We start from the raw sequence: 55,683 nt of genomic DNA on the forward strand, positions 1-55,683 counted from the left end.
CGGGGCGCGGCCCCCGGCGGGCCCGGCGGCCCGGGCGGCCCCGGCCAGGCCCGGGGCCCGGCTGCTCCGCCCGGCCCCCGGGGCCCCGCCCCGGCGGCCGCGCTGGTCGGGGCGCTGGTCGCCGCCCCGGCCGCGGTCCCGCGCCCAGCGGGCCAGCTGGCTGACGCGCTGCACGACGAACTGGGTGTCCAGGATGCCCAGCAGACCCGCGAGATGGACGGCCGACTCGTGCTGGATGGAGCTGTTCTTGATGCCCGCGACGACCGGCGCTGCCTCGTCCAGGGCGGCGGCGCGGCCCACCGCCGTGTCGAGGTTGTGGCGGGCGACGATCTGCCGGATGGCGAACTCGAAGAGCTGGGTGCGGCTCTCGACCAGCTCCTTGACCGCGTCGTCGCCGTGCGCGAGCCGCAGCTCGCACGGGTCCATCCCGCCCGGGGTGATGGCGATGTAGGTCTCGGCGGCGAACTTCTGGTCGTCCTCGAAGGCGCGCAGGGCGGCCTTCTGGCCCGCCGCGTCGCCGTCGAAGGTGAAGACGACCTCCGCGCCGGAGTTGTCCATCAGCAGCCGCCGGAGGATCTTGATGTGGTCGCCGCCGAAGGAGGTGCCGCAGGTGGCGATGGCGGTGGTGACACCGGCCAGATGGCAGGCCATGACGTCGGTGTACCCCTCGACGACCACGGCGCGGCTGGTCTTGGCGATGTCCTTCTTGGCGAGGTCGATCCCGTACAGGACGTGGGACTTCTTGTAGAGCGGGGTTTCGGGGGTGTTGAGGTACTTGGGGCCGTTGTCGTCGTCGCGGAGCTTGCGGGCGCCGAAGCCGACGACCTCGCCGGTGATGTCGCGGATGGGCCACATCAGGCGGCCGCGGAAGCGGTCGATGGGGTTGCGGCGGCTCTCCTGGGCGAGGCCGGAGGTGAGGAGCTCCTGGTCGGTGAAGCCGCGGCCGCGCAGGAAGCGGACGAGGTGGTCCCAGCCGGCCGGGCTGTAGCCGACGCCGAAGTGCTGGGCGGCGGCCTGGTCGAAGCCGCGCTCGGCGAGGAACTTGCGGCCGATCTCCGCCTCGGGGCCGTCCAGCTGCTCGACGTAGAACTGCGCGGCCGCCCGGTGCGCCTCGACCAGGCGGGTGCGCTCGCCCTGCTGGCGGCCGGGGGTGGCGCTGCCCTGCTCGTACCGCAGGGTGATCCCGGCCTGGGAGGCGAGCCGCTCGATCGTCTCGGCGAAGGAGAGGTGGTCGATCTTCATGACGAAGTCGACGGTGTCGCCGCCCTCCTGGCAGCCGAAGCAGTAGTACAGCCCCTTGCTGGGGCTGATCTGGAAGGACGGTGACTTCTCGTCGTGAAAGGGGCAGAGCCCCTTGAGATTGCCACCGCCCGCGTTCCGCAGCTGGAGATATTCGGATACGACGGCGTCGATCGGGACCGCGTCCCGCACCGCCTTTACGTCGTCATCGTTGATCCGGCCTGCCACGCGTGAATTCTACGGCCGGGGTCCGACACCGGTGTCCGTCCCGGGTCGGGCCCCGGCGCGCTGGGGAGTCCTACGGCAGCAGGGAGCCGAGCGGGACGGACGGGTCGGCGAGGGCGCCGGGGTCGGGCCGGGCGCCGGTGCGGATGAGCCGCTGGATGGGCTCGGTGACGTCCCACACGTTCACGTTCATACCCGCGAGCAGGCGGCCGTCGCTCAGCCAGAAGGCGACGAACTGCCGCTTGCCGACATCGCCGCGGATCAGGACCTGGTCGTACGAGCCGGGCGGCGCGTAGCCGGAGTACTCCAGGCCGACGTCGTACTGGTCGGAGAAGAAGTACGGCACCCGGTCGTACGAGACGTCCTGGCCGAGCATGGCGCGGGCGGCGGCCGGGCCGCCGTTCAGCGCGTTGGCCCAGTGCTCGACGCGCAGCCGGGCGCCGGGCGGGAGGGCGGTGCGCGCCGGGGTGCCTTCGAGGAAGGCGAGCGGGGCGGAGGCGGCGTCGCCCGTGGCGAAGATGTCCGGGTCGCTGGTGCGCAGCGCGGCGTCGACGGCGATGCCGCCGCCCGCCGCCCGGTCCACCACGTCCAGCCCGGCGGCCTCGGCGAGGGCGGTGCGCGGGGCGGCGCCGATGGCGGCCAGCACGCTGTGGCAGGGGTGCTCCTCGCCGTCGTCGGTGAGGGCGGCGAGGACCATGCCGTCCTGGCCGGTGATCTCGGTGAGCGTGGCGCCGAAGTGGAAGCGGACGCCGTGCTCGCTGTGCAGGTCGGCGAAGAGGGCGCCCAGCTCGGGGCCGAGGACGGAGTGGAGCGGGGTCGGCTCGGGCTCGACGATGGTCACCTCGGCGCCGTAACCGCGGGCGGCGGCCGCGACCTCCAGGCCGATCCAGCCCGCGCCCGCGATGACCAGCTGTCCGTTGTCGCGGCCGAGGGTGGTGAGGACGCCCTTCAGCCGCTCGGCATGGGCGAGGCGGCGCAGGTGGTGCACCCCGGCCAGGCCGGTGCCGGGGATGTCCAGGCGGCGCGGCTCGGCGCCGGTGGCCAGCAGCAGCCGGTCGTAGTGGATCCGGGTGCCGTCGCCGAGGGTCACGGCCTTGGCGGCGCGGTCCAGGTGGGTGGCGGGCTGGCCGAGGTGGAGTTCGATGTCGGCCTGGGCGTACCAGCCGGGTTCGTGGACGAAGACGCTGTCGCGCTCCTGGCTGCCGGTGAGGAAGCCCTTGGACAGCGGCGGACGCTCGTAGGGGTGGTCGCGCTCGTCACAGATCAGGATCACCCGGCCGGTGAACCCCTCCGAACGGAGGGTTTCGGCGGCTTTCGCCCCGGCCAGGCCCCCTCCGACGATGACGAACGTCTGGTGTGCGTCGACCACTTGTTTTCCTCCTCGCTGCCGGGCGGTGCCTCTGCGTTTGCTTCTACCCCGGTCGCGTCGACCAGTCGCATCGGCCGGAGCCTTGGCCAAGAGAAGCCTCCGGGGAGCCTGCCGCACCAAGCGGAGCGGGGGAAGGGGGCCGTGCGGAGTGGCGGGAACGGGACGTGGGGGGGCGGGCGGGGTGGCCCGTGGTCCTACGGGGTCATACGTGGCGTACCGAGCGCGGGACCGTCAGGCGGGCGTGGAGGGAGCGGGCCGAGGCGTCCGTCAGGGCGGCGATCTGGTCCACGATCGCGCGCAGCCGCCCCGTGTCGTCGCCCGCCGCGTCGGCCGCGTCGAACAGGGCGCGGAACTGCGGGTCGAGCCCGTCCGGGGCGCGGGCGATCAGCGCCTCGCCGAGTTCGGCGATCACGACGCGCTGGTCGGCGCGGACCAGCTCCTGATCGGCGCGCTGGATGACGTAACGGTCGGCCACCGCCTTGAGCACCGCGCACTCCAGCCGGGCCGCGCGCGGCACCACCAGCTCGGCGCGGTACCGGGTGAACCGGCCCGTGCCGTACGCCGCCCGGGTGGCGGCCTCGGCGGCGAGGCAGAACCGGCCGATCAGCTGGCTCGTGGCGTCCTTGAGGCGGGCTTGGGCGACGGACGTGCCGTCGTAGCCGTGCGGCCACCACTCCTGGTCGAGCAGCCGGTCCAGCGCCTCGGCCAGCTCCTCCGCCTCGGCGCCCGGCGCGTAACGGGCGGCGGCGACCGCGAACACCTCGCGCCGCTCGGGCTCGGCGAGCAGGCTGTTCGGGTCGAGATGGCCCGCGTGCAGACCGTCCTCGACGTCGTGCACCGAATACGCCACGTCGTCCGCCCAGTCCATGACCTGGGCCTCGAACGGGGTACGCCGCTCGGGCGCGCCGCGCCGGAACCAGGCGAACACCGGGAGGTCGTCCTCGTACACCCCGAACTTCGGCGAGTCCGGGTCGCGGGGGTGACCGCCGCGCGGCCAGGGGTATTTGGTCGCCGCGTCCAGGGCCGCCCGGGTGAGGTTGAGGCCGACGCTGACCGGTTCGCCGGTCTCCGCGTCGGGGACGAACCGCTTCGGTTCGAGCCGGGCCAGCAGCCGCAGCGACTGGGCGTTCCCCTCGAAGCCGCCGCAGTCGCGGGCCACCTCGTTGAGGGCCTGCTCGCCGTTGTGACCGAAGGGCGGGTGGCCGAGGTCATGGGCGAGACAGGCCATCTCCACCAGATCCGGATCGCAGCCCAGGGCGGCCCCCAGCTCCCGGCCCACCTGGGCGCATTCGAGGGAGTGGGTCAGGCGGGTGCGGGGCGTGGCGTCCCACGCCGGGGTGCGGGCCGTGCCGCCGAGGTCCGCGTCGGTGGCCGGGGCGGCGGGCACGACCTGCGTCTTCCCGGCCAGCCTGCGCAGCGCGGCCGAGTGCAGCACCCGGGCCCGGTCCCGCTGGAACGCGGTCCGGCCGGGCCGCTTGTCGGGCTCCTGGACCCAGCGCTCCAGGTCCGCCGCGTCATAGCCGGGGGTCGTTGGTGCGGTGGTGCGGTGGGCGGTGCGATCTGTCGTACGACCTGCTCTGCGGCTCATACACCGACAGTAACCGCCCGGTCCGACAGCGGAGCACCGGCGAGCGCCTGTGCGTACCGGTGGAGCACCAGCCGGGCGACGGCCGGGTGGGCGCCGAGCGGGGCCGCCGCGATGCCGGGAGCGGCGTCCGCGCACTGGGTGGCGAAGCGGCCGGGGGCGGTGAAGTACGAGGCCACGGCGATGTCGCGGGGGTGGCCGTGTCGGGTGGGCGTGAGGGTGCGTACGGCGTCGGCCACCGTGGGGGCGGCGGCGGAGGCGTACGCCGGGACGACCGGCACGCCGCCGAGCCGGGTGCTGAGCAGGGCGGCCGTGGCGGCGGCGTCGGCGGCCGCGTCGGGGTCGCGGGAACCGGCGGCGGCGAGGACGACGGCCTGGATGGTCTTCGGGTGCTGGTGGGCGGCCTCGTTCAGGCGCGCGTGCAGGGCCTCGGCGAGGAGGGGGTGGGGGCCGAGGGGTGCGGCGATGCGCGTGGTGAGGTGGCCGGCCCTCGCGGCCGCCTCCGGAAGGTCCACCTTGACGTGATGGCCACGGCCGAGCAGCAGCGGTACGAGGACGGCTTCGCCGCGGAGTGTCTCGAGGGTGTCCGCGAGGAGCGGTCGGTTCAGCTCGATGTGCCCGAGCCGTACGGGTACGTCGGGCCGCAGGGCCCGGACCGCGTTCACGAGCGCCGTCACGGTGCGTAGCGCCGCCGGGTCCCGGCTGCCGTGCGCCACGGCGACCAGCGTCGGGGGACGCGCGCCGGTGGGGCGGCCGGAGGGGCGGGGGCGGAGCAACGCTGTCATGACGCGACTGTGGCAGGGGTGTGTTGCGCCGTCGTTGCGCGGCCGTGACGGGTGATTGCGGCGACTTCACGGCGGGGTGCGGGGCTGGGTGCGGTGCTGAGGAGCGGGGTTCGGGAGCGGGTGCGTGCGGCCCCGCCCCCTCCCGTCGTACGGCGGCCGGCCGGGGGTCAGTGGTGCCAGGCTTGGCCGTTGGTGTTGTGGATCATGCGCTGGAGGACCTTCAGGGTGGCCACGTAGTCCTCGTCGGGGATGCCGTCGTGGATGCGCCCCCGCATCGTCACCTGGTGTTCCGCCGCCCGGGCCTGGAGTGCGCGGCCCTCGGGGGTCAGGTGGAGGCGTTCGGCGGTGGTGGTCAGCAGGCCGCGCTCCAGGAGGGCGTCGATCTCGGGTTCCAGGGCGGTGCCCACGTCCAGATAGCCCTGGAGGACGGCCCGCACCTCGGCGCGGGTGCGGCCGTCCTCGCCGCCGTCGTGGACCTGGTTCAGCACCCACCACTGGGGCTGGCTGAGGCCGAATCGCGAGATCCCTTCGCGGATGTAGGTGACGACCGCCTTGGAGGCGGCCCAGCTCCAGTAGCCGATGGGCTGGCGGATCAGTTCGTCGTCGCTGTGTGAGTACTCCATGCGGACGAACGTAGAAGTTGAACCAAGGTTGAGGTCAAGACGCGTCGAGTTCCTTCAGGTACGCCGCGCGTGTCTCCTCGTCCAGGAAGGAGGCCCGGAAGGAGTTGCGGGCCAGGGTGCGCAGCGTCGCCTGGTCGAGCCCGAGGGCGTCCCGTACGGCGGTGAAGTTGTCCTCCGCGTAGCCGCCGAAGTAGGAGGGGTCGTCGGAGTTGACGGTCACCAGCAGGCCGGCGTCGAGCATCGCGGGGAGGGGGTGGTCGGCGAGGTGGTCGACGACGCGGAGGCGGACATTGGAGAGGGGGCAGACGGTCAGCGGCACCTGGTCGGCGACCAGCCGCGCGACCAGGGTGTCGTCCTCCAGGCAGCGGACGCCGTGGTCGACGCGGTCGACGCCGAGGATGTCCAGCGCCTCCCAGACGTACGCGGGCGGACCCTCCTCGCCCGCGTGCGCGACGCACTTCAGCCCGGCCTCCCGCGCCAGCGCGTACACCTCACGGAACTTCGACGGCGGGTGGCCGACCTCGGCCGAGTCGAGGCCGACGGCGGTGATCCGGTCGAGGTAGGGGCGGGCGGATTCGAAGGTGGCCAGCGCCGATTCGGCGCTCTCGTCCCGCAGGAAGCACATGATCAGGCGGGTGGTGATGCCGTGGGTGCGGGGCGCGGCGTCGAGGGCGCGGGTGAGGCCGCGGATGACGGTGCCGATGTCGACGCCGCGGGCGGTGTGGGCCTGGGGGTCGAAGAAGATCTCGGCGTGCCGGACGCCCTGCTCGCGGGCGCGGGCGAGGTAGGCGTTGGTGAGGTCGGCGAAGTCGTCCTCGGTGCGGAGGACGGTCATGAGGGCGTAGTAGAGGTTGAGGAAGTCCTGGAGGTCGGTGAAGGAGTACGCGGCGCGCAGCTCGTCCTGGGTGGCGTAGGGCAGCTCGATGCCGTTGCGCTCGGCGAGCGCGAAGGCGAGTTCGGGCTCCAGGGTGCCCTCGATGTGGAGGTGGAGTTCGGCTTTGGGGAGCGGCGGCACGGCTGGGATCACCTGCTGGTTTCGCTGGTACGGGACGACTCCCCAAGGCTATGCGGAGTGGGGCACATCGCTCGTTCGGGGTAATGCGAACGGATAACGGATACGGGTCACGCACCGTCGCTACGGTGAGGCCGAGAGTACGCTCCGTAGCAGATGGAGGATGCGGTGACCGCGATATTGGAGCGGCCGATGACCACAGATGCACCGGACGCCGGGGAGCCCCTGAAGGGGTTCGACGATCTGCTCCGGACCACGGAGGAACTGGATACCCCGGACGGCTTCAAGGCCGAGCTCATCAGGGGGAAGATCGTCGTGTCGCCGTGGTCGGGGCTGCAGTACCTGTGGCCGATGCGGGAACTTCGGCTGCGGCTGGAACCCCATGCCCCCAAGGGGCATATCGCGGAGACGTCGCCCTTCCTCTTCACCTTCCCGTCCGCCGAGCGGGCGTTCGGCCCAGATCTTTTCGTCGCGGCCGGCAGCGCTTTCCGGGGCGTTCAGGGACGACATGCCGACAGTGAGGCGCTGTCCCTCGTCGCCGAGTTGACCTCCGCCTCCACGCGCGACGTCGACTGGCGGGAGAAGCTCGAGGTCTACGGCCGCCATGTGCCGGTGTATCTCGTGCTCGACATGCAGGCCGAGGAGGTCACTGCCTTCTGGGACCCGTCGGACCACGGCTACCGGGCCCACATGACTGTCCCCTTCGGCAAGCGGCTGCCCATCCCCGCTCCGTTCGACTTCGAGTTGGAGACGGACATCTTCCTGACCTCCGAGGAGCCCGAAGAGGACGACGCCGCCGAATAGCCCGGCGCAACCGCCGCGCCCCTTGGTCGCGTCACACAGCGCGATGGTGCTGGTGGGGCCAAGGGGAGGCGGGCATGTTCGGGTGGGTACGGCGGCGGTTGCCGCGGACGCGGCGGGGGTGGCGGCGGGCGTTCCAGGTCGCCGTGCTCGTCAGCGTGCTGGCGCTGCTGCCCGCGACCTGGCTGCGGCTGAGCACCGACGGGCGGGTGGGTACGGCGGCCGGGGGCGCGCCCTCGGCGCCGGTGGGAGTGGTGTTCGGGGCGGGGCTGTGGGACGGGGAGCCGTCGCCGTATCTGGCGCACCGGCTGGACGCGGCCGTCACGCTGTACCGGGACGGGAAGATACGGGCGCTGCTGGTCACCGGGGACAACAGCCGCGACGACTACGACGAGCCGAACGCGATGCGCGCCTATCTGGTGAAGCGGGGCGTGCCGGACCGGCGGATCGTCCGTGACTTCGCGGGCTTCGACACCTGGGACTCGTGCAGCCGGGCCCGGCGCGTGTTCGGGGTGCACCGGGCGGTGCTGGTGAGCCAGGGGTTCCACATCCGCCGGGCGGTGGCGCTGTGCGGGGCGGCGGGGATCGACGCGTACGGGGTCGCGGTGGACGAGCCGCACGACGCGACGTGGGGCTTCGGCGGGCTGCGGGAGACCGTGGCGGCGGGCAAGGCGGCGCTCGACGCCACGTTCCGGCCCGACCCGCACTTTCTGGGGCCACGGGAGCGGGGTATCAGCGATGCGTTGGCGGATGGCGGATAACAGGTTGTGGATAACAGGTAGCGGGTAGCAGGTAGTGGGTAACAGATTTTGTTTTCTGTTAGTCGATTGTCGTTTCCGCTACCACCCACGCCAGATAGTCCTCGCTACCCTGTGTGATCGGCGTCGCGATCACTTCCGGCGTCTCGTAGTCGTGCGCCTCGCGGATGTGCGCCTCCAGCTCGTCGTACCGCGCGGCGGTCGTCTTGAACAGCACCTGCCACTCGGCGGCGGTCTCGACGACGTCCTGCCACCGGTAGACGGAGGTCACCGGCTGGCTGATCTGCGCGCAGGCCGCCAGCCGGGCCTCCACGGCGCCGCGCGCCAGCGCCTCCGCCTTCTCGGGGGTGTCGGTGGTCGTCAGGACGGTCAGGTAGTCGGCCACGGCTGCCTCTCTCCACGTCGCCGGGTGGTGTTTCGCGGGGTGCGAACTGGCGCGCATCACGCTAGCCGGTGACGATTGAGGGAACCCGGTGACCATCAGAGCAGGCCGATCGAGGGGCACTCATGGATGACCTCACCGCGCTCGCGCGCCACCATCTGGACCAGGCGAAGGCCGATCCGCACGGGCGCAGCGCACATCTGTTCCTGCACGACGGGCCGCTGCGGCAAAGCGTGATCGCGATGGTCTCCGGTTGTGAGCTGGACGAGCACAACGCTCCCCCGGCGGCGAGTCTGCACGTGCTGCACGGTCATGTGCGGCTGACCGGGAGCGGGGTGCGGACGGATCTGATCGCCGGGCAGGTGGAGCGCATCCCGCATGAGCGGCACGGACTGCTCGCACTGGAGGACTCGGTGGTGCTGCTGACCGCCGTGACCGCCACGGTGGGCTGTCCCACCCCCACCCAGGACGCGGCGACCGCCTGAGGGGCCCGCGGCCCGGGAGCGCGCCGCCCCGGCGTCGTACCGCGCTGGCGCCGGGGCGGGGACAGGGCCCCGGTGCGCTGCACGTCGCACCGGGGCTCATCGTGCGGTCAGCCGATGACCGGGGCCAGGTCGATGCGGTCGAGGTTCGGGGCGTACGCGCCCGGGTTGGCGAAGGTGACCGTATTGGCGCCCTTGGCGAGGTCGACGGGGACGGCCAGGGTCCAGTAGTCGTCCCAGCTCCAGGTGTTCTTGAACATCACGCGCCGGGGCTTCCCCTGGCCGATCGTGATGTCCGCGCCGCGCGAGACGATGTCGGTGTTGTACGCGTGGCCGTTGTCGCGCCGCTCGTTGTTGGCGTAGCGGACCGCCATCAGGTAGCGGCCGGCGGAAGGGGCCCGGACGGTGAGGGTGGCGGTGTTGGACGCGCCGTTGCCGAGCCAGCCGACGTAGGCGCCGCCCGAGGCGTGCGCGCCGGACTCGGACTTGGCGGTGCCGGACAGTGCGCCGCTCTCCGCCTCGTAGGCGCTGACGCCCGCCGTGTCGTCGCCCGTGCCCGTGACGTCCAGGGAGCTGAGCCGGACGGGGGCGGGTCCGGCCGGGGTGGCGGTGACGCGGTTGTTGCCTGCGGTCAGGAAGAGCCGCTGGGAGGTGGCCGTGGTCGCCCCGTGTGCGGTGAGCTTGAGCGGGCCGCCGGTCGCGCGCGGGGCCACCGTGTAGTAGCCCTCGCGGGGTGCGTAGACGTCGAAGACGGCGCCGTCCCGGCCGTCCAGGACCAGCGCGCCGGTGCCGGTGCCGCTCGCCGAGCGGTAGTCGTAGGACGGGCTGCCGGTGGTGTCCGCGAGCGTGGCCTCGTACGCGGCGGAGGGCTTGGTGGCGGCCGTGAGGTCGATGCGGTCGAGGGTCACCTCGGCGGTGTCATGGACCAGGGCGATCTCGTGGCGGCCCGCGGAGAGCCGGAGGGTGGTGTTCTCAAGGCCCCGGTAGGTCCAGTTCTCGGTGGAGGGGTAGGTGACGGTGCGGGCCGCGCCGCCGTCGACCGTGAGGCGCTGGGTGGCGGGGCCGCCGCTGTGGTTGCCGTAGAGGACGCCCAGGTCGTAGTCGCCGGAGCGGGGCACGTCCACGGTGAAGGCGACCTTGCTGGTGTCCTGGTTGAGGGAGCCGACGTCCTTGGTGCCGGAGGCGGCGTAGCCGTTGGCGTCGGAGACGGTGCCCTGGGTGTAGACCGTGCCCGCCGTGATCGCCGCGTCCTCCGCCTCGTACGCCGCGTGCCACGGCGCCCGCACGGGCCGCGGGGCACCGCTGCCCGCCGGGGTGAGCACGATCCGGTACGCGGACATCCGGTCCATCGTGGTGAGCGGCACCGTGACCGAGCCGTCGCGCCCGACCGTCAGCTTCGTCCGGGCGAGGGTGCGGGGGGCGGCGTGCGCGCCCTCGTAGCCGGACCAGGCGGCCTCCGAGACGGTGGCGGTGACCTGGCGGCCGAAGACCTTCGGGTCGACGTGGCCGATCGTCACGTCGGCGTCGCCCGCCGCCCCGCCGAGCAGCACCTGCGCCTGGCGTTTGGCGGTGTCGTAGGAGGCGAGCCCCTGGAGGGTGTCGACGGCGTTGGCGGTGGGCGGGGTGACCTTGACGGTCCGGCCGCTCATGGTGGCGTACCAGCGGAAGAACCACCACGCGCCGTTGGGGATGGAGGACTGGGCGACGCTGCCGGAGAGGTTGCCCGCGGCGTCCCAGTACGCCTGGTCGGCGTAGACCTTGTTGCGCTCGAACATGGAGACCCACTGGACGAGTTGCCCGGGGACGGACAGGTCGCGGCGGTTGGCGTACTCGTCGATGTTGACCGGGCGCGGGGTGATCCCCGCGCGCTTCTCCAGGGCGCGGTAGTCGTCGTAGTGGCTCTGGAAGTCGCGCAGGGAGTCCGGCCCCAGCTCATGCCAGGTGGTGACCTCGGGCAGCACCTTCTCCTTCTTCGCCCAAGTCAGGAAGTCGCCCATCAGGCGGGAGTGGTACGAGGACTCGTTCGGGCCCGCGATGCGGGCGTCCGGGTCGATGGCGCGGATGCGGTCGTGGACGGTCTTCCAGTCGCGGAAGAAGCGGTCGCGGTTCTTCTCGTACGTGGCCTGGTCGGCGACGCCGAGCTTGTACCAGATCTGGTCGGGCTCGTTGAACGGGACGTAGACGAAGTGCTCGCTGCCGGGGGCGTCGGCGATGTCGCGCACGACCTTGTCGACCTTGGTGAGGTAGTCGTCGATGCCCAGGTCCTCGTACGGCCACTTCGCGTAGATGTCCTGCATCATCACCAGGACGTCGCCGCCGCCGTTGCGGAAGAAGGACTTCGAGACGGTGACGGCGTCGCCGTTCGGGTGCTGGGCGCCGCCCTCCGGTTTCTGGCTGACGGTGCTGATCTTGAGCGGGGCGAGGGCGGCGTCGGTCGGCACGCCGTCGTCGCTCAGGCCGTACAGCGAGCCGTTGGCGCCGTGCAGGACGGGGCCCTCGGGGGCGGCGAGGTCGACGGCGAGGTTCTGGGCGGCTGTCGGGGACTTCGGTGCGGCCGTGGGGGTGTCGGCGCCGGCGGGGACGGCCGCCGTGAGGAGCGCGGCGGCGAGGGCGGTGGCGGTGGTGGCCGTTCGTATCCGGTATCCGGCGGATCTGCCGGTCCTGCCGGACCTCCTGGGCCTGCTGGACGTGCTCATGCGCGGGGGACCTCCGAGGGTGGGTTCGGCGGTGACGGATCCGGCGGTGGGCCGGAGCTTTCGCGGACGATCAGCAGCGGTACGGAGACGGGGCGCGGCGCGACCGGTTCGGCGTCCTCCAGCAGCCCGTACAACCGGCCGAAGGCGGCCCGGCCCAGGCCCGTGAAGTCGAGCCGTACCGTCGTCAGGGCGGGGGTGAGGAACGCGGAGTGCGGGGCGTCGTCGAAACCGGCCACGCTCACCTCGCCCGGGATCGCCCGGCCCGCCTCGTGCAGCGCCCGGATCACCCCGAGGGCGAGGTCGTCGTTGCCGCACAGGACCGCGGTGACGGACGGGTCGCGGGCCAGCCGCCGCCCCGCCCGGTAGCCGCCCGCCGGGTCCCAGCTTCCGGCCAGTGGGCGCGGCTCCGGCGCCCCGGCCGCGCGCAGCGCGTCCCGCCAGCCCGCGGTGCGCTGGCCGGTGCGGCGGGTGCTGGAGGGGATGGCGACGTAGTGCACCGTCTCGTGGCCGAGGTCCAGCAGGTGGCGGGTGACGGTGCGGGCCGCCGCGCGGTCGTCCGTCCACACCCAGGGGCGGTGCCCGGCGGGCGGCCGGGTGGGGGTCTCGACAACGCCCACGACCGGGAGTTCGGCGGGCACGGCGGCCAGTGCCCGGACCCCGGCGGTGTCGTACGCCATTACGATCAGCCCTCCGCCGGTGTCGGCGGCCCGCCGCACCTCGGCCCGTACGTCGGCCACGGTGTCGGACTCCAGGACGCCGATGGCGACGGTGTAACCGGCGGCGCGGGCCGCCTCCTCGACGCCCCGGAGGGTGGCGGCGTAGCCGTAGTGCGTGGTGTTGGCGGTCAGCACGGTGACCGATCGGGTCCGTCCGCTGGCCAGGGCGAGCGCGGTGGCGCTGCGGCGGAAGCCGAGGGTCTGGATGGCGGCGAGGACGCGTTCGCGGGTGGCCGGTCTGACGCTCGGATGGTCGTTGATCACCCGGGAGACGGTCTGGTAGGAGACGCCAGCGGCGGTGGCGACATCGCGGATGCCGGGCCGCTTGCCGCCTCTTGTGTGACCGGTCACATGCACGCCAGGATTGTGACCGGTCACACAGGAGGCGTCAAGGGACGCGTCGCGGGCGCGGATGCGCGCCAAGTGGCCGCCGACGGAAGGGGCGTGGCGTGCGGGAGACGTTCACCTGGGGCCATGCGGCGCTCACGGCCGCGTTCGCGACCGGGCCGGACGGGGTGCTCCGGCTGATGCGGCTGGGGCCACCGGGCGAGGCCGCTCCGCCGGAGGCCGCCGCACCACTGCCGGTGGTGGAGGTGCTGGCGCTCGGCTACGGCAGCGAGTGGTCGGGGCAGCGCGGCATCGAGACGGCGCTCGGCGCGCGGCTGCGCTACCGCGGCCATCGGACCGGAACGGACCAAGGCGAGAGGGGCGAACGCGACTGGCACCGGCTGACGCTGGACCTCCACGACCCCGGCTCCGGCCTCACCGCCGGGGTCCGCCTCTCCTCCCCCGACGGCCTGCCGGTGCTGCGCTCCGAGGTCCGGCTGACCAACGAGGGCACCGGCCCGCTCGTCGTCCAGGCCGTCCCCGGCCTCGTTCTCGGCGGCCTCCCCTCCCCCGACGCCCTCGACGTGCACTGGGCGCGCAACGAGTGGCTGGCCGAGTGCCGTTGGGCCGCCGTACCGCTGCGCGACCGGGTCGTGGACCTGTCGCGGAGCGCTCACGGCCGCGACAGCCGCGCCGCCCTCGTCCTGGGCGGTGTCGGCAGCTGGCCCACCGATGGCCATCTGCCGATGGGCGCCCTGACCGAGCGCGCCACCGGCCGGGCCTGGCTCTGGCAGATCGAGTCGCCGGTGGGGTGGCGGTGGGAGACCGGGGAGCGGGCCCACGGGACGTACGTGGCGCTCGGCGGCCCGACCGACGCCGAGCACCAGTGGCGGATGCGGCTCGAACCCGGCGCGTCGTTCACCACCGTCCCCGCTGCCCTCGCGCTCGCCGGCCGGGGCGGTTTCGACGCGGCGATGGCCCACCTCACCGCGTACCGCCGGGCCGTCCGGCGCCCGCATCCCGACCACTCCGCCCTGCCCGTCGTGTTCAACGACTACATGAACACCCTGATGGGCGACCCCACCACCGAGCGGCTGCTGCCCCTGATCGACGCCGCCGCCCGGGCCGGGGCCGAGTACTTCTGCATCGACGCGGGCTGGTACGACGACACCGGCGCCTGGTGGGACGGCGTCGGCGCCTGGCAGCCCTCCACCCGCCGCTTCCCCGGCGGGCTTCAGGCCGTCCTCGACCGCATCCGCTCCCTCGGCATGGTCCCCGGGCTGTGGCTGGAGCCCGAAGTCGTCGGCGTCCGCAGTCCGGTGGCCGCCGAGCTGCCGGACGACGCCTTCTTCCAGCGCGACGGCGTACGCCTCACCGAAGACGGCCGCCACCACCTCGACCTGCGCCACCCCGCCGCCCGCCGCCACCTCGACACGGCCATCGACCGCATCGTCGGCGACTGGGGCGTCGGCTACCTCAAGCTCGACTACAACATCAGCATTGCCCCGGGCACGGACTGGGATCCGGAACACGGCCACGCCGCCCCCGGCGCCGGCCTGCTCGCCCACGCCCGCGCCCACCAGAGCTGGCTGGCCGCCGTGCTCGACCGCCACCCCGCACTCGTCATCGAGAACTGCGCCTCGGGCGGCATGCGCATGGACGGCTCCTCGCTCGCCCTCACCCAGCTCCAGTCCACCAGCGACCAGCAGGACCCGCTCCGCTACCCGCCCATCGCCGCCGCCGCGCCGACCGCGGTGCCGCCGGAGCAGGGCGCGGTGTGGGCGTACCCGCAGCCCGGTTTCACCGACGACGAGATCCGCTTCACCCTGACCGGTGCGCTGCTGGGCCGGGTCCACCTCTCGGGCCACCTCGACCGGATGGCACCGGCCCAACTGGACCTCGTACGCGACGCCCTCGCGGCGTACCGGCAGATCCGCCCCGACCTGCCCTCGGCCGTCCCCTTCTGGCCGCTGGGGCTGCCGGGCTGGGAGGACGCGTGGGTGGCGCTGGGGCTGCGCACCGGTGGCGACCGGTCCGGACGGACGTACGTGGCCCTCTGGCGCCGGGGCGGCCAGGCGCCCGAACGGGCCCTGCCACTGCCCCACTTGGCGGGCCGTGCGCTGCGTATCGACCACCTCCACCCGGCCGCCGCTTCGGGTACGACGTGGTCCCCGGACCGCGCCGAACTCACCGTCGCGCTCCCCCACACCCCCGCGGCGCTCCTGCTCCGTCTGACCGCCGCCGAGGACGACGGCCAGGGGGAGCCTTGTGGAAGCAACCGGACTTATACGTAAGGGAGTTACTATCGCGGCATGTCTTCCGTTCTCCTTGTGGGCCTCGATCCGCGGCTGGCGCCCGGCGCGGACGCGGCCGCCGTTTCCTCCCTCATCGACACCGACATGGCCCGCCTGCGCGAGCGCGGCGTCGACACCGCCACGGCGCTCGTCCCGCTCGACGAGTCCACCGAGTCCACGCTCGCCGGCGCGCTGGCCGAACGCCCCTGGGACGTCGTCGTGATCGGAGGCGGCATCCGTAAGCCGGCGCAGCTCGTGACGCTGTTCGAGAAGGTCGTGAACCTGGTGCGGCAGCACGCGCCCCAGGCGGCGATCGCGTTCAACACCAACCCCGGCGACAGCGCGGAGGCCGCGCTGCGCTGGCTGTGAGGGTGCCGCCGGTCAGGCGGCGGGGCGCCGCAGGGCGCGCAGCACTTCGGCGTCGCTCGCCGGGCGCGCGGTGCGCAGCATGCGGCGCAGCTCGTCCCGGTCGGCCGGGCCGCTCGTGCCGTACGCGGTCACCGTGAGCAGCATCCCGTCGCGGTGCGCCGACAGCACCATCTCGACGCCCCCGCCGCCGAGGTGCCGGGTCATCTCGGTGATGCCGTCGCCGCCCCGCCCGCTGTCGCGGGTCACCATGAACGCCACGTCGGCCGCGCTCGGGACGTACGGGAGGTAGTGGACCCGGAAGCCGTCGACCGTCAGATTGCCGTTGCCCTCGTCCACGCGGTATCCGGCGGGCGCGTCGGGCAGCAGCAGCTCCTGGCGGGCCAGCGAGGTGCCGGACATCAGGCCCCGCATCTCCCTCTCCTGCTGGGACTTGTGGGTGACGGCCGTGCCGTACGCCACCACCCCGAGCACCGCCACTCCGGAGATCAGGCGCACCGTGACCCCCGCGATGAACAGCGCCGCCACCAGCGCGTACGGCACCCCGCACAGCGCGGCGCGCTGTGCGGGCCCGCCCACGTGCAGCGCACCGGAGCGCCAGGCCCCGATGCCCGCCGCGAGCCCGACCGTGCCGCCGAGGAACACCGTCATGGCCCAGCCGAGCCGTCCGCCCGCCGTGCGGCACGGCCGCACCACATGGCCCACCGGCGCCACGCCGACCGCGAGCACGCTGACCATGGCGGCCGCGCCGATCGCGACCGCCGGCAACCGGTCGACGTCGAGTCCGAGCCCGTGACCGAAGCCGATGCGGTAGGTGCGCGGCACCACCAGTGCCCCGGCCGCCCACACCAGCCCCAGATACAGGGCGAGATGCGTCCATCGTTTCCCCGTGGCCTTCACGCCTCGATCATGTCAGGGCGTCTCCCCCGAGGACCTGAGCACCCCTCCCTACGTCAGTCACCACCGCCGCCCCCGCCGCCACCGCAGGAGTGGTGGCCGCCGCCGGTGTCGTGGTCGTGGCCCGGCTCCCGGTCGTCGAGGGTTTCGCCCAGGCGGATCAGACGGTGGCCGAGGCCGGGCGTCGGCGTCAGCTCCTCGCTGACGTTGCGCCGCAGCGCGCCGTCCGGCAGCGCGGCGGGGCCCTCGAAGACGTACGCGGGATACGACCCGCTCCGCTCGGCCGCCTCCAGACACCGCCTGCCCGCGCGAGTGAGGCGGTAGCGCCAGGGGGTGATCAGGCCGGAGGAGATCATGCGGCGCTCGATCTCCTCCACTTCGGGCCCGGCCTCCATGGCGCCGAGCAGGGAGCGCACGCTGCGGGAGCGGCGTCGGCACAGGGCGAGGACCGCGCGCTCGACGGGGTGGGTGTGGGGGTGGGCGTCCGCCGCGTCGACGGTACGCACGCGGGATGCGCGGATCCGCACGGCGCCGCGCTCGTGCAGCGCGACGAGGGCGGCTTCCACCGCGCGCTGCGGCCCACCGGTCAGATAGGCGAGGTCGTAGAGATCCGGCGTCCGCGGTGCGGGATCGGTGGTGCGCCGGAAAATGAGCCTCATCGGAATGCCCCCTTCCACCCCAACTGATTCCTTGTCGTCAGTTTTGTCCGGGCGATGAGGTGACGAACCGTGATCGCGCCCGTTCAGAGGGAGATTTGAGGTTGACCACACCGATCCTGGATTTGCCTAAAACCATTAGGCAAATCCATAATCACTTATGCCCAAACGACGACAGACCGAGCTGACCACCCCCATCACCCCTGAACTCCTGTGCGGCGCCCTCGATCTGGAGCGCACCGCGCACGGGCTGCTGCCGCACCGGCTGCCCGCCCGGGCCCGCGCGCAGTGCGCCGATGGGCAGTTGGCCATGGCGGAGGCTCAACCCTCCGGCGTACGGCTGGTGTTCCGTACCCGGGCCACCGCCGTCGAGCTGGACGCGCTCCGCACCAAGATGGCCTACCGGGGTGCTCCGCCCCGCCCCGACGGCGTGTACGACCTGCGCATCGACGGCCGCCTGGCGGGGCGGGCCAGTGTGACCGGCGGCAACGTCCGGACGGCGGACATGACCACCGGCTCGGTGGAGACCACACCGGGTCCGGTCGGCACCGTACGGTTCTCCGGGCTGCCCGACCGCCTGAAGGACGTCGAGATCTGGCTGCCGTACAACGAGATCACCGAGCTGGTCGCCCTGCGCACCGACGCGGCCGTCGAGGCCGTGCCGGACGGGGGCCGCAAGGTGTGGCTGCACCACGGCAGTTCCCTCAGCCATGGCTCCGACGCCGAGAGCCCCAGCACGACCTGGCCCGCGCTGGCCGCCTCGCTCGGCGGCGTGGAGCTGATCAACCTCGGACTGGGCGGCAGCGCCCTGCTGGACCCGTTCACCGCCCGCGCGATGCGGGACACTCCGGCGGATCTGATCAGCGTCAAGATCGGCCTCAATCTGGTCAACGCCGATCTGATGCGGCTGCGCGCCTTCGGCCCGGCGGTGCACGGCTTCCTCGACACCCTCCGCGAGGGGCATCCGGCCACGCCGCTGCTGGTCGTCTCCCCCACGTACTGCCCCATCCACGAGGACACCCCCGGCCCGAGCCTCCCGGACTTCTCCCGGCTCAGCGAGGGGAGGCTCCAGTTCCGGGCCGCGGGCGACCCCGCGGAGCGGGCGGCCGGGAAGCTGACGCTCACCGTCGTACGGGACGAACTGGCCCGCATCGTGCGGCAGCGGGCCGCCGACGATCCGCATCTGCACTACCTCGACGGACGCGACCTCTACGGCGAGGCCGACTTCGCCGAGCTGCCGCTGCCCGACCAGCTGCACCCGGACGCGGCCGCCCACCGCCGCATCGGCGAACGCTTCGCCGACGCGGCGTTCGGCACCGGCGGCCCGTTCACCGCCGCGCTCAAGTGAGGACGGCGAACACGCCCCGGCCCTCGCCGCCGTCGGGCAGCTGCCAGGCGGCGGTGACATGGCCCTGAGCCTCGGGCGCCTGCCCGGCCGGTTCGAGGACGCGCGTCACGTCGAGGGTCAGCCGCCCCTCCGCCACCGCGAGGCGGGTGCCGTCCGGCCCGTTGGTGACGGACGCGGCGCCCACCGCGTCCGGAACGTCGGCCGCCTGGACGGTGACGGACGGGTCGGGGGTGTCGGACACGCTCTGCATCTGCGGCTCGGCGCGGCCCTGGAGGAGGGCGAACAGCTGGGCGACGAGGACCGGGTCATGGGTCCCGTCGTACACCCACCGCCGCCCCAGCACCCCGTGCTCCGACGTGCCGATCAGGGCCTGTTCGGCCCCGCCGAGCGGGGCGGCGCGGTAGCTGAGCGGCAGGTGATACCAGACGGGGCGGTCCCCGGAGTCGTCCCTGACCACCATGAACTCGATCCCCACCGCGCCCTGCGGGTCATCGAGCCGGAAGCCCCCGACCCTGGAAAGCTCCGGCTCGCGGCCCGCCCCGACGTACCACGGCTGGCGGGGAAGCCAGGGCGTCAGCAGCTCCAGCTTGGTGGGGCGCATGGTTGTTTTGTGGATGACAGACATGCCTCGTGAACCCTCCTCGCCCGCGCGGTGTTCCCTCCGGCGACATCCGGCCGGTCACCCACCGATGGCTGAAGTCGCCCCATGACCTGGAGCGAGGAGGAGTACGTCGCGTATCTGCACGACGAGCGGCGCCGCTACGCGTGGGTCATGCGCCGGTACGGCGGCCTCGCACGGGCTCAGGCCTGGGAGGCCGCCCGGGGGCATTACCCCTACGAGCCACGCGACGAGCCCTGTCGCGGGCTCGTCTTCCACGACGAGGCCTGGCACTGGGCGATGCTGACGCTCCACGGGCATCGGTACCCGGTGGAGCGCCCCGAGCTGGCCGAGCCTTCAGCCGAGTACCTGGCGCTCGACTGAGATCTCCTCACCGGTGCGGCGCGGCCGGAGAGGCCGGTGCGGCGCCGGGGGTGGCGCCGATGAGCAGGGCGACCAGTCGCTCGGTCTGTTCACGGGGGTCCGGCCCGCCTGCCCAGCTGGTCATGAGGAGATGGTGGACGGTTCCGACGAGGGCGAGGGCGACCGAGGCGGTGTCGGTGCCGTCCGGGAGGCGTCCGAGCCGCCGTTCGGCGTCCAGGTACGTGGTGATCGCGTTCTGGATCGCGGTGAAGCCCGGTGCGCCGGCCTCCAGGGCCCGGCGAATCCGGAGGGAGGCGGCGGGGCGGCTCATGGCCAGGCCGACGACGGCCGGGCCCAGGGAGTTCAGGAGTGCGAGCGCGACCGTGACGAGGTTGTCCGCCACGGTGGCCTGGCCCGCTCGCGCGGGGAGCCCACCGGCCTGTCGTGCGGTGCGGGCGAACCGATCCAGGACCAGCTCGGCGGCGAACTCGTCCAGGCCGTCGAAATGCGCGTGCAGCAGCCCCTTGGCGCAGCCCGCCTCGCCGGTGATGGCTCTGCTGGTCAGAGCGGCCGGGCCCTCGCGGGCCAGGACCCGCTCCGCGGCGTCGAACAGCCGCTCGCGAAGGTCGGGGATCGCTACTCCACGCGGGGACATGGGCCTCTCCAGGGATGGGGCGTACGGCATCGCGGCCCGCTCCGGCGCATAACCGATCGCCGGTATGGGCGCTTGCCCATACAGTATGGGCAAGCGCCCATACTAAGGCGAAGCACCACGTCCCGCAGGAGGCCCCGAACATGCGACACATCGTCAACGCCGACCAGGCTCAGGCCTGGAACGGGTACGAGGGCGAACACTGGGCCCAGAACCAGGATCGGTGGGACGCCGTGAACGACGGCTTCAACGAACCCCTGCTCGCCGCCGCCGCGATCCGGGAGCACGACCGCGTCCTGGACATCGGCTGCGGGACCGGGCGCACCACCCGCCAGGCCGCACGCCGAGCCCGCAACGGCCAGGCTCTGGGCCTGGATCTGTCGGCACCCATGCTGGCGTGCGCCCGCGAGACCGCGCGGCGCGAAGACGTCCCCGGCGTGTTCTTCGAACAAGGAGACGCCCAGACCTACGCCTTCGAGCCAGGAGCGTTCGACGTCGCCATCAGCCGCTTCGGGGTGATGTTCTTCGCCGACCCCGTCGCCGCGTTCACCAACATCCGGCGCGCCTTACGGCCCGGCGGCCGCGCGGCGTACATCTGCGCGGCCGGGGCCGAAGGCAACGACTGGCTCCAGGCCATCGCGGCACTGCGCGGCATCCTGCCCGTCGGAGAGTTCGGCGCACCGGGAAGCCCGGGAATGTTCGCCCTGGCGGACCCGGACCGCACCGGCGCGATCCTGTCCGCCGCCGGCTTCGAGCACATCGAGGCCGTGCGCGTGGACGCCTACGGGACGTGGGGGCGGGACGCAGCCGACGCGGCCGCCTTCCTGCTGGCCTCCGGCCCGGGGCGCCATCTGACCAGCCAGGCCGGACCGGAGACCCGGGACCGCGCCCACCAGGCGCTCACGGACCTTCTCCGCCCCCACGAGGAGGACCGCGCGGTGCGACTGCGCACCCCTGCCTGGCTGGTCACCGCCAACCGCCCGAAGTCACCGGTCCCGGTTCAGGACAGCCACTGGTCGTAGCCCAGCTTGACCACCAGGGAGACCACGACCAGCACCAGGATGCCGCGGACGAAGCCGCTGCCCCGCTTCAGGGCCATGCGCGCGCCCACCATGCCGCCCGCCAGGTTGAAACAGGCCAGGAGCGCGGCCAGGCGCCACAGCACCGTGCCCTGGGAGCCGAAGGTGACCAGGGCGCCCACGTTCGTGCAGACGTTGACGACCTTCGCGGTGGCCGAGGACGTCACCAGGTCCGTCCCCAGCGTCGCGGCCAGGGCGATGACCAGGAAGGTGCCGGTGCCCGGGCCGATCAGGCCGTCGTAGAAGCCGATGCCGAGGCCCACGCCCAGCACCGCGGCGAGCACGCGGTGGCGGGACAGCGGGCCGGTGAGGGCGGGGGCGGTGCCGAACGCGGGGCGGAGGAGGACGAACGCGAGAACCGCCAGCAGGACGACCATGATGAGCGGGCGCAGGACGGCGCCGTCGATGCCGGAGGCGAGGGAGGCACCGGCCAGGGAGCCGAGGGCGGCCGCGACACCGATGCGTACGGCGATCCGGACGTCCACCGGGGCCTTGCGGGTGTACGTGACGGCGGCGCCCGCCGTGCCGCAGATGGCGATCGCCTTGTTGGTGCCGAGGATGTACGTGGGCTGGAAGCCCGGCAGCCCGACCAGCAGGGCGGGGAGCAGCAGCAGTCCCCCGCCTCCCACCACGGCGTCGATCCAGCCGGCCGCCCCGGCGGCCAGACAGAGCAGGAGCAACGTCATCAGCGGTATGTCAGGCATGGTCAGGAGCCTATGAGCCGCGTCCGGCGGGTCCGGCGGGAGGGCTGTCCGGGAGGTCCGATGGCGCCGCGTTTACCGCATGTTCGGGCCGCTGTGAAGGCGTGATCCGTCACGGGTGAGAGTTTGGCAACTACCAGACGCAACTGATCAGTTGATGAGTAGTATCTGCCCGGTTCATGGCCGTGTCCCGGATGGAGGTGTCCTAGGTGCTATCGGGGACGGTGGCCGTCATCGTGGCCTTGTCCGTCGTTGTGGTGCTGGTGTCGCTCCTGGGGCTGATGTGGGTCTCCGGACTGCGCGGAGCCCTCGCCCGGGCCCGGGCGGCGACGGAGCGGGAACGGGCCGTCGCCGAGCAGGAACGCGCGACCGCCGAGCGGGAGCGGGCGCGCGCCGCCGAGCGCGCCGAGGAGATCGCCCGGCTGGCGGCCGTACGGGCGGAGCTGGACGAGGCGGCCCGCCGGGAGCGGATGCTGCGCGACTCCGTCCAGGCGTCGTTCGAGTCCGTGGCCCGGAACATGCACGCCATGTCGACCGTGCAGCAGCAGGTGCTCGACGGCCTGGAGCAGCACGTGGCCGACGCGCGGCTGATGGCCGAGGTGATGAAGGCCGACCACGCCGCCGCGCAGATGACCCGCAAGGCGCAGACCCTGCTGGTGATGTGCGGGATCTGGCCCGCCCGGCGGGAGACCCGGCCGGTGACGCTCTTCGACTGCGTGCGCGGCGCCCAGTCGCGGATCGTGGAGTTCGGGCGGGTGGAGGTGCACGGCGGGCAGACGCTGTACGCGGTGGCACCGGCCGTCGAAGGACTGATGCACGCGGTCGCCGAACTGCTCGAGAACGCGACGGTGTTCTCCCCGTCCCGCACCCAGGTGGCCGTCTCCGTCCGGGAGGTGGCGGCGGGCGCGGTCATCGAGATCGACGACGCGGGGCTCGGCATGCCGCCGGACGTCCTGGAACAGGCCACCGGACAGCTGCGCGAGGGACTGGATCTGGCCCAGCTGGGAGCGGTCCCACGGCTGGGGCTCGCCTGTGTGGGGCGCTGGTCGCGGGAGCTGGGCTTCGGCGTCGAGCTGTCGACCGCCTCGGCGTACGGCGGGACCCGGGTCGTGGTCTTCGTACCGCACCGGCTGCTGACCGAGCCGGTGGACAGCGCCCCGGAGACGGACGCCGAGCCGGTGGTCATCGAGCCGGTGATGGCGGCGCCCGCCGACGCGGACCCGGCGGCCACGGCGGGCGGCGGCGGCCTTCCGCAGCGCCGCAACCGGCGCCGTACGACCCCGCGTACGACCCCGCCCGCGCCCCCGCGTACGGCCGCCCCGGGCGCCGATGACGTCCGGCAAGCCGTCGCGGACGCCGGCCCGTGGACCCCCGAGGCCGCCCGGGCCTCGATCGCGAGCGTGGTGTCCGGCACCCGCCGCGGGCGGGCCGAGGCCGCGGACGCCGATCGGGTGCGCGTTCCCGATCACGACCGGGGCCGGGACCGGGACGGGGACGGGGACGGGGACCGAGAAAATCACGAAGACCGAGAAGGAGGCCGGTAGTGGCCGGAACCATATCCAGGCTGCCCGACGTTGGATGGATGCTGCGTCCTTTGACCCGGATTCCGGGGGTGCGGCACGCCGTCGTCGTCTCGGAGGACGGTCTGCGCATGGGGCACGGCTCCGCCGAGGGACTGACGGGAGAGGTCTCCGAACTGGGCGTCGCCGAGGCCGAGTCGCTGGCCGCGGCCTGCGCGGCGCTGACGGTGACCAGCCAGTCCACGGTGTCGCTGCTCTTCGGCGAGGAGGCGGGGGTGAGACAGCTGATGATCGAGTCGGACGGCGGCTTCGTACTGTTCACCTCGGCCGGTCAGGGCGCCTCGTTGGGAGTGGCCACCGGCACGGAGGCGGATGTCGGCCTGGTGGCCCAGCAGATGCAGGTGCTGGTGGCGAGAATCGGCGCCCATCTGAGCAGCCGGCCACGGGAGCAGACCAGCGCGCCATGACCGAGCCCGGGGAGGAACGAACCACCGCCGCGGTGCGCCCGTACGTGATCACACGCGGGCGTGCGGGTTCCTCACGGGATGCTCTGCCGCTGGAGACGCTGGTGCAGGCCTCCGGAAGCGCCCTGCCCCCGACCCTTCAGCCCGAGTACCGGCGGATCGTCCGCCGCTGTCAGGGGCTGCTGTCGGTGGCGGAGGTCGCCGCTCACCTCGGTCAGCCACCGGCCGTGGTGCAGGTGCTGCTCGCCGATCTCATCGACTGGGGGCACATCGTGGCGCGCCCGCCCATCCGGGTGGCCGAGCGCGCCGATATGGACTTGCTGAGGAAGGTGCTCGATGGGCTTGAAAGCAAGCTCTGAGATCTCGATGCCCGACACCGGCCGCACGGACGGTGCGAACGGCGTGGAGGGCGCGAACGGCGTGGACGACGACATGGATGACACCCACGGCATGAACGGCACGGACAGTGCGGCCTCCGTGGACGGCATGGACGGCATGGACGGCATGGACGACGCGACGGTCATGTACGTGCAGCCCAGCGTGTCCGGCGCGGCGAAGATCCTCGTCGTCGGGCCGATGGGGGTCGGCAAGACCACGCTGATCGGCACGGTCTCGGAGATCAAGCCGCTGTCCACCGAGGCGACCATGAGCCGGGCGGGCGCCCGGCTGGACACGCCGGTGCGGCCGACGAAGTCCACCACCACCGTCGCCCTGGACTTCGGGCGGATCACGCTGGGCGGCGAGTTGGTCCTGTATCTCTTCGGTACCCCCGGCCAGCAGCGTTTCCTGCCCGCGTGGAAGGACCTGGCGCGTGGTGCCCTGGGCGCGCTCGCGCTGGTCGACACCCGCGATCTGGAGGCGTCCTTCGACGCCATCGGCCACCTGGAGGACCTGGACGTTCCGTTCTCGGTGGCCGTCAACTCCTTCCCGGACAGCGTGCTGCACAGCGAGGACGATCTGCGCTCGGCGCTCGATCTGCTCCCCCACACCCCGCTGGTCATCTGTGACGCGCGCGAGCACAGGTCGTCGGTCAAGGCGCTGATCTCGCTGGTGAGCCATCTCATCGAGTCCGTCACGGAGGCGACATGACGGCGGCGGGCGCGGCCGGTACGGCGATGCAGCGGGTGCCGCTGCACGGGTCGGCGCTGGACGGGCCGCTGACCGAGAGTTACGAGCGGATGCGCCGCGACCACGGCAATGTGGTGCCGGTCGAGATCGCGCCCGGGATCGAGGCGTGGCTCGTCATCGGCCACCGCGAGCTGCTCCATCTCACCCGTGACGAGCAGTACTTCTCGCACGATCCGCGCCGCTGGACCCCGCTGCGCGACGGCCGGGTGCCGGCCGATTCGCCGCTGATGCCGCTGGTGGGCTGGCGGCCCGCGCTGCTGTTCGCGGACGGTGTGCAGCACCGCCGGATGCGTTCGGCGGTGGCCGACGCGCTGGGCCGGGTGAACGGGCACGAGCTGATCCGTACGGTGCGGGCCACCGCGGAGCGGCTGGTCGCCGGGTTCGCCGATCGGCACCGGGCCGACCTGGTGGAGCAGTACGCGCGCGTCCTGCCGCTGCAGGTGGTCACCGAGCTGCTGGGGCTCGACGAGGAGAGCGGACCGCGGCTGGTCGAGACGCTGACGACGATCGTCGCCCCGACCGTGGCCGCCACCGGCGCCAACAAGCGGATGGGCCGCATCCTGCTGGAGCTGATCGCCTGGAAGAAGCAGCGGCCGGGCGCGGACCTCACCTCCTGGCTGCTGGAGCACCCGGTCGGGCTGAGCGACGAGGAAGTGCTGCACAACCTGGTGGTGATCATCGTCGCGGGTAACAACACCACTGTGAACTGGATCGCCTCCACCACACAGATCCTGCTCACCGACCCCGCGTTCCGCTCCTCGCTGGCCCGCGGCCATCTCACCGTGGACGACGCGCTGGACCTGGTGCTGTGGCGCCAGCCGCCGACCCAGAACTTCCCCGGCCGCTACGCCACCCGCGATCTGCGCCTGGCCGGCCAGGACATCCGCGCCGGGGACATGCTGATCCTGGGGCTGGCCGGGGCGAACGCCGATCCGGAGGTGCTGCCGGAGGACGGCCGCCCGGTGGTCGGCAACCGCTCGCACCTCGCGTTCGGCGCGGGCCCGCACACCTGCCCGGCGCAGGACCCGGCCCGGCTGATCACCCGTACCGCCGTGGACACGCTCCGCCACCGGCTGCCCGATCTGGAGATCGCGGTGCCGGAGGAGCAGCTTCCGTGGATCACCTCGCCCTGGTCCAAGGGGCTGGCCAAGCTGCCCGTTCGGTTCTCCGCGCCGCAGCTCGCCGCCGACGCCCCGGCCCCCTCCCCGGCACCTCATGCGCCCGACTCGCCTCCAGGAGACCGCAGATGACCGACGGCCGCTGCCCCGTGCCCCATGACGGCCCCGCGCCGCACCGGATGCACCCCGACGACCAGCACGCGGTCAACACCGGGTTACGCGCACGCGGGGCCGCGGTGCCGGTCCTGCTGCCCGGTGACGTACCGGCGTACGCCGTCACCCGGCACGAGGAGCTGAAGTCCTTCCTCACCCACCCCGACGTGGCCAAGAACGCCTGCCACTTCGCCGCCCTGCGAGACGGTGGGATCCCGGCCGGCTGGCCGATGCTGACCTTCGCCACCGTACGGGGCATGACCACCGCCGACGGCGACGACCACAAGCGGCTGCGGTCCCTGGTGACCCGGGCGTTCACCCCGCGCCGGATGGAGGCGCTGCGCCCGGTCGTCCACGAGCTGACCGGCACGCTGCTGGACCGGCTGGCCGAGGCCGCCGCCGCGGACCCGGACGGGGTGGCGGACCTGCGCCGCCACTTCGCGCTGCCGCTGCCGATGAGCGTGATCTCCCGGCTCCTGGGCGTCGACGAGGCGTACCAGGACCGGCTGCACGAGCTGTCCAACGAGATCGTCTCCACCGCCACCGCGCCCGAGCGGGTCCCGGAGGCCAACCGCGAGATGGTGGCCATCCTCGGCCAGGTGGCCGCGGCCCGGATGAAGGACCCGGGCGACGACCTGACCAGCGCGCTCATCGCGACGCGCGCGGAGGACGGGGACCGGCTCAGCGAGGAGGAGCTGATCGGCACCCTGATCCTGACGATCATCGCCGGGCACGAGACCACCCTCAACCTGATCACCAACGCCGTACGGGCGCTGTGCAACCACCGCGACCAGCTGGAGCTGGTCCGCTCCGGGGCCGCGACCTGGGACGACGTGGTCGAGGAGACGCTGCGGTACGACAGCCCGGTGAGCCACTTCCCGTTCCGCTACCCCACCCGGGACCTGCCCGTCGGCGACGCGGTGATCCCGAAGGGCACGCCCGTGCTCGCCTCGTACACCTCCGCCGGGCGCGACGAGCGGGAGTACGGGCCGGACGCGGACCGCTTCGTCGTGACCCGGGCGGCGCGCCATCTGTCCTTCGGCCACGGCGCCCACTTCTGCCTGGGCGCCCCGCTGGCCCGGATGGAGGCCGTGATCGCCCTCGAAGGGCTCTTCACCCGCTTCCCCGGCCTCGACCTGGCGGTCCCGGACGATCAGCTCGTGCCGCACCGGAGCTTCGTCGGCAACAGCCCGCAGAAGCTGCCGATCACGCTCCGATAGGGCTCACAACGGCTGAGGCCGCGCGCTGAGGGCAGCGTTGCGTCCGGGAAACGATGATGATGCGGTCGGGAAACAGCGCTCCCGCACGCTTCCTGGCATGACGAAGAGCGCACCGAAGTCCGAGACTGCCACCCCCACGATCGTGCTCGTCGGGCACGGCATGGTCGGCCAGCGCTTCCTGGAGGCCCTGGCCGACCGGGGTGTGACGAGCCGCGCCCGGGTCGTGGTGCTGTGCGAGGAGCCCCGGCCCGCGTACGACCGGGTGCAGCTCACCTCGTACTTCTCCGGCCGGACCGCGGACGATCTGTCCATGGTCGAGGACGGCTTCATGGAGCGGCACGGCATCGAGCTGCACCTGGGCGACCCGGCCGAGGCCATCGACCGGGCGGCGCGCACGGTCACCGCGCGCTCCGGGCTCACCGTCACGTACGACACGCTCGTGCTGGCCACCGGCTCGTACCCGTTCGTGCCGCCGGTGCCCGGCAAGGACAGCACGGGCTGCTTCGTCTACCGCACGGTCGAGGACCTGCTCGCGATCGAGGAGTACGCCAAGGACCGGGCGACCGGCACCGTGGTCGGCGGCGGGCTGCTCGGCCTGGAGGCGGCGGGCGCGCTCAAGGGGCTCGGGCTGACCACGCACATCGTGGAGTTCAACGCGCGGCTGATGGCGCTCCAGGTGGACGAGGGCGGCGGCGCCGCGCTGCGCCGCACCGTCGAGGACATGGGGCTGATCGTGCACACCGGCGTCGGCGGAAAGGAGATCACCGCCGACGCGAGCGGCGCGGTGACCGCCATGGCGCTCTCGGACGGCTCGTCCATCGACACCGACCTGGTGATCTTCTCGGCCGGGGTGCGCCCGCGCGACCAGCTGGCCCGGGACTGCGGGCTGGACGTCGGCGAGCGCGGCGGCATCACCGTCGACGAGCGGTGCCGCACCAGCGACCCGGCGGTGTACGCGATCGGCGAATGCGCGCTGACCGCCGACGGGCGGGTGTACGGGCTGGTCGCGCCCGGGTACGAGATGGCGCAGACCGTCGCCGACGACCTGGCCGCGGTGGACTGCGAGGGCTTCACCGGCGCCGACACCTCCACCAAGCTCAAGCTGCTCGGCGTGGACGTGGCGTCCTTCGGCGACGCCCACGGCACCGCCGACGGCTGTCTCGACGTCGTCTACTCCGACGCCCGCGCGGGCGTCTACAAGAAGCTGGTGATCGGCGCGGGCGGTGAACTGCTCGGCGGGGTGCTGGTCGGCGACGCCGAGTCGTACGGCATGCTGCGGCCGCTGACCGGTTCCGTGCCGCCCGTCGCCCCCGAGCAGCTGGTGCTGCCCGCCGGGCTGGGCGCGCCCGCCGCGCTCGGCCCGTCCGCGCTGCCGGACGACGCGGTCATCTGCAGCTGCCACAACGTCACCAAGGGCACGATCCGGTCGGCGGTCACCGATCACGAGTGCGCCACCGTGCCCGAGGTGAAGAAGTGCACCAAGGCGGGCACCGGCTGCGGGAGCTGCGTCAAGACGCTCACCACGCTCGTCAACGACGAGCTGGAGGCGAGCGGGATCAGCGTCGACAAGGGGCTGTGCGGCTGCTTCGCGTACACCCGCGCCGAGCTGTACGAGATCGTCCGCACCCTGCGCATCACCACCTACGCGCGGCTGCTGGAGGGCCACGGCCGCGAGGAGGCGCGCAACGGCGACGGCTGCGAGGTGTGCAAACCGGCCGTCGGCTCGATCATCGCCTCCCTCGCCCCGACGCTGGGCACCAGCGGCTACGTCCTGGACGGCGAGCAGGCCGCGCTCCAGGACACCAACGACCACTTCCTGGCCAACCTCCAGCGCAACGGGTCGTATTCGATCGTGCCGCGCATCCCCGGCGGTGAGATCACCCCCGAGAAGCTGATCGTGATCGGCGAGATCGCCCGGGACTTCGGCCTCTACACGAAGATCACCGGCGGTCAGCGGATCGACCTGTTCGGCGCCCGGGTGGACCAGCTCCCGGTGATCTGGGCCAAGCTGGTGGACGCCGGGTTCGAGTCGGGCCACGCGTACGGCAAGGCGCTGCGCACCGTGAAGTCCTGCGTGGGCCAGACCTGGTGCCGCTACGGCGTCCAGGACTCGGTGCGCATGGCCATCGACCTGGAGCTGCGCTACCGGGGCCTGCGCTCCCCGCACAAGCTGAAGTCGGCCGTCTCCGGCTGCGCCCGCGAATGCGCCGAGGCGCGCGGCAAGGACTTCGGTGTCATCGCCACCGCGGCCGGCTGGAACCTGTACGTCGGCGGCAACGGCGGCGCCGAACCCCGCCACGCCGATCTGCTCGCCCAGGACCTGAACGACGAGGAGCTGATCCGGCTCATCGACCGCTTCCTGATGTTCTACATCCGCACCGCCGACCGGCTGGAGCGCACCTCGGCCTGGCTGGAGCGCATCGAGGGCGGCCTGGACCACGTACGGGACGTGGTGGTCCACGACTCGCTGGGGCTGTGCGCCGAACTGGAGGCGCTGATGGCCGACCACGTGGCGGGCTACCGCGACGAATGGGCCGAGACCATCAACGACCCGGAGCGGCTACGGCGGTTCGTCTCCTTCGTCAACGCGCCCGAATCACCCGACCCGACGGTCGCCTTCGTCCCCGAGCGCGACCAGGTCAAGCCGGACCTGACGCTGCTGTCCGGCCCCACCATCCCCGTCCGTACCGCACGCACTCTCGAAGGGACCTCGAGCCGATGACCATGGCGCCCGAGCGGATCGACCTCCGCGTGGAACTCCTCATCGACCAGCGGTGGTTCGCGGTCTGCGACCTCACCGACCTCATCCCGGGCCGTGGCGTGGCCGCCCTGCTGCCGGACGGCAGCCAGGTGGCGGTCTTCCTGGACCGGGCGGGCCGCCCGTACGCGATCGACAACCGCGATCCGTTCACCGGCGCGTACGTCCTCTCCCGGGGGCTGTTGGGCTCGGCGGACGGGCGGCCGTTCGTGGCCTCGCCGCTGCTCAAGCAGCGCTTCGACCTGGAGACGGGGCGGTGCCTGGACGACGAGACGGTAACCGTCCAGGCCTACGCCACGCGGGCCGGTGACGTGATGTCAGCGCAGGTCGCGTGAGACCAGCATCCCGCACTGGACGGGATCGCTCGCGCAACCGGCCGTCCCCGCGGCGAACACGCCCTTCGTCCCGGGGACGCCCGCGATGCCGAGCACCGAGGACATCTCGCTCTTCCCGGTGACGCCGGCGGGCAGCTTCTCGGTCACCCACGCGGTACCGGTCCAGCGGGACAGCACGGAGTGGGGGCCGCCCGGGGTCCAGCCGGCGATCCACAGCCGCCCGGCACCGTCCGCGCCCACGGCGTTCGCCTCCTCGACGGGGAGCGCGGGCAGCGACTCCCAGCGGCTGCCGGTCCAGCGGGTGGCCATGGTGGCCGCGGGCCTGTCCTCGTTGGTCTTGCCGACCAGGTAGACCGAGTCACGTCCGGTGGCCACCGCGTGGCCGGACGTCCAGCCGGTCGGCGACGCGCTGAGGGTGGGCACCTCGCGGACCGTCCAGCCGCTGCCGTTCCAGTGGTACAGCAGCGGTGCGGACACCGTGCCGGTGACGGCGTCGGCGGTGACCCAGACGTCGTCCGGTCCGGTGCCGGTGATCTCCGAGGGGCGCACGTCCCCGCCGCCGGGTGCGGCGGGGAGCGACACCTTCTGCCACGCGGAGCCGGTCCAGCGCTCCAGGTAACCGGTGTCGGCGCCACTGTCGGGGTCCCAGTTGAAGCCGGTCAGCCAGGCGGCCTTCTTGCCGAAGGTGGCGATGTCGGCGACGAAGCCCAGCGACCCCTCGGGCGCGGCGGGGTGGTCGGTCTTGTTCCACTTCTTCCCGTCCCAGTGCTGGAGCACGACGGAGGTGTTGTCGTCCAGCGTGCCGGCGGCCCAGGCGTCGTCGGGCGCGGAGGCGGCGACCTCCTCCAGCCACGCGGCCCTGCCACCGGTGGAGGCAGCGGGCACGTCCGTCCAGGCGGTGCCGTTCCAGTGCCTGATCAGCGGGGTGGACCCGGCGGGGCCGTCCGTCGTCCGGCCCACGGTCCAGGCGTCCCCGGCGCCGGTCGAGGCGACGTCCCAGAACTCCCGCGAGGCGGTCTCGCTCAGCGGCGTCAGCAGCTTCCACGGGGTGGCGGCGCCCGGCGCGGCGTGCGCCGGGGTGCCGAGGGTGCCGAGCGCGACCGCGCACACCGCGACCGTCGTGCGCAGCCATCCGCGGCGCGTTCCGGTTCGCCCTGTGGTTCCGGTCATGTGGTGCTCCTTCTGCTCGGTGTCGGGTTCTCAGAAGGAATTGGCCGCCACCCGGCGTTTCTTACCGGCCGTCCTGAGCGACTACTCGGGGGTCTTCACCTGCCGGTCGGTCCACTCCGCCTGCACGATGGCGGTGTAGTTGACCACCGTGCCCGCCGTGAGCCCCGCCTCGGCGGCCTTCGCGTTCGGCTTGGTCAGCGTCTGCCGGTCGGCCAGCAGGGCGCCGGTCGCCGGGTCCACGATCAGCTCCGACCGCACGGCCCCGTAACCGGGCCCCTCGACCGCGGGCAGGGCGAAGCCGGCCCCCTTGCGGCCCAGCGGGTCGGTCACCTCGCCGAGCGACCTGATGCCCGGCAGGCCCGCGATGACGCGGTACGCGGCGGCCCGGACCCCGGGCTTCACCGGCAGGGTGATCAGCCCGGCCGCCTGCTGCCACATCCACTCGGTGCGGTCCTTGACCTCGCTCCCGCCGTCCTCCGTGTACAGATCCGCCAGCACCTCCTTCAGCTTCGCGGCGTCGCCGGGGAGTTTCCGCAGGTCCGCGTAGGTCACATTGCGCGCTCCGAGGGCGGCGATCTCGTCACCGAGGTTGGTCCGGTCCACCATCGGCCGCTTCCCGCCCCGGTTCTCCATCCGCAGCGCGAGCTTGCCGCCCTCCTCGGCGGCGAGCGTCACCTCCTTGGGCAGCCCGGCGGCCCGCCAGCGCTCCCGGTCCCGCGCGGTGCGCGGTTCGACGGCGGCGTCGAGCCCCCTGATCTCCAGGCTCTCCGTGCCGGGCCGCACCCCGACGGACCGCTGCCCCCGCTCGGAGTCGACGACCGCGAAGGTCTGCCCGGAGTGCTCGACGACGCCGGTCCAGGCCGATCGCGTGGTGGTCTGCCAGTACGTGCCCTCATGCGCGGCGCGGTCCGCCCGGGCGGCCACGTTCAGCAGCGCGAGGCGGCCGTTCGCGGGGGTGTGCCGGGGGCCGTCGGTGGCGGGCCCGGCGGTGGCCCGGGGGCCGTCCACACTCTGGGGGCCCTGCGGCAGGGCCGCCACGACCACCCCGGCCGCGGCCGCCGCCACCGCGACGGGCAGCGCCCAGCGCCGGGTGAACGGCCGGGCGGAGCGGCGGGTTTCCGGCGCCTCCGGCGCACCGGCCAGGATGGTGATCAGGTCGTGCCGGGCGCGTGCGGAACCGGCCAGCCGGTCCGGGTCCAGCTCCGCGGGCCGCGCGTCCGCCAGCGTCTTCATGACATCGGGCCGCATGCGTGCCATGTCAGTACTCCTTCACTGTTGCTTTCGGGTGGGCGTCGCGAGAGAACCCGACCGCGTCCACGGCCCGTTCCAGCCGCCGCCGGGCCCGGTGCAGCCGCACCGAGAAGGTGGCGGTGGTGCAGCCGAGGACGCGCGCGGCCTGTTTCGGGCCCAGCCCGTGCCAGGCGACCAGCGTCAGCAGCTCGCGGTCGGCGGCGGACAGCCCCGCCAGCGCCTGCAGCGCCGCCGCGCGTTCGGTCACATCGGCGGCCACGTCGCCGACCCGGGCGCCCGAGGCGATGAGGCGCCGCGCCTCCTCGGCGGCCAGCGCGTACTGCCTGCCGTCGCGGCGCCGCAGCTCACGGGTCAGATTGCGGGCCACGCCGAGCAGCCACGGCAGCGGCGGCGTGGGAATGTCCCGCATCCGGCGCCAGGCGACGGTGAAGGTCTCGCTGGTGATGTCCTCACCGACCTGCCGTCCCACCAGGCCGGCGGCGTAGGCCAGCACACGGGGGTGACACTCCTCGTACAGGTCCCGGAAGCGTTGGGCGTCGGTCACGCGCCGTCTCCTCATCTTGGCTCTCTCACCTGGGAATGGCGGGGAGCCGCGATTTCTTACAGGCGCGTTTTTCAGGCGCTTCTTCGGCGCTTCTTCGGCGCTTCTTCGGCGCTTCTTCGGCGCTTCTTCAAGCGCTTTTCCAGGCGCGATCGCCCGGGCGGCGCGGCGGTGTCCCGTCCGGGCCGCCCAGACGGACAGCGGGGCGCTCAGCCCGTGGTGCAGGCCGCGCCGTTGAGGGTGAACGCGGCGGGCGCGGTGTTGCGCCGGACCAGGTGCCGTTGAAGCCGAACGACACCGAGCCACCGGCCCCGATCGTGGCGTTGTACGGGGCGTTCGCGGCCGTCACCTGGGCGCCGGACTGGGTGACGGTGGCGTTCCACCCGGACGTCACCCGCTGGCCTGAGGGGTAGGCCCAGGCCACCTGCCAGCCGTTGACCGGGCTCGATCCGGTGTTCTTGACGGTGACGTTCGCGGTGAAGCCGGTGTTCCACTGGCTGGTGACGGTGTAGCCGACCGTGCAGCCGGTCGTGGGATCGGGATCGGGGTCGCCGGGGTCACCGCCGTCGCCGGTCCAGCCGAGGGATTCGGCGATGCCGTAGTAGGCGGGCTTGGGCCGGTAACCCTCGTCGTACGGGGTGGCGGCGCCCTGGCCGTCGAAGACGTCCGGGATCCAGGAGTCGGAGTCGGTGAAGCCCCAGACGGTGACGCCCCGGCAGCGGGAGACGGCCACGCAGGCGTCGGTGACCGCCCGGTAGTCGGCCTTCTGCTGGGCCAGCTCGGCGTCGGTGGCCGGGAGTGTCATCCGGATGTCGAGTTCGGTGACGGCCACGTCGACGCCGAGGTCGGCGAAGCGCTGCAGATTGGCCTTCATCGTCGACGGCACCTGGCCGAGGATCAGGTGGCCCTGGAAGCCGACGCCGTCGATCGGCACGCCCTGCGCCTTCAGCGACTTGACCAGGTTGTACATCCCGTCGCTCTTCGCGCCGGTGCCGTCGGTGTTGTAGTCGTTGAGGTACAGCTTCGCGTCCGGGTCGGCGGCGCGGGCGGCGCGCAGCGCGTCCGCGATGTACGACGGGCCGAGCTTGGTGTACCAGAGCGACTGGCGGAAGGTGCCGTCCTCGTTGAACGGTTCGTTGACCACGTCCCAGTGCGTGATCTTGCCCTGGTAGCGGCCGACCTCGGTGGTGATGTGGTCGGTCATGAGGGTGCGCAGCTGGTCGGCGGTCCAGGAACCGCCCGTCAGCCAGCCCGGCAGCTGGCTGTGCCAGACCAGGGTGTGGCCGCGTACCTCCATGTCGTGCGCCTGGGCGAAGTTCACGACGGCGTCCGCGCCGGACCAGTTGTACGTACCGCGGCTCGGCTCGACGGACTCCCACTTCATCTCGTTGCCGGGGGTGATGGAGTTGAACTGGGAGCCCGCGATGTCGGCGTAGGTGCCGTTGAGCTTGGACGCGGTGACGGCGGTGCCGTAGTACTTCCCCTGGGCCTGGGCGAGGTCGCGCAGGACGGGGCCGGCGGCGTCCGCCGCGCCGCTCGGGGTGGCGGCGAGGCCGACCAGGAGGGCACCGGCGGCCGCCAGGCCCAGGGCGGCGGCCCCGCGGATGCCGCGGGGCCTCCCGCTGGGGTGCGGTTTCATGGCCTTCTTCCCTTCCTAGGATCCGGCGAGTCCGTCGCGGAAGGCGTTGTAGGCGGGCTTGGGCTGGTAGTTGGTGTCGTACAGGTTGGCCGCGCCCTGGCCGGGGAAGGTGCCCGGCACCCAGGAGTCCCGGTCGCCGAAGCCCCACACCGTGATGCCGGCGCAGCGGGCGACCGCCAGACAGTTCCGGGCCACCGTCTTGTAGTCGTTCGCCTGCTGCTGGAGCTTGGCGGCGTCCGCGGGGGTGGACATCCGGATGTCCAGCTCACTGAGCACGACGTCCACGCCGAGGTCGGCGAAGCGTTGCAGGTTCGCCTTCATCGTGGAGGGGACCTGGCCCACGATGAGGTGGCTCTGGAAGCCGACGCCGTCGATGGGCACGCCCTGCGCCTTCAGCGACTTGACCAGGTTGTACAGTCCGTCGCTCTTGGCGTTCGTGCCCTCGGTGTTGTAGTCGTTGATGAACAGCTTGGCGCTCGGGTCGGCGGCGCGGGCGGCCCGGAAGGCGTCGGCGATGTACGACTGGCCGAGCTGGTTGTAGAACTTGGACCCGCGGAGGGTGCCGTTCTCGTTGAACGCCTCGTTGACCACGTCCCAGCGCTGGACCTTGCCCTTGTAGCGGGTGACCTGGGTGGTGACGTGGTTGGTCATGATGGTGCGCAGCTCGGTGCTGGAGAACGAGCCGTTCTCCAGCCAGCCCGGCATCTGGCTGTGCCAGACCAGGGTGTGGCCGTACACCTTCTGGTTGTTGGCCTGGGCGAACGAGACGAGGCGGTCGGCGGCGGCCCAGTTGAACTGGCCGCGGTTCGGCTCGACCGAACCCCACTTCATGGCGTTCTCGGCGGTCACGCTGGAGAACTCGCTCTTGGCGATGTTCGCGTAGGTGCCGTCGCCGAGCCGTCCGTCGTTGACTGCCGTGCCGACGAAGCGGCCGGTGCGGGCGGCGACTTCGCGCAGCGTGGGGTTGGCGGCGTGGGCGCCGGTGTGGGCTTCGGCCCGGGCATGGGCCGGGGCGGCGAGGCCGAAGGCGAGCGCCGCGGAAACCGCCGCCAGTGCGGTGGCGTGGGCTCTGCGTAAGCTCAGGAGCTGGAGCTTCATGGGAGTGTCCCTCTCTTCTCTTCACGTCTGATCCGGTTTTCCGGAAGACTTCTGCAAGGTTCCGAGGGTGCGACCGGAAAGTTAGAGGCGGGCGTGAGGTCCGTCAACGGAGGAGGCGGAAATGGCTACGGAGAGCGCGGGCCCCGACGGCGGTACCAAGCCGAAGGTGACGATCACCGCCATCGCCCAGGAGGCCGGGGTGTCCGTCCCCACGGTCTCGCGGGTCGTCAACGGACGGTCGGACGTCTCCCCCGAGACCCGGGCCCGGGTCGAGGACCTGCTACGCCTCCACGGCTACCGCCGCCGCAACACCGCCCCCGGCGACCGCGCCGCCCTCGTCGACCTGGTCTTCAACGACCTCGACAGCCCCTGGGCCGTGGAGATCATCCGCGGGGTGGAGGAGATCGCGCACCAGGACGGGGTCGGTACGGTCGTCTCCGCCATCCACGGGCGGGCGGGCTCGACCCGGCAGTGGCTGAAGAACCTGCGGGCCCGCGCCTCGGACGGGGTGATCCTGGTGACGTCCGTCCTGGAGCCGGTGGTCCACGCCGAACTGCGGCGCCTGAACGTCCCCATCGTGGTCGTCGACCCGGCGGGCTCCCCCGCCCTCGACGCCCCGACCATCGGCGCGACCAACTGGGCGGGCGGCATGGCCGCCACCGAACACCTGCTGGGCCTCGGGCATCGCAGGATCGGCCTCATCGCGGGCCCGCCGCGGCTGCTGTGCAGCCGGGCGCGGCTGGACGGACACCGGGCGGCCCTGGAGGCGGCGGGTGTTCCGTTCGATCAGGCTCTCGTCGCACAGGGGGACTTCTACCACGAATCCGGTTTCCACGGCTGCGACCAGCTCATGGCCGCCCCGACCCCGCCCACCGCCGTCTTCGCCTCCAGCGACCAGATGGCCCTGGGCGCCATCGAGGCCCTGCGGAGGCGGGGGCTGCGGGTGCCGGAGGATGTGAGCGTGGTCGGCTTCGACGACCTCCCCGAGGTCCGCTGGTCCGCCCCGCCCCTGACGACGGTGCGCCAGCCCCTGGCCGACATGGGCAAACTGGCCGCCCGCACGGTGCTGCGGCAGGCCCGGGGCGAGGAGATCGACTCCCCTCGTGTGGAGCTGGCGACCCAGCTGATGGTGCGCGCCAGCACCGCCCCACCGACCGCCGGTTGATCCCCCGCCCCGCCCCTCCCCGATCCCGGGGCTCCGCCCCGGCCCCCGGCCCGAGCACGCGGCTCCGCCGACCTCGCTCGCGGTGAACCGGACACCCGGCGGGACGGCGGGGCCCTCCGCCCGGAGCCGGCCCTGAGCCGGCGGGCCCCGGGCAGAGCCCTGGCCGGGGCTCGTGCAGCAACCCCGGCCCGGGAGCCCGACAAGCCTCGAGGACGGGCCTCCAGCAGAGATCCAGGAGGCAACCTCCGCGGGGACCCGGTGCGGGGGCGGGCAGGGGGCTGCGCCCCAGCATCCCCCGCGGCGGGCCCGGGCGGGGACCGCAGCGCGCCCATCCCGGTGGACACCCCAGGCTCCCCGCAATGGGGGCCGCACAGGCCTGGGGCGCGGGCCGGACAGGAGGCTGCGCCCCAGGGCCCCGTGGCGGGGACCGCAGCGGGCCCGTCTCCGGCGCAGGCCGGATACTCCGTGGCCGGGGGCCGGGGGCCGGGGCTTGTCCACGGGGCGGGGAGGGGCGGGGCCCGGGCAGGACCGCGGCGCGCCCATCTCCGTGGGTAGCCCAGGACCCCGTGACGGGGGCCCGGGACCGCACAGACCAGGCCCGGGGCCACAAGGGCCGCGCCCCAGGGCCCCGTGGCGCGCCCATAACGGTGGACAGCACAGGCCCCCCGTAGCGGGGCCGCGCCCCGGGTCCCCCGTGGCGGGGAGGCGGCGGCCCGACTCCCGGGCAGGAGGGATCTCCGTGGCCGGGGTCCGGGGGCTTGCCATCGGGGCGGGGAGGGGCGGGGTGGGGAAGACGACCGGGTCGCTGCCGGAGGTATTGACACCGCATCAGGCCCCCCATACCGTCCACGCAACCGCTTCCGAGAATTATCGGGCTACTTCCGGAAGGCACGTGATGCGCATACCTCGGTCAAGGTCATCTCTCCGTGCGACGGGCCTCGCGGCGGCAGCCGCGCTCGCGTTGGGGGGAACGCTCAGCGGCTGCGGAAGCAGTGGGCCCGGAGGGTCGGGCAGTGGGGAGATCAGCGTCTGGGTCTACCAGGACCCCTCGACCAAGGTGCAGCGCCAGGTCGCCGAGCGGTTCAACAAGACCTCGAAGATCAAGGTCAAGCTCACCCAGGTGCCCGGCGACGGGTATTCGGACAAGCTGCGCACCTCCATGGGCACGCCCAACGCCCCCGACGTGTTCTTCAACTGGGGCGGCGGCAGCATCAGCGAGTTCGTCAAGAAGGACATGCTGCTGGACCTCGACCCCGCGATGAAGAAGGACCCGTCGCTGCGGAAGGGCTTCATCCCGTCGATCCTCGACGCGGGCGCCATCGACGGAAAGCACTACGGCATCCCGATGCGCGGAATGCAGCCGGTGATCCTCTTCTACAACAAGGACGTGTTCAAGAAGGCGGGCGCCGAGCCGCCCACGTCGTGGAACGACATCCTGGGGCTCATCGGCACTTTCAAGGGCAAGGGCATCACCCCGTTCGTCGTGGCCGGCACCGACCCGTGGACCGAGCTGATGTGGGTGGAGTACCTGGTGGACCGCTACGGCGGGGCCGGGGTGTTCAAGAAGATCCAGAGCGAGGGCAAGGACGCCTGGGGCGACCCGGCGGTGCTGAAGGCGGCGCAGGCCGTCAAGGACCTGGTGGACCGGGGTGCGTTCGGCAAGAACTACAAGTCGGTCAACTACACGGCCGACGGCGCGTCCACGTACTTCGCCAAGGGCAAGGCGGCGATGCACCTGATGGGCAGCTGGGAGTACGCCAACCAGAAGACCAACCAGCCCTCGTTCGCCAAGTCGGGCCTCGGCTGGACGACCTTCCCGGCCGTCCCCGGCGGCACCGGCGACCCCAAGAACGTGGTCGGCAACCCGACCAATTACTGGTCGATCAGCGGAAAGCTCAAGGGCAAGAAGCAGCAGGCGGCGATCGACTTCGTGAAGTTCGCGGCCAAGCAGGACTACGCCAAGGCGCTGATCGCCAACGGCGACGTTCCCACGACCTCCGACGCGTCGGCGCTGCTGAACGGGCACGAGAACCCCACATACGCGAAGTTCCAGTACGACATGGTGCGGAAGGCCCCGGACTTCACGCTCTCCTGGGACCAGGCGCTGCCCGCCAAGTACACCCCGCCGCTGCACACCAACGTCCAGAAGCTGTTCAACGGCCAGCTCAGCCCGGCGGCCTTCGTGGACGCCATGAAGGGCATGTGATGGCGGACACCGCCACCAGACACAAGAACGTGGGGCGGCCCAGCGCCGTCTGGGCCCTGCCCGGCGCCCTGTTCTTCGTCTTCTTCGCCGTCGCCCCCATGGTCCTGGTCGGCGCGCTGGCCTTCACCGACTGGGACGGCATCGGCACCCCGCAGTGGACGGGCCTGAGCAACTGGACCCGGCTGTGGGACGACCCCGAGACCCACCAGGCCATCCGGCTCAGCCTCGTCCTCACCGTGCTGACCTGGCTGGTCCAGACCCCGCTGGCGCTGCTGCTCGGGGTCTGGGCGGCGGGCCGGCAGCGCAACCGGGCCGTGCTGTCGGCGATCTTCTTCCTGCCGCTGCTGGGCTCGTCCGTCGCGCTCGCGCTGGTCTGGAAGTCGCTGCTGGACCCGAACTTCGGCCTGATCGCCGACATCGGCCCGGCCCTGGGGTTCGAGGACGGCGATCTGCTGGGCAGCTCCACGGGCGCGTTCGGCGCGATCCTCTTCGTCACCGCGTGGCAGTTCATCCCGCTGCACACGCTGATCTACCAGGGCGGCGCCCGGGCCGTCCCGCGCTCGCTCTACGACGCGGCGGCGATCGACGGCGCCGGCACCGTACGGCAGTTCTTCTCGGTCACCCTGCCGCAGCTGCGGAACACCATCGTCACCTCGTCGGTGATCATGGTGGTGGGCGCGCTGACCTTCTTCGACACGGTCCTGATCCTCACCAAGGGCGGCCCCGGCTCCGACACCACGATCATGCCGTACCTGATGTACAAGAACGGCTTCCAGGCGTTCGACCTCGGCTACGCGAGCGCCGTCGCGACCATCCTGGTCGTCGTCGCCACCACCGTCTCCCTGCTGCTGGTACGGCTCACCGGCTTCACCGCGATGCGCAGCACCCGGGAGGGGATGTGACGGACGTCCTGCACGGTCGCCCCCGAGACGGCGTCCACACGCCGAAAAGGACCCCGGTGGCGTCTCGCCCCCGCCGGCGCCGCCGGGGTCCGTCCCGCCGCAACTACCCCGCCGGGTTCGGCGCGCTCATCTGGCTGGTCATCGTCGGACTGCCGCTGTACGTGCTGGTCGCGGCCACCTTCCAGACCCGCAACGGCTACATCGACGACGGCCCGCTGGCCCTGCCCGACCATCCCACGCTCGCCAACTACCGGCGGGTGCTCAGCTCCGGCTTCGTCCACTACCTCCTGAACACCGCGCTGGTCACGGTCGTCTGCGCGGCGCTCGTGATCGTGCTGTCGGTGACCGTCGGCTACAGCATCGTCCGCACCCGCAGCCGCGTCTCCCGCCGGGTCTTCCAGATCTTCCTGCTCGGGCTGGCGATCCCCTCCCAGGCGGTGATCATCCCGATCTATCTGGTCATCACCAAGCTGCGACTGTACGACACCCTGCTGGCGGTCATCCTGCCGACGGCCGCGTTCTCCCTCCCGGTCAGCGTGCTGATCCTGGTGGGCACGCTGCGCGACATCGACGAGGAGATGTACGAGTCGATGGCGCTGGACGGCGCGAGCCCGACCCGGGTACTGCTCCAGCTGGTCGTCCCGCTGTCCCGGTCCGGGATCTCCACGGTCGGGGTGATGTCCGCGCTGCACGCCTGGAACGGGTTCCTCTTCCCGCTGATCCTCACCCAGTCCAAGAGCAACCGGCTGCTGACGCTGGGCCTGTACGACTACGTCGGCGAGTTCCGGGTGGACACCCCGGCGCTGCTCACCGCGGTCGTGCTGTCCATCGTCCCGATCTTCCTCGTGTATCTGTTCGCGCGGCGGCAGCTGATCAACGGCCTGATGGGCGTGGGCGGCAAGTAGACCGTCCGCACACCCGCCGCTCACCACAAGGAGCTTCATGCCTCACCCCTGGCAGGACACCTCCCTCCCCGCCGAGGACCGCGCGGACGATCTGCTCTCCCTCATGACGCTGGAGGAGAAGCTCGCCCAGCTGTACAGCGTGTGGCCGGGTTCGGAAGCCCAGGAGGGCGAGGACGTCGCCCCGCTGCAGCACGAGGTGGCGGAGGACGTGGACCTCGACGGCCTCCTCCCGCACGGCCTCGGCCAGCTGACCCGTCCGTTCGGCACGGCTCCCGTGGACCCCGCCGAGGGGGCCGCCGCGCTCGCCCGCACCCAGGCCCGTATCACCGCGGCGAACCGCTTCGGGATTCCGGCGCTCGTCCACGAGGAGTGTCTGACCGGCTTCACCGCCTGGCACGCCACCGTCTTCCCCACCCCGCTCGCCTGGGGCGCGTCGTTCGACCCGGCGCTGGTGGAGCGGGCCGCCGGACTCATCGGCGGCTCGATGCGGTCGGTCGGCGTCCACCAGGGCCTCTCGCCCGTGCTGGACGTGGTGCGGGACGCGCGCTGGGGGCGTACGGAGGAGTCGATCGGCGAGGATCCGTACCTGGTCGCGACCGTCGGCACCGCGTACGTCCGGGGCCTGGAATCCGCCGGGATCGTCGCCACGCTCAAGCACTTCGCGGGCTACTCGGCCTCGCGCGGCGCCCGTAACCACGCGCCGGCCTCGATCGGCCCGCGCGAGCTGGCGGAGGTGATCCTTCCGCCGTTCGAGATGGCGCTGCGGGACGGCGGCGCCCGCTCGGTGATGCACTCCTACAACGACGTCGACGGCGTCCCCTCCGCCGCCAATCCCTGGCTGCTGACCGAACTGCTGCGGGAGCGCTGGGGCTTCACCGGCACCGTCGTCGCCGACTACTTCGGCGTCTCCTTCCTGGAGCTGGCCCACCGCGTCGCCGACTCCCCCGGGCGCGCCGCCGCCCTCGCCCTCGCGGCGGGCGTGGACGTCGAGCTTCCGGCCGTGCGCTGCTACGGCGCCCCGCTGCGGGACGCCGTACGGGCCGGGGAGGTGCCGGAGGGGCTGGTCGACCGGGCGGTGCGCCGGGTGCTCACCCAGAAGTGCGAGCTGGGGCTGCTGGACCCGGACTGGTCGCCGGAGCCGCCCGTGTCCGCGACGGCGCCGGTCGACCTCGATCCGCCCGTGATGCGGGCCGTCGCGCGGCAGCTGGCCGAGGAGTCCGTGGTGCTGCTCGCCAACGACGGGGACGTGCTGCCGCTGGCGCCCGACGCCCGCATCGCCGTCGTCGGACCGCTCGCCGACGACCCCGCCGCCATGCTCGGCTGCTACACCTTCCCCCGCCACGTCGGCATCGAACACCCCGAGCTGCCCATGGGCGTCGAGGTGCCGACGCTGCTCGCCGCGCTGCGCGCCGAGCTGCCCGACGCCCGGATCAGCCACGCCGAGGGGTGCGCCGCGCCCGGCCCCGCCGCCCCGGCCGGGTCCGGTTCGGCGGGGGCGGCGGCGCTCACCGCCGAGAGCCGGCTGGCGCAGGCGGCGCGGATGGCGGCGGACGCCGAGGTGTGCGTGGCCGTGCTCGGCGACCGCTCCGGGCTCTTCGGCCGCGGCACCTCGGGCGAGGGATGCGACGCCGCCGACCTCGAACTCCCCGGCGAGCAGGGCGCGTTGCTCGACACCCTGCTGGCCACCGGCACGCCCGTGGTGCTGGTGCTGCTCACCGGCCGCCCCTACGCCCTCGGCCGCTGGTCGGGGCTGCTGGCGGCCACCGTGCAGGCGTTCTTCCCCGGCGAGGAGGGCGGCCCGGCGGTGGCCGGGGTGCTGGGCGGGCGGGTCGGCCCGTCCGGGCGGCTGCCGGTGAGCGTGCCGTACGCGCCGGGCGGCCAGCCCTGGACGTATCTGCAGCCCCCGCTCGGCCACCGCAACGACGCCAGCACCGTCGACCCGACCCCGCTGTTCCCCTTCGGCCACGGACTGACGTACACCTCGTTCACCTGGGACCGGCCGGGGACGGACGCCGCCGAGGTGCCGACCGACGGCGAGACGACGGTACGGCTGACCGTGCGCAACACCGGCGAGCGGGCCGGGACCGAGGTGGTGCAGCTGTATCTGCACGACCCGGTGGCCCGCACCGCCCGCCCGGTGGCGCGGCTGGTCGGCTACACCCGGGTGCCCCTGGGCCCGGGCGAGTCGGCCGAGGTGCACTTCACCTTCCACGCCGACCTCGCCTCGTATCCGGTGGACCAGGACGGCACCCGGATCGTGGAACCGGGCGCGCTGGAGCTGCGGTTGGCGTCCTCCAGCGCCGAAGCCGACGTACACCACACCGTCCCGCTGACGCTGACCGGGCCCGAGCGCCGGGTGGACCACCGGCGGCGGCTGGTGTGCGAGGCGCGCGTGAAGTAGCGGGGAGTGCCGGTCCTTCGCCTCGCGCCTTCGCGGCCGCGCGCTTAGGCTGTCGCTCCGAGCGAGGGCTACCGGCGCGTAGCGCAGTGCCGCCTCAGACCGCGAAGGAGCGCGTGATGAAGGGCTGGACCGCGAGCGACATCCCCGACCAGACCGGCCGCACGGCCGTGGTGACCGGTGCCAACAGCGGCCTCGGCTATGTCACGGCCCGCGAGCTGGCGCGGCGCGGCGCCCATGTGGTGCTGGCGTGCCGGGACGCGGGGCGCGGCAAGGACGCGGAGGAGCGGATCCGCGCCGAGGCTCCGGGCGCGGTGGTGCGGGTGGCGCCGCTGGACCTGGCGGACCTGGCGTCCGTACGGGCCTTCGCGGCCGGGTACGAGGGCGACCGGCTCGACCTGCTGATCAACAACGCGGGGGTGATGGCCCTCCCGTACCGCAAGACCGCCGACGGCTTCGAGATGCAGTTCGGCGTCAACCACCTCGGCCACTTCGCGCTCACCGGGCTGCTGCTGCCGAAGCTGCTGGCGGCCGGGGCGGGCGCCCGGGTGGTCACCGTGTCCAGCTTCATGCACCTGCTGAGCACGGTCGATCCGGCCGACCTGTCCATGCAGCGCGGATACCGGCGCTGGGCCGCCTACGCCCGCTCCAAGAGCGCCAACCTCCTGTTCACCCACGAACTGGCCCGCCGCCTGCGCAGCGCGGGCGCGCCACTGGTGGCGGCCGCCGCCCACCCCGGTTACGCCTCGACCAACCTCCAGACGGCGGCGGCGAAGATGGAGGGCCGCCGGGGCACGGAGCGGTTCATGGACATCGGCAACCGCTTCTTCGCCCAGCCCCCGGAGCGCGGCGCCCTCCCCACCCTCTACGCGGCCACCGCCCCCGGCGTCCGGCAGGACGACTACGTCGGGCCGCCCCTCCAGGGCCTCCTCCCCGGCGCCCCCACCCGTGCGGCCCGCGCCAAGTGGACCCGCAGCGACAAGGCGGCGCGGCAGCTGTGGGCGGCCTCGGAACACCTCACGGGCGTGCGGTACGCGGCCCTGGCCTGAGCCGCCATGATGCCGGGGCATCGGGTAATGTGGCCGTCACCCGTACGCACCAAGGAGGTGAGACCCATCAACGCCAGTTCAGGCTGGGTGCTCTCGCCTCAGGACCGTGCACACACGGGATAGCTGACCGCCGGGAGCGTCCTCGAGGGATTCCGAAAGGCTTCCAGGCTCCCCATGTCGGCTTCATCATCTGTCATCAGCTTTTCCACCGTCGTCACCAGGCTCCGCGCCGCCGGGTGCGTGTTCGCCGAGGACGAGGCGCGGTTGATCCTCAGCGCCTCTCGCACCGCCGCCGAAACGGACGCCATGGTCGACCGGCGCGCCGCCGGGCTCCCGCTGGAACACGTCCTGGGCTGGGCGGAGTTCCGGGGGCTGCGGATATCCGTCGACGCCGGGGTGTTCGTGCCGCGCCGGCGTACCGAGTTCCTGGTCGAGCGGGCGGCCGCGCTGGCGCCGGCCGGGGCGGTGGTGGTGGATCTGTGTTGCGGGTCGGGCGCGTTGGGGGCCGCGCTGGTGGCGGAGCTGGGGGGCCGGGCCGAGTGGTACGCGGCCGACATCGACCCGGCCGCGGTGCGCTGCGCCCGCCGCAATGTGGAGCCCGCGGGCGGCACGGTGTACGAGGGCGACCTGTACGAGCCGCTGCCCGCCGCGCTGCGCGGCCGGGTCGATGTGCTGCTGGCCAACGTGCCGTACGTCCCCACCGAGGAGGTCGGGCTGCTGCCACCGGAGGCGCGGGTCCATGAGGCGCGGGTGGCGCTGGACGGGGGCGCGGACGGGCTGGACGTGCTGCGCCGGGTGACCTCCGGGGCGCCGGAGTGGCTGGCGCCGGGCGGCAGCCTGCTGTTCGAGACGAGCGAACGGCAGGCGTCGCGCGCGCTCGGCATCGTCGCGGCCGACGGGCTCACCCCACAGGTGGTGGTGTGCGAGGAGCGGGAGGCGACGGTCGTGATCGGGACCCGCTGAGCCCGTCGGCCCGCGCGCCGGGTCAGGCCTCGATGCGCTCGACCCGGTCGATGAGCAGCGCGTACGCCACCAGCCCGACGGCGACGACGATGCCGATGTAGCCGAGCGCCCAGGCGAAGGAGCCCGTCGCGTCGACGATGAAGCCGATGACGAGCGGGGTGAGGACGCCGCCCGCGTTGGCCATGAAGTTGAAGACGCCGCCGCCGGTGCCGGTGAGCCGCCGGGGGACGGAGTCCGCGAAGAGCGCCCAGCTGTTCTGCATCAGCCCCTGGGCGAAGAACGCGATCGACATGAAGGTGATCACGAGTGGAGCGGAGTCGGTGAAGTTCGCGCAGACGATGATCGAGGCGAGTACGAATCCGATCATCACCGGAAGCTTGCGGGCGACCGTACGGGACCGGCCGTTGTTCAGCATCCGGTCCGACCAGGCGCCGCCCGCCAGCGTGCCGACCAGCGCCGCGAGATAGGGCGCCGAGGCCCAGAACCCGGCCTTGATGATGCCCATCCCCTTCTCCTCCACCAGATAGCTGGGGAACCAGGTGAGGAAGAAGAAGAGGACGGAGGCGCTGGCGAACTGGCCGATGTACATGCCCCACAGCCGCTTGTTGGTGAACAGCACCCGCAGATCGGCGCCCAGGGTGGAGAGTTCCGCCTCCGACGCCCTCTCCGCGGCGTCGGACGGCTCCCGTTCGTCGGCCTGCTGGATGTGGGCCAGCTCCGCGGCGCTGACCTTCGGGCTCTGCTCGGGACGGTCGTACACCCGGCGGAACCAGACGACGGAGAACAGCAGCCCGACCGCCCCGGTGACCAGGAACACCGAGCGCCAGCCGAAGTGCACGGTGAGCAGCGACAGGACGGGGGCGGCGACCGCGAGCCCGATGTACTCGCCGGAGGTGTACGTGGCGGTGGCCCGGCCCCGCTCGTTGCCCGGGAACCAGTTGACGACCAGCCGGTTGTTGGACGGGAACGCCGGTGCCTCGAAGGCACCGAGAGCGACCCGGATCCCGACGAGCGAGCCGAAGCCGCGCGAGAGGGTCACGGCGGCGGTCGCGAGCGACCAGCCGACCAGGGCGTACCCGAACGCCAGCTTGGCGCCGGCCTTGTCGATGAGCCGGCCGGTGGGGATCTGCAGCAGCAGATAGGCCCAGCCGAAGGAGGACAGCAGGATGCCCTGCTGGGTGGCGGTGAGGTGGAGGTCGTCCTTGATGTGCGGGAGGGCGACCGAGAGGTTCGTGCGGTCCAGGTAGTTGATCGCGGTGATGACGAAGAGGGAGGTGAGCAGCCCGTAACGGGCGCGACTGACGGCCGGGCGGGCGGAGTCGGGGACGAGGGGCGGGGACGCGGCGGGGGCGGGCGTGCCGGCGGTGCTCATGGCGAGACTCCTTCGTCTCGGGACACGAATGAGTGGTGACGGGCGGCTCAGTCGGCCGCGGTGAGCGAGATCCAGGTCTTGCCCGCGCGCTCACGGGCCCCGGCGAACGCCTCCTGCGCGCGCTCCAGCGGGAAGCAGGCGTCGATCGAGGCGCCGGGCCGTACCGCGCCCGAGGCGATGTCGGCCAGGGCGGCGGTGAAGTCGCCGGGGTGGTCGTAGATGAGCGAGCCGCGCAGGGTGAGCTGTGCGCGGACGACCTGGTTCAGGGTGAGCGGCAGCGGGTCGGCGCCCAGCCCGACCAGGACGAACGTGGCGCCCGGCACCGTGCGTCCCAGCGCGGCGCGCAGCGCGGGCTCGGCGCCGGAGGACTCGAAGACGTACCCGAACCCGCCCTCGCCCTCGCCCGCCGCGCGGGCACCCAGTTCCACGGCGCGCGCCAGGCGGAGGGGGTGGGGTTCGACGACGGCGGGGCGCACGCCGATGGCCAGCAGCGCCTGGCAGAGCAGCAGCCCCTGGGCGCCCGCGCCGACGACGAGGGTCTTGTCGTCGGCGGTGACGCCTCCGCGGCGTACGGCGGTACGGGCCACCGTGTACGGCTCGGCGCAGGCCAGGTCTTCGGCGCGGGCGGACGCCGGGACCGGGTGGACGAAGGGGGCGGGGACGGCGACGCGCTCGGCGAGGAGACCGGGCGCGTTGATGCCCACGATGGTGCGCTTGGCGCAGGCGGAGGTGAGGCCACGGGCGCAGTCGGGGCATTGGAGGCAGGCGTAGTTGGGCTCGATGACGACGCGGGTGCCGGGGGCGGGGGCCTCGGTGGCCCGGGCGCCGACGGCGGCGATCCGGCCGAAGCCTTCGTGGCCGACCGCCCAGGGGAGGGCGGGGACCTGCCGCGTGCCGTCGAAGACGGCCAGGTCGGAACCGCAGACCCCCATGCCGTCGAGCTGGACGAGGACATCGTGGGGGCCGCATATCGGTTCCGGCCAGTCGTCGGCGATCCGGAGGCGGCGGGGTGCGGTGAGAACGGCTGCTTTCACCGTGACTCCTGACATTGGTCCGCTGAATGGACCCGGAGGTCCGAGTGACGGTGACGATAGGACGTATGCTGAGTATCGACAAGGGGGGCCGTCGGCGGACCTGTCGGCGGACCGGTGCGAGGAGTGGCGGCATGGGCAAGGACGCGAGGCCGGACGGCAGCGGCGGCGGGGGCGACGGGGAAAGCGGCGGGGGCATGCGGACCGTCCAGCGGGCCATCGACATCCTCGGCCTCTTCAGCGAGCACCGCCCCGCCCTGTCCCTCCGCCAGCTCGTCGAGGCCAGCGGGCTGCCGAAGACGACCGTCCTGCGCATCCTGCAGACCCTGCGCCTCAACGGGCTGCTCTGGCTCGACGAACACGGCCGCTACACCGCCGGGCCCACCTTCCTGCGCTGGGTCCGCATGGCGGACCAGGGCTGGCGGCTGCCCGCCCCGGCCCGGCGGGCGCTGCGCGAGCTGGCCGCCGAGCACCGGGAGACGGTGCACCTGTACGTACGGCGCGATGTGCACCGCGTCTGCGTCGCCCAGGAGGAGGGGCCGCAGGCGCTGCGCCACATCGTGCAGGTCGGGGACGAGCTGCCGCTGTGGGCGGGCGGCCCCTCCAAGGTCCTGCTCCTCGGCGCCGACGACGCCCTTCTGGAGCGGATCGCCGGCCGCTCCCCCAGCGGCCCGGCCCACGCCGCGACGCTGCGCCACTGGGCGGCGGAAACGGCGCGCCAGGGGTACGCGGTGAGCCACGGCGAACACGAGGAGGGCCTGTCCTCGGTGGCCGTCCCCGTCCGTGGCCGGGGCGGCGAGGTGGTCGCGGCGCTCTCGTTCGGCGGCCCGTCGGCCCGCTTCACACCGGAGCGGCTGCCGAGGTTCGTGACCTCGCTGGCGGGCGCGGCCCGTACGGTGGCGGGCGGTCTGGGCGCGCTCCCGACGGAGGGCTGACCAGGGGTTTCACGCCGTAGGGCCGGTGGCTCCGTACGACCACCGTAGGGCCGGTGGCTCCCGTGGAGCCCGCAGCCCCTACGAGCGCAGCTCCTCCGCCGCGTCCGCCACCCGCCCGATCAGCCGGAGCAGCAGCTCCCGCTCGTCGTCGTCCAGCGGGGCCAGGAACACCCGGTTCATGCGCGCCGTCCGTGTCACCAGCTTCCGGTGCAGCCGCACGCCCTCGTCGGTCAGCTTGAGGACGTTGCGGCGCCCGTCGCGCGGGTCGCGGACCCGCTCCAGCAGCCCGCGGCGGCCGAGCCGGGCGACCACGTCGGCGATCGTGGAGCGGTCCAGATGGACGTGTTCGCTCAGGGTGCGCTGGTCGATGTCCGGCTTCTCGACCAGCGCGTTGAGCACCGCGAACTGCGGCGAGGTCGTCTCCTCGGAGACCATCGCGCCCCACAGCAGCGAATGCGCCTGCTGGAGGCGACGGGCCAGATGCCCGGGGTGAGTGTTGAGGTCGACCGCACCCATGCCCTGACCTCCCCTGTTACGAGCATTTGGTTCGCGTACTGAACGATTCTGCCCTGCGGAAGGACCCGTGTCGAGCGGCGAACATTCGCCCTAGACTCCCTTGACGAGCACACCCGGCGATGGGAGTGTTCGGAATCGGCAGGAAAATAGTCAGTGCACTGAGCATTCCGGAACGGCATGCGAACGTGCGCGATCACCGCGGAGTGACGATGGCCGACATCCGAAGCCTGCACGACGCCGTGGCGGGCCTCATCCACGACGGGGACACCGTCGCGATGGAGGGTTTCACCCACCTGATCCCGTACGCCGCCGCGCACGAGGTCATCCGCCAGGGCATCACCGACCTCACCCTCGTCCGCATGACGCCCGACGTCGTCTACGACCAGCTGATCGGCGCCGGACTCGTCCGCAAGCTGGTCTTCTCCTGGGGCGGCAACCCCGGCGTCGGCTCTCTGCACCGCTTCCGCGACGCCGTCGAGAACGGCTGGCCCCGGCCCCTGGAGCTGGACGAGCACAGCCACGCGGGCATGGCCAACCGCTATGTGGCGGGGGCGTCCAAGCTGCCGTTCGCCGTGCTGCGCGGCTACCGGGGCAGCGACATCCCGGCCCGTACGGACACCATCTCCACCGTCACCTGCCCCTTCACCGGCGAGGAGCTGGCCGCCGTCGCCGCGCTCAACCCGGACGTCACCGTGATCCACGCACAGCAGGCCGACCGCGCGGGCAACGTCCAGCTGTGGGGACTGACCGGAGTGCAGAAGGAGGCCGCGCTCGCCGCCGAGCGGGTGCTGGTGACGGTCGAGGAGATCGTCGAGGAGCTGGAGCCGCGGCCGGGCGGGATCGTCCTGCCGACCTGGGTGATCGACGCGGTCTCCGTCGTCCCCGGCGGGGCGCACCCCTCGTACGCCACCGGGTACTCGGTGCGCGACAACGGCTTCTACCAGGCATGGGACCCGATCGCCCGGGACCGCGAGGCGTTCACCCGGTGGATCGAGGAGAACGTGCGTACCGAACGTACCGAAAAGGCTGCCGCGCGATGACCGAGACCTCTGCCGAGACCCCCGCCGAAACCCCCGCCGAGGACTTCACCCGCGACGAGCTGATGGAGGTCAACGCCGCCCGCGCCCTCGCCGGGGCCCGGACCTGCTTCGTCGGCATCGGCCTGCCCAGCACCGCCGCCAACCTCGCCCGCGCCACCGTCAACCCCGGGCTGGTCCTCATCTACGAATCCGGCACCATCGGCTCCAAGCCGACCCGGCTCCCGCTGTCCATCGGCGACGGCGAACTCGCGGAGACCGCCGACTCCGTCGTCCCGGTGCCCGAGATGTTCAACTACTGGCTGCAGGGCGGCCGGATCGACGTCGGCTTCCTCGGCGCCGCCCAGGTCGACCGCTACGCCAACATCAACACCACCGTCGTGGACCGCGGCCCGGACAAGCCCGAGGGGCGGCTGCCCGGCGCGGGCGGCGCCCCCGAGATCGCCTCCAACTGCGGCCGGGTGCTGATGGTGCTGCGCCACTCCACCCGCAACTTCGTGCGGCGACTGGACTTCGTGACCACCATGGGCCACGGCAGCGGTCCCGGCGACCGCACGAAGCTCGGCATGCCCGGCGCGGGCCCCGTCGCCGTCATCACCGACCTCGGCGTCCTGCGCCCCGACCCGGCCACCGCCGAGCTGGTGCTCACCGAGCTGCACCCGGGCGTCACCGTGGAGCGGGTGCGGGCCGCCACCGGCTGGGAGTTGACCGTCGCCGACACCGTGGGCACCACCGAGCCGCCGACCCCCGACGAACTGGCGGCGCTGCGCGCGCTCAAGGCCGCCGGGAAGGAGCCCCGATGAACGCATCGCACGCCCTGCGTGACGTCTACATCGTCGACGCCGTCCGCACGCCGATCGGCCGTTACGGCGGCGCGCTCGCGGGCGTGCGCCCCGACGACCTCGCCGCCCACGTCGTCCGCGGCCTGGTCGCCCGTACGCCCGCGCTCGACCCGGCCCGTATCGACGACGTCTACTTCGGCAACGCCAACGGCGCGGGCGAGGACAACCGCGATGTCGCCCGCATGGCCGTCCTGCTGGCCGGGCTCCCCGTCACCGTGCCCGGCGCGACCGTCAACCGGCTGTGCGCCTCCGGCCTGGAGGCGGTGCTCCAGGCGGCCCGCGCCATCGCCACCGGCGACGCGCATATCGCGCTCGCGGGCGGCGTGGAGTCCATGTCACGCGCCCCCTGGGTGCTGCAGAAGCCGGAGCGCGCCTTCCCCGCCGGGCACCAGCAGATGTACTCCACCACCCTCGGCTGGCGCATGACCAACCCCGACATGCCGCCCGAGTGGACCGTCGCCCTCGGCGAGGGCGCCGAGCTGATCGCCGACAAGCACGGCATCACCCGCGAGGCGCAGGACGCGTTCGCGCTCGCCAGCCACGAGAAGGCGGCGCGGGCGTGGAAGGACGGCGCGTACGAGGCCGAGGTGCTGCCGTACCCGGACACCGATCTGCTCCGCGACGAAACCATCCGCGACACGACGTCGATGGAGTCGCTGGCCAAGCTGAAGCCCGCCTTCCGCAAGCCGGGCGGCACCGTCACCGCGGGCAACTCCTCCCCGCTCAACGACGGCGCCGCGGCCCTCCTCCTCGTCGACGACGAGGGCCTGAAGGCCACCGGACGCGAGCCCCTGGCCCGGATCGGCGCCTCCGCCGTCACCGGCATCGAACCGCAGTACTTCGGCCTCGGTCCCGTCGAGGCCGTACGCCGCGCGCTGGCCAAGGCGGGCCGTGGCTTCGACGGCCTGACCACCCTGGAGCTGAACGAGGCCTTCGCCGCCCAGGCGCTCGGGTGCCTCGCCGAATGGCCCGGCCTCGACCCCGCCCTGGTCAACCCGCGCGGCGGCGCCATCGCCATCGGCCACCCCCTCGGCGCCTCCGGCGCCCGCCTCGCCGGGGCCGTCGCCCATCAGCTCGCCGCTGCGGGCTCCGGCACGGGCGTGGCGTCCCTGTGCATCGGCGTCGGGCAGGGCCTCGCCCTCGTCCTCGAAAGGTAAGGCGCACGCTCCCCATGACACTCACCCAAGCCGACATCGACCGCGAACTCGCCGACAGCCGCGCCGCGTACGACAAGGCGCGCGCCGACGGCGCCCCCGCCGCCGACCACCCCGCGCGCGACTTCGCCCCGTACCGCAGCAGCCTGCTGCGCCACCCCAAGCAGCCGCTGGTCGCCGTGCAGGGCGACCCCGAGACCGTCGAGCTGCACACGCCCGTCTTCGGCCACACCGACATCACCGACATCGACAACGACCTCACCATCCAGCACCAGGGCGAACCGCTCGGCGAGCGCATCACCGTCTCCGGGCGGCTGCTGGACAGCCACGGGCGGCCGGTGCGCGGCCAGCTCATCGAGCTGTGGCAGGCCAACGCGGCCGGCCGCTACGCCCACCTCCGCGACCAGCACCCGGCGCCGCTGGACCCTCACTTCACCGGCGTCGGACGCACCCTGACCGGTGACGACGGGTCGTACCGCTTCACCACCATCAAGCCCGGCGCCTATCCATGGCGCAACCACGAGAACGCGTGGCGCCCCGCGCACCTCCACTTCTCCCTCTTCGGTACGGCGTTCACCCAGCGCCTCATCACCCAGATGTACTTCCCCGGCGACCCGCTCTTCGCCTACGACCCGATCCTGCAGTCCGTCACGGACGAATCGGCGCGGCAGCGGCTCGTGGCCACCTACGACCACGGGCTGTCCCAGCCGGAGCGGTCGCTGGGCTACCGCTGGGACATCGTGCTGGACGGGCCGTCGGCCACCTGGATCGAGGAAGGCCGCTGATGACCCAGCTCTCCCCCACCCCCTCCCACACCGTCGGCCCCTTCTACGGCTACGCGCTGCCCTTCCCCGGCGGCGGCGACATCGCCCCCGCGGGCCACCCCGGCACCATCACCGTGCACGGCCGGGTCCACGACGGCGCGGGCGCGCCCGTCCCGGACGCCCTGATCGAGCTGTGGCAGGCGGGCCCGGACGGCTCGCTGTCCGGCGCGCCCGGATCGATGCGCCGCGACCCGGTGACCGGCGGCTTCGCCGGGCGCAACGGTGTCGACTTCACCGGCTTCGCCCGCATCGCCACCGACGCCGACGGCCACTGGACGGCCCGTACGCTCCGCCCCGGCGCCCCCGCCCCGGCCCCCTACATCAGCGTGTGCGTCCACGCCCGCGGGCTGCTGCACCACCTCTACACCCGCCTGTACTTCCCCGAGGACGGCCGGGCCCACGCCGCCGACCCGCTCCTCGCCGCGCTGGATCCGGCGCGCCGGGAGACCCTGGTGGCGACGGCTGAGCCGCAGCCGGGGACGTACCGCTTCGACATCCGCCTGCAGGGTGAGGGAGAGACGGTTTTCCTTGAGTTCAGGTGACGACGCGGGGCTGCTGGCCCCCGTACGGGCCGGGTCCGCGGCCGAGGACGCCACCGGCGACACGGCGTTCCTCCAGGCCATGCTCGACGCCGAGGCCGCCCTCGCCCGGGCGCTGGCCCCGGCCGACGCGGCGGCCGCGGTGACGCGCGCGGCCCGCGCCGGGCTGTACGACGTGCGCGACCTCGCCCGGCGGGCCCGCTCCGGCGGCAACCCCGTCATCCCGCTGGTCGCCGACCTCACCGCGGCGGTGGCCCGTGACGACGGCGACGCCGCGGCGTACGTCCACCGGGGCGCCACCAGCCAGGACATCCTGGACACCGCCACCATGCTGGTCGCGGCCCGCACCCTGCCGCTGATCACCGCGGACCTCGACCGCACGACGGCGGAGCTGGCGCGGCTCGCCGCCGCCCACCGCGCCACGCCGATGCCGGGCCGCACCCTCACCCAGCACGCCGTCCCCACCACCTTCGGCCTCAAGGCGGCGGGTTGGCGCTCCCTCGTCCTCGACGCCCGCGCCCGTCTCTCCGCCGTGCGTCCGATGGCCCAACTGGGCGGCGCGGCAGGCACGTTGGCAGCCCTCGACGACGGCGTCCCGCTGCTGGCCCGCTTCGCGGCGGAGACCGGGCTCGCCGAACCCGACCTGCCGTGGCACACCCTGCGCACGCCCGTCGCCGACCTGGCGTCCGCGCTGGCTTTCACCACGGGCGCGCTGGGCAAGATGGCCGCCGATGTGCTGGTGTTGTCCCGTACGGAGATCGGCGAGGTGGCGGAGGGCACGGGCGGCGGCTCGTCCGCGATGCCGCACAAATCCAACCCGGTGCGCGCCACCCTCATCGCCTCCGCCGCCCGCCAGGCCCCCGGGCTCGCCGCCACCCTGCTCGGCTCCCTCGCCGCCGAGGACGAACGCCCCGGTGGGGCGTGGCACGCGGAGTGGCAGCCGCTGCGGGACCTGCTGCGGCTCGCGGGCGGCGCCGCCCGGGACGCCGCGGAACTCGCCTCCGGCCTGCGGGTCCTCCCCGAGCGCATGGCCGCGAACCTGGAGCTGACGGACGGTCTCATCGTCAGCGAACGGCTCATCGCGGCCCTCACTCCGGCGCTGGGCCGCGCGGGGGCGAAGCAGCGGCTGACGGAGGCGGCGCGGTCCGAGAACGGTCTGGCCGAAGCCCTGGCGGACCTCCTCCCGCCGGACCGCCTGCGCGAGTTGCTGACCCCCACCACCTACGTGGGCGCGGCCCCCACCCTGACAGACCGCGCCCTGACCCGCGATGCGTAACGCCTGGGCGGCGGGCCTTCCCCCACCCCCTTCCCGAAACCGGGGGACACCCCCGGGCCCCCGATGCGGGGTGGACGCGGGGCGCCCCGCACCGGGAGCTCCGCCCCGGACCCCCGCCGGGGCTCCGCCCCGGACCCCGCTCCTCAAACGCCGGAGAGGCTGGGTGGTACCGCCCGGAGGCTGGACGGCACTGCCCGGAGGGCTGGATGCACCGCCCGGT

At 73.0% G+C, this 55,683-nt stretch carries 52 protein-coding genes; 30 read left to right on the plus strand and 22 right to left on the minus strand.

Annotated elements, in window-relative coordinates; all coding sequences use genetic code 11:
- From dnaG to ABZ562_RS19475, 6 genes are all read right to left on the minus strand, one after another.
- The coding region (dnaG, locus tag ABZ562_RS19450; protein ID WP_361480836.1) for a DNA primase at window positions 1-1,467 on the minus strand (1,467 nt) is incomplete at its 3' end.
- 70 nt (window positions 1,468-1,537) lie between these two features.
- Entirely contained in the window at window positions 1,538-2,833 is a 1,296-nt protein-coding gene (locus ABZ562_RS19455) for an FAD-dependent oxidoreductase (RefSeq protein WP_361480839.1), read from the minus strand.
- A gap of 202 nt (window positions 2,834-3,035) precedes the next feature.
- Entirely contained in the window at window positions 3,036-4,421 is a 1,386-nt protein-coding gene (locus ABZ562_RS19460) for a deoxyguanosinetriphosphate triphosphohydrolase (RefSeq protein WP_361480842.1), read from the minus strand.
- A complete protein-coding gene (locus tag ABZ562_RS19465) occupies window positions 4,418-5,203 on the minus strand; it encodes a sirohydrochlorin chelatase (protein WP_361480845.1) in 786 nt (261 codons plus the stop codon). The genes ABZ562_RS19460 and ABZ562_RS19465 overlap by 4 nt, the downstream gene beginning before the upstream one ends.
- Before the next feature lie 167 nt (window positions 5,204-5,370).
- Window positions 5,371-5,826 (minus strand): MarR family winged helix-turn-helix transcriptional regulator, encoded by a 456-nt coding sequence (locus ABZ562_RS19470; RefSeq protein ID WP_361480848.1) that lies wholly within the window; start codon window positions 5,824-5,826, stop codon window positions 5,371-5,373.
- Window positions 5,827-5,860: 34 nt separating this feature from the next.
- Complete coding sequence (locus tag ABZ562_RS19475; RefSeq protein WP_361480851.1) at window positions 5,861-6,841, minus strand: adenosine deaminase; 981 nt, start codon at window positions 6,839-6,841, stop codon at window positions 5,861-5,863.
- A 189-nt stretch (window positions 6,842-7,030) separates the two neighbouring features.
- On the opposite strand from ABZ562_RS19475, the gene ABZ562_RS19480 reads away from it, so the two are divergent.
- Together ABZ562_RS19480 and ABZ562_RS19485 are read left to right on the plus strand one after the other, a co-directional pair.
- Window positions 7,031-7,642, plus strand: coding sequence for a Uma2 family endonuclease (locus tag ABZ562_RS19480; protein ID WP_361480854.1), 612 nt, complete (start codon window positions 7,031-7,033; stop codon window positions 7,640-7,642).
- A 74-nt stretch (window positions 7,643-7,716) separates the two neighbouring features.
- Window positions 7,717-8,400 carry an ElyC/SanA/YdcF family protein gene (locus ABZ562_RS19485; RefSeq protein ID WP_361480856.1) on the plus strand — a complete coding sequence of 228 codons (684 nt, stop codon included), beginning with the start codon at window positions 7,717-7,719 and terminating at the stop codon, window positions 8,398-8,400.
- A gap of 58 nt (window positions 8,401-8,458) precedes the next feature.
- Here the strand turns inward: ABZ562_RS19485 and cutA are convergent, their stop codons facing one another.
- On the minus strand, window positions 8,459-8,782 hold the full coding sequence (gene cutA / locus ABZ562_RS19490) for a divalent-cation tolerance protein CutA (RefSeq protein WP_361480859.1): 324 nt from the start codon (window positions 8,780-8,782) through the stop codon (window positions 8,459-8,461).
- A gap of 122 nt (window positions 8,783-8,904) precedes the next feature.
- On the opposite strand from cutA, the gene ABZ562_RS19495 reads away from it, so the two are divergent.
- On the plus strand, window positions 8,905-9,264 hold the full coding sequence (locus ABZ562_RS19495) for a cupin (RefSeq protein ID WP_361480862.1): 360 nt from the start codon (window positions 8,905-8,907) through the stop codon (window positions 9,262-9,264).
- A gap of 107 nt (window positions 9,265-9,371) precedes the next feature.
- Here ABZ562_RS19495 and ABZ562_RS19500 read toward each other — a convergent pair whose 3' ends face one another.
- Together ABZ562_RS19500 and ABZ562_RS19505 are read right to left on the minus strand one after the other, a co-directional pair.
- A complete protein-coding gene (locus ABZ562_RS19500) occupies window positions 9,372-11,957 on the minus strand; it encodes a CBM35 domain-containing protein (protein WP_361480865.1) in 2,586 nt (861 codons plus the stop codon).
- Window positions 11,954-13,030, minus strand: coding sequence for a LacI family DNA-binding transcriptional regulator (locus ABZ562_RS19505; protein ID WP_361480868.1), 1,077 nt, complete (start codon window positions 13,028-13,030; stop codon window positions 11,954-11,956). Before ABZ562_RS19505 ends, ABZ562_RS19500 begins: the two co-directional genes overlap by 4 nt.
- 92 nt (window positions 13,031-13,122) lie before the next feature.
- On the opposite strand from ABZ562_RS19505, the gene ABZ562_RS19510 reads away from it, so the two are divergent.
- Both ABZ562_RS19510 and ABZ562_RS19515 read left to right on the plus strand, forming a co-directional pair.
- Window positions 13,123-15,294 (plus strand): alpha-galactosidase, encoded by a 2,172-nt coding sequence (locus tag ABZ562_RS19510; protein ID WP_361480871.1) that lies wholly within the window; start codon window positions 13,123-13,125, stop codon window positions 15,292-15,294.
- 18 nt (window positions 15,295-15,312) lie between these two features.
- A complete protein-coding gene (locus ABZ562_RS19515) occupies window positions 15,313-15,663 on the plus strand; it encodes a hypothetical protein (RefSeq protein WP_361480874.1) in 351 nt (116 codons plus the stop codon).
- A gap of 12 nt (window positions 15,664-15,675) precedes the next feature.
- Here ABZ562_RS19515 and ABZ562_RS19520 read toward each other — a convergent pair whose 3' ends face one another.
- Window positions 15,676-16,560 carry a hypothetical protein gene (locus ABZ562_RS19520; protein ID WP_361480876.1) on the minus strand — a complete coding sequence of 295 codons (885 nt, stop codon included), beginning with the start codon at window positions 16,558-16,560 and terminating at the stop codon, window positions 15,676-15,678.
- 53 nt (window positions 16,561-16,613) lie between these two features.
- A complete protein-coding gene (locus tag ABZ562_RS19525) occupies window positions 16,614-17,216 on the minus strand; it encodes a TIGR04222 domain-containing membrane protein (RefSeq protein WP_361480879.1) in 603 nt (200 codons plus the stop codon).
- A gap of 157 nt (window positions 17,217-17,373) precedes the next feature.
- On the opposite strand from ABZ562_RS19525, the gene ABZ562_RS19530 reads away from it, so the two are divergent.
- Complete coding sequence (locus tag ABZ562_RS19530) at window positions 17,374-18,561, plus strand: GDSL-type esterase/lipase family protein (RefSeq protein ID WP_361480882.1); 1,188 nt, start codon at window positions 17,374-17,376, stop codon at window positions 18,559-18,561.
- Here ABZ562_RS19530 and ABZ562_RS19535 read toward each other — a convergent pair.
- Window positions 18,554-19,186 carry a 1,4-alpha-glucan branching protein gene (locus tag ABZ562_RS19535; RefSeq protein WP_361480885.1) on the minus strand — a complete coding sequence of 211 codons (633 nt, stop codon included), beginning with the start codon at window positions 19,184-19,186 and terminating at the stop codon, window positions 18,554-18,556. The genes ABZ562_RS19530 and ABZ562_RS19535 overlap by 8 nt on opposite strands.
- An 81-nt stretch (window positions 19,187-19,267) precedes the next feature.
- Between ABZ562_RS19535 and ABZ562_RS19540 the strand changes: the two genes are divergently transcribed.
- Entirely contained in the window at window positions 19,268-19,543 is a 276-nt protein-coding gene (locus ABZ562_RS19540; protein WP_361480888.1) for a hypothetical protein, read from the plus strand.
- 7 nt (window positions 19,544-19,550) lie between these two features.
- Here ABZ562_RS19540 and ABZ562_RS19545 read toward each other — a convergent pair whose 3' ends face one another.
- Window positions 19,551-20,177, minus strand: coding sequence for a TetR family transcriptional regulator (locus ABZ562_RS19545; RefSeq protein WP_361480891.1), 627 nt, complete (start codon window positions 20,175-20,177; stop codon window positions 19,551-19,553).
- A 140-nt stretch (window positions 20,178-20,317) separates the two neighbouring features.
- Here ABZ562_RS19545 and ABZ562_RS19550 point away from each other — a divergent pair, with 140 nt between their 5' ends.
- On the plus strand, window positions 20,318-21,196 hold the full coding sequence (locus ABZ562_RS19550) for a class I SAM-dependent methyltransferase (protein ID WP_361480894.1): 879 nt from the start codon (window positions 20,318-20,320) through the stop codon (window positions 21,194-21,196).
- Here the strand turns inward: ABZ562_RS19550 and ABZ562_RS19555 are convergent.
- On the minus strand, window positions 21,175-21,957 hold the full coding sequence (locus ABZ562_RS19555) for a sulfite exporter TauE/SafE family protein (protein WP_361480897.1): 783 nt from the start codon (window positions 21,955-21,957) through the stop codon (window positions 21,175-21,177). The two genes, ABZ562_RS19550 and ABZ562_RS19555, sit on opposite strands and share 22 nt — an antisense overlap.
- 206 nt (window positions 21,958-22,163) lie before the next feature.
- Here ABZ562_RS19555 and ABZ562_RS19560 point away from each other — a divergent pair, with 206 nt between their 5' ends.
- The 8 genes from ABZ562_RS19560 (at window position 22,164) to nirD (ending at window position 30,650) form a co-directional block, all read left to right on the plus strand.
- A complete protein-coding gene (locus tag ABZ562_RS19560) occupies window positions 22,164-23,498 on the plus strand; it encodes an ATP-binding protein (protein ID WP_361480900.1) in 1,335 nt (444 codons plus the stop codon).
- A complete protein-coding gene (locus ABZ562_RS19565; protein ID WP_361480903.1) occupies window positions 23,498-23,941 on the plus strand; it encodes a roadblock/LC7 domain-containing protein in 444 nt (147 codons plus the stop codon). The genes ABZ562_RS19560 and ABZ562_RS19565 overlap by 1 nt, the downstream gene beginning before the upstream one ends.
- Window positions 23,938-24,297 carry a DUF742 domain-containing protein gene (locus tag ABZ562_RS19570; RefSeq protein ID WP_361480906.1) on the plus strand — a complete coding sequence of 120 codons (360 nt, stop codon included), beginning with the start codon at window positions 23,938-23,940 and terminating at the stop codon, window positions 24,295-24,297. The genes ABZ562_RS19565 and ABZ562_RS19570 overlap by 4 nt, the downstream gene beginning before the upstream one ends.
- A 7-nt stretch (window positions 24,298-24,304) precedes the next feature.
- A complete protein-coding gene (locus ABZ562_RS19575; protein WP_361481252.1) occupies window positions 24,305-25,027 on the plus strand; it encodes an ATP/GTP-binding protein in 723 nt (240 codons plus the stop codon).
- Window positions 25,024-26,316, plus strand: coding sequence for a cytochrome P450 (locus tag ABZ562_RS19580; RefSeq protein ID WP_361480909.1), 1,293 nt, complete (start codon window positions 25,024-25,026; stop codon window positions 26,314-26,316). The genes ABZ562_RS19575 and ABZ562_RS19580 overlap by 4 nt, the downstream gene beginning before the upstream one ends.
- Window positions 26,313-27,557: a cytochrome P450 gene (locus ABZ562_RS19585; protein WP_361480912.1), complete on the plus strand. Its 1,245-nt coding sequence runs from the start codon at window positions 26,313-26,315 to the stop codon at window positions 27,555-27,557. Before ABZ562_RS19580 ends, ABZ562_RS19585 begins: the two co-directional genes overlap by 4 nt.
- 97 nt (window positions 27,558-27,654) lie before the next feature.
- Complete coding sequence (gene nirB / locus ABZ562_RS19590) at window positions 27,655-30,279, plus strand: nitrite reductase large subunit NirB (RefSeq protein WP_361480915.1); 2,625 nt, start codon at window positions 27,655-27,657, stop codon at window positions 30,277-30,279.
- A complete protein-coding gene (gene nirD / locus ABZ562_RS19595) occupies window positions 30,276-30,650 on the plus strand; it encodes a nitrite reductase small subunit NirD (RefSeq protein ID WP_055550219.1) in 375 nt (124 codons plus the stop codon). Before nirB ends, nirD begins: the two co-directional genes overlap by 4 nt.
- Here nirD and ABZ562_RS19600 read toward each other — a convergent pair.
- The 5 genes from ABZ562_RS19600 to ABZ562_RS19620 all read right to left on the minus strand — a co-directional run bounded on the left by ABZ562_RS19600 (window position 30,633) and on the right by ABZ562_RS19620 (window position 36,349).
- On the minus strand, window positions 30,633-31,820 hold the full coding sequence (locus ABZ562_RS19600) for a hypothetical protein (RefSeq protein WP_361480918.1): 1,188 nt from the start codon (window positions 31,818-31,820) through the stop codon (window positions 30,633-30,635). The two genes, nirD and ABZ562_RS19600, sit on opposite strands and share 18 nt — an antisense overlap.
- 81 nt (window positions 31,821-31,901) lie before the next feature.
- Window positions 31,902-33,077: a CU044_5270 family protein gene (locus ABZ562_RS19605; protein ID WP_361480921.1), complete on the minus strand. Its 1,176-nt coding sequence runs from the start codon at window positions 33,075-33,077 to the stop codon at window positions 31,902-31,904.
- Between the two features lies 1 nt (window position 33,078).
- On the minus strand, window positions 33,079-33,615 hold the full coding sequence (locus ABZ562_RS19610) for an RNA polymerase sigma factor (RefSeq protein WP_361480923.1): 537 nt from the start codon (window positions 33,613-33,615) through the stop codon (window positions 33,079-33,081).
- Window positions 33,616-33,742: 127 nt separating this feature from the next.
- On the minus strand, window positions 33,743-35,251 hold the full coding sequence (locus tag ABZ562_RS19615; protein ID WP_361480926.1) for an endo-1,4-beta-xylanase: 1,509 nt from the start codon (window positions 35,249-35,251) through the stop codon (window positions 33,743-33,745).
- 15 nt (window positions 35,252-35,266) lie between these two features.
- Window positions 35,267-36,349 carry an endo-1,4-beta-xylanase gene (locus tag ABZ562_RS19620; RefSeq protein WP_361480929.1) on the minus strand — a complete coding sequence of 361 codons (1,083 nt, stop codon included), beginning with the start codon at window positions 36,347-36,349 and terminating at the stop codon, window positions 35,267-35,269.
- 121 nt (window positions 36,350-36,470) lie between these two features.
- On the opposite strand from ABZ562_RS19620, the gene ABZ562_RS19625 reads away from it, so the two are divergent.
- From ABZ562_RS19625 to ABZ562_RS19655, 7 genes are all read left to right on the plus strand, one after another.
- Entirely contained in the window at window positions 36,471-37,514 is a 1,044-nt protein-coding gene (locus ABZ562_RS19625) for a LacI family DNA-binding transcriptional regulator (RefSeq protein ID WP_361480932.1), read from the plus strand.
- 895 nt (window positions 37,515-38,409) lie between these two features.
- On the plus strand, window positions 38,410-39,720 hold the full coding sequence (locus ABZ562_RS19630) for an extracellular solute-binding protein (protein ID WP_361480935.1): 1,311 nt from the start codon (window positions 38,410-38,412) through the stop codon (window positions 39,718-39,720).
- Complete coding sequence (locus tag ABZ562_RS19635; RefSeq protein ID WP_361480938.1) at window positions 39,720-40,622, plus strand: sugar ABC transporter permease; 903 nt, start codon at window positions 39,720-39,722, stop codon at window positions 40,620-40,622. The genes ABZ562_RS19630 and ABZ562_RS19635 overlap by 1 nt, the downstream gene beginning before the upstream one ends.
- A 56-nt stretch (window positions 40,623-40,678) precedes the next feature.
- Window positions 40,679-41,527, plus strand: coding sequence for a carbohydrate ABC transporter permease (locus tag ABZ562_RS19640; RefSeq protein ID WP_361480941.1), 849 nt, complete (start codon window positions 40,679-40,681; stop codon window positions 41,525-41,527).
- 37 nt (window positions 41,528-41,564) lie between these two features.
- Window positions 41,565-43,928 (plus strand): glycoside hydrolase family 3 N-terminal domain-containing protein, encoded by a 2,364-nt coding sequence (locus ABZ562_RS19645; RefSeq protein WP_361480944.1) that lies wholly within the window; start codon window positions 41,565-41,567, stop codon window positions 43,926-43,928.
- Window positions 43,929-44,044: 116 nt separating this feature from the next.
- Entirely contained in the window at window positions 44,045-44,974 is a 930-nt protein-coding gene (locus tag ABZ562_RS19650) for an oxidoreductase (RefSeq protein ID WP_361480947.1), read from the plus strand.
- A gap of 174 nt (window positions 44,975-45,148) precedes the next feature.
- On the plus strand, window positions 45,149-45,937 hold the full coding sequence (locus tag ABZ562_RS19655) for a putative protein N(5)-glutamine methyltransferase (protein ID WP_361480950.1): 789 nt from the start codon (window positions 45,149-45,151) through the stop codon (window positions 45,935-45,937).
- 22 nt (window positions 45,938-45,959) lie between these two features.
- Here ABZ562_RS19655 and ABZ562_RS19660 read toward each other — a convergent pair whose 3' ends face one another.
- On the minus strand, window positions 45,960-47,309 hold the full coding sequence (locus tag ABZ562_RS19660; protein ID WP_361480953.1) for an MFS transporter: 1,350 nt from the start codon (window positions 47,307-47,309) through the stop codon (window positions 45,960-45,962).
- Between the two features lie 47 nt (window positions 47,310-47,356).
- On the minus strand, window positions 47,357-48,343 hold the full coding sequence (locus ABZ562_RS19665) for an alcohol dehydrogenase catalytic domain-containing protein (RefSeq protein WP_361480956.1): 987 nt from the start codon (window positions 48,341-48,343) through the stop codon (window positions 47,357-47,359).
- 131 nt (window positions 48,344-48,474) lie between these two features.
- Here ABZ562_RS19665 and ABZ562_RS19670 point away from each other — a divergent pair, with 131 nt between their 5' ends.
- Window positions 48,475-49,275, plus strand: a complete 801-nt coding sequence (locus tag ABZ562_RS19670; RefSeq protein WP_361480959.1) for an IclR family transcriptional regulator — start codon at window positions 48,475-48,477, stop codon at window positions 49,273-49,275.
- A gap of 78 nt (window positions 49,276-49,353) precedes the next feature.
- Here the strand turns inward: ABZ562_RS19670 and ABZ562_RS19675 are convergent, their stop codons facing one another.
- Window positions 49,354-49,791 carry a MarR family transcriptional regulator gene (locus ABZ562_RS19675; RefSeq protein ID WP_055550191.1) on the minus strand — a complete coding sequence of 146 codons (438 nt, stop codon included), beginning with the start codon at window positions 49,789-49,791 and terminating at the stop codon, window positions 49,354-49,356.
- 209 nt (window positions 49,792-50,000) lie between these two features.
- Here ABZ562_RS19675 and ABZ562_RS19680 point away from each other — a divergent pair, with 209 nt between their 5' ends.
- The 6 genes from ABZ562_RS19680 to pcaB are packed head-to-tail and all read left to right on the plus strand — an operon-like array spanning window position 50,001 to window position 55,463.
- A complete protein-coding gene (locus tag ABZ562_RS19680; protein ID WP_361480963.1) occupies window positions 50,001-50,831 on the plus strand; it encodes a CoA transferase subunit A in 831 nt (276 codons plus the stop codon).
- Window positions 50,828-51,631 (plus strand): CoA-transferase, encoded by an 804-nt coding sequence (locus ABZ562_RS19685; RefSeq protein WP_361480966.1) that lies wholly within the window; start codon window positions 50,828-50,830, stop codon window positions 51,629-51,631. Before ABZ562_RS19680 ends, ABZ562_RS19685 begins: the two co-directional genes overlap by 4 nt.
- Window positions 51,628-52,827, plus strand: a complete 1,200-nt coding sequence (locus ABZ562_RS19690) for a thiolase family protein (RefSeq protein WP_361480969.1) — start codon at window positions 51,628-51,630, stop codon at window positions 52,825-52,827. Before ABZ562_RS19685 ends, ABZ562_RS19690 begins: the two co-directional genes overlap by 4 nt.
- Window positions 52,828-52,841: 14 nt before the next feature.
- Window positions 52,842-53,609 carry a protocatechuate 3,4-dioxygenase subunit beta gene (gene pcaH / locus ABZ562_RS19695; protein WP_361480972.1) on the plus strand — a complete coding sequence of 256 codons (768 nt, stop codon included), beginning with the start codon at window positions 52,842-52,844 and terminating at the stop codon, window positions 53,607-53,609.
- Window positions 53,609-54,190 (plus strand): protocatechuate 3,4-dioxygenase subunit alpha, encoded by a 582-nt coding sequence (pcaG, locus tag ABZ562_RS19700; RefSeq protein ID WP_361480975.1) that lies wholly within the window; start codon window positions 53,609-53,611, stop codon window positions 54,188-54,190. Before pcaH ends, pcaG begins: the two co-directional genes overlap by 1 nt.
- A complete protein-coding gene (gene pcaB / locus ABZ562_RS19705) occupies window positions 54,177-55,463 on the plus strand; it encodes a 3-carboxy-cis,cis-muconate cycloisomerase (protein WP_361480978.1) in 1,287 nt (428 codons plus the stop codon). Before pcaG ends, pcaB begins: the two co-directional genes overlap by 14 nt.
- Window positions 55,464-55,683: the final 220 nt, after the last annotated feature.

It is taken from the genome of Streptomyces sp. NPDC019937, from assembly GCF_040631655.1.
In the GTDB taxonomy this organism is placed as follows: domain Bacteria; phylum Actinomycetota; class Actinomycetes; order Streptomycetales; family Streptomycetaceae; genus Streptomyces.

What these genes read in the sequence shown, in the direction of transcription:
- ABZ562_RS19460 (WP_361480842.1), bottom strand. Translation starts at nt 4,421, where the DNA reads ATGAGCCGCAGAGCAGGTCGTACGACAGATCGCACCGCCCACCGCACC.
- ABZ562_RS19465 (WP_361480845.1), bottom strand. Translation starts at nt 5,203, where the DNA reads ATGACAGCGTTGCTCCGCCCCCGCCCCTCCGGCCGCCCCACCGGCGCG.
- ABZ562_RS19470 (WP_361480848.1), bottom strand. Translation starts at nt 5,826, where the DNA reads ATGGAGTACTCACACAGCGACGACGAACTGATCCGCCAGCCCATCGGC.
- ABZ562_RS19480 (WP_361480854.1), top strand. Translation starts at nt 7,031, where the DNA reads ATGACCACAGATGCACCGGACGCCGGGGAGCCCCTGAAGGGGTTCGAC.
- ABZ562_RS19485 (WP_361480856.1), top strand. Translation starts at nt 7,717, where the DNA reads ATGTTCGGGTGGGTACGGCGGCGGTTGCCGCGGACGCGGCGGGGGTGG.
- ABZ562_RS19495 (WP_361480862.1), top strand. Translation starts at nt 8,905, where the DNA reads ATGGATGACCTCACCGCGCTCGCGCGCCACCATCTGGACCAGGCGAAG.
- ABZ562_RS19500 (WP_361480865.1), bottom strand. Translation starts at nt 11,957, where the DNA reads ATGAGCACGTCCAGCAGGCCCAGGAGGTCCGGCAGGACCGGCAGATCC.
- ABZ562_RS19515 (WP_361480874.1), top strand. Translation starts at nt 15,313, where the DNA reads ATGTCTTCCGTTCTCCTTGTGGGCCTCGATCCGCGGCTGGCGCCCGGC.
- ABZ562_RS19525 (WP_361480879.1), bottom strand. Translation starts at nt 17,216, where the DNA reads ATGAGGCTCATTTTCCGGCGCACCACCGATCCCGCACCGCGGACGCCG.
- ABZ562_RS19530 (WP_361480882.1), top strand. Translation starts at nt 17,374, where the DNA reads ATGCCCAAACGACGACAGACCGAGCTGACCACCCCCATCACCCCTGAA.
- ABZ562_RS19535 (WP_361480885.1), bottom strand. Translation starts at nt 19,186, where the DNA reads ATGTCTGTCATCCACAAAACAACCATGCGCCCCACCAAGCTGGAGCTG.
- ABZ562_RS19540 (WP_361480888.1), top strand. Translation starts at nt 19,268, where the DNA reads ATGACCTGGAGCGAGGAGGAGTACGTCGCGTATCTGCACGACGAGCGG.
- ABZ562_RS19545 (WP_361480891.1), bottom strand. Translation starts at nt 20,177, where the DNA reads ATGTCCCCGCGTGGAGTAGCGATCCCCGACCTTCGCGAGCGGCTGTTC.
- ABZ562_RS19550 (WP_361480894.1), top strand. Translation starts at nt 20,318, where the DNA reads ATGCGACACATCGTCAACGCCGACCAGGCTCAGGCCTGGAACGGGTAC.
- ABZ562_RS19555 (WP_361480897.1), bottom strand. Translation starts at nt 21,957, where the DNA reads ATGCCTGACATACCGCTGATGACGTTGCTCCTGCTCTGTCTGGCCGCC.
- ABZ562_RS19570 (WP_361480906.1), top strand. Translation starts at nt 23,938, where the DNA reads ATGACCGAGCCCGGGGAGGAACGAACCACCGCCGCGGTGCGCCCGTAC.
- ABZ562_RS19575 (WP_361481252.1), top strand. Translation starts at nt 24,305, where the DNA reads ATGCCCGACACCGGCCGCACGGACGGTGCGAACGGCGTGGAGGGCGCG.
- ABZ562_RS19580 (WP_361480909.1), top strand. Translation starts at nt 25,024, where the DNA reads ATGACGGCGGCGGGCGCGGCCGGTACGGCGATGCAGCGGGTGCCGCTG.
- ABZ562_RS19585 (WP_361480912.1), top strand. Translation starts at nt 26,313, where the DNA reads ATGACCGACGGCCGCTGCCCCGTGCCCCATGACGGCCCCGCGCCGCAC.
- nirB (WP_361480915.1), top strand. Translation starts at nt 27,655, where the DNA reads ATGACGAAGAGCGCACCGAAGTCCGAGACTGCCACCCCCACGATCGTG.
- nirD (WP_055550219.1), top strand. Translation starts at nt 30,276, where the DNA reads ATGACCATGGCGCCCGAGCGGATCGACCTCCGCGTGGAACTCCTCATC.
- ABZ562_RS19600 (WP_361480918.1), bottom strand. Translation starts at nt 31,820, where the DNA reads ATGACCGGAACCACAGGGCGAACCGGAACGCGCCGCGGATGGCTGCGC.
- ABZ562_RS19605 (WP_361480921.1), bottom strand. Translation starts at nt 33,077, where the DNA reads ATGGCACGCATGCGGCCCGATGTCATGAAGACGCTGGCGGACGCGCGG.
- ABZ562_RS19615 (WP_361480926.1), bottom strand. Translation starts at nt 35,251, where the DNA reads ATGAAACCGCACCCCAGCGGGAGGCCCCGCGGCATCCGCGGGGCCGCC.
- ABZ562_RS19620 (WP_361480929.1), bottom strand. Translation starts at nt 36,349, where the DNA reads ATGAAGCTCCAGCTCCTGAGCTTACGCAGAGCCCACGCCACCGCACTG.
- ABZ562_RS19625 (WP_361480932.1), top strand. Translation starts at nt 36,471, where the DNA reads ATGGCTACGGAGAGCGCGGGCCCCGACGGCGGTACCAAGCCGAAGGTG.
- ABZ562_RS19630 (WP_361480935.1), top strand. Translation starts at nt 38,410, where the DNA reads ATGCGCATACCTCGGTCAAGGTCATCTCTCCGTGCGACGGGCCTCGCG.
- ABZ562_RS19635 (WP_361480938.1), top strand. Translation starts at nt 39,720, where the DNA reads ATGGCGGACACCGCCACCAGACACAAGAACGTGGGGCGGCCCAGCGCC.
- ABZ562_RS19645 (WP_361480944.1), top strand. Translation starts at nt 41,565, where the DNA reads ATGCCTCACCCCTGGCAGGACACCTCCCTCCCCGCCGAGGACCGCGCG.
- ABZ562_RS19650 (WP_361480947.1), top strand. Translation starts at nt 44,045, where the DNA reads ATGAAGGGCTGGACCGCGAGCGACATCCCCGACCAGACCGGCCGCACG.
- ABZ562_RS19655 (WP_361480950.1), top strand. Translation starts at nt 45,149, where the DNA reads ATGTCGGCTTCATCATCTGTCATCAGCTTTTCCACCGTCGTCACCAGG.
- ABZ562_RS19660 (WP_361480953.1), bottom strand. Translation starts at nt 47,309, where the DNA reads ATGAGCACCGCCGGCACGCCCGCCCCCGCCGCGTCCCCGCCCCTCGTC.
- ABZ562_RS19670 (WP_361480959.1), top strand. Translation starts at nt 48,475, where the DNA reads ATGGGCAAGGACGCGAGGCCGGACGGCAGCGGCGGCGGGGGCGACGGG.
- ABZ562_RS19675 (WP_055550191.1), bottom strand. Translation starts at nt 49,791, where the DNA reads ATGGGTGCGGTCGACCTCAACACTCACCCCGGGCATCTGGCCCGTCGC.
- ABZ562_RS19680 (WP_361480963.1), top strand. Translation starts at nt 50,001, where the DNA reads ATGGCCGACATCCGAAGCCTGCACGACGCCGTGGCGGGCCTCATCCAC.
- ABZ562_RS19685 (WP_361480966.1), top strand. Translation starts at nt 50,828, where the DNA reads ATGACCGAGACCTCTGCCGAGACCCCCGCCGAAACCCCCGCCGAGGAC.
- ABZ562_RS19690 (WP_361480969.1), top strand. Translation starts at nt 51,628, where the DNA reads ATGAACGCATCGCACGCCCTGCGTGACGTCTACATCGTCGACGCCGTC.
- pcaH (WP_361480972.1), top strand. Translation starts at nt 52,842, where the DNA reads ATGACACTCACCCAAGCCGACATCGACCGCGAACTCGCCGACAGCCGC.
- pcaG (WP_361480975.1), top strand. Translation starts at nt 53,609, where the DNA reads ATGACCCAGCTCTCCCCCACCCCCTCCCACACCGTCGGCCCCTTCTAC.